Genomic DNA, 57,671 nt, shown 5'->3' on the forward strand with positions numbered 1-57,671 from the left:
ACCCGTTCAAGATTTTAGCTGAGAAGTATAAAATGATATTTATTAGTCATAATCACAAGGATAAACCCATTGTGGAGCCGGTAGCTCTTCAGTTGCGTGAGATCTTTGGCCAAGACCGGGTGTTTTATGATTCTTGGTCAATTCAGCCGGGTGATGGAATTATAGAAAAAATGTCAGAAGCACTTGGCGAGGCTGAGTACTTCTTCTTTTTTGTGTCTCAAAATAGCATCTCGAGCAAAATGGTCTCGCTTGAGTGGCAAAACGCTTTACTCAAAGCGAGTCATGGCAATTGTAAGCTTGTCCCGGTTCGTTTGGATTCAGTGGCAATGCCTCCAATACTCTCACAAACTCTCTATATTGATCTCTACTCGGTAGGCCTGGATGCTGCTGTAGCGCAAATGGCTAATGTAGTTCAAGGCCTCAATGGCTTTCAGCGAGCCAATCAGCAACCATACTCGAACTTGGGCTTTACAGTAAGCGGCGACGAGAACGAGCTAAATATTAATATCGTAGCTCAACATTATTTAGAGCCTATTACAAGTTTTGTCATTCTCGTTACGAATGAGGAGAGTGAGCTGGTATTTAAAACACCAAATGAAGACCCTACAAAAACTGGCTTCAATAAAAATATCAAGCTAAATGATGGGAATACCTATAATGGACAACTGGTAGCTGTATTCAGAGGCTTGACGCCGCAGATGCCTATTCATGTAAATATAAAAGCCGTTGGCGGCAGTACAATAAAATTTTGTGGTGTACTGCACCAAAAAACACCGCAAAACTGGGCAATGATCCCACAGTTCGTGGGTTAACAAAGCGCTGCAGCCGACATCTTACTTTGCGCACCTTTTGCGCGGTCGCTTTCGCTCCCATTTTCGCGCAAAATGCACACAAAGTAAGCTGCGGCTGAGCGCGGCGTTAGCTTTTTAGTGGAAATCATATATGTCAGTAGACTGGGCAAACAGACAGAGAAATACGAATCATATGGTTCGCAAAATTGCTGGCTATGTATTCAAGAAATCTGAAGTAACACCGAATCAACTATATGGTTTATCTAAGCTGTCATGGATTACGAATAGCTACGAAGGTGAGAATGCTAGCTATATAAAGAGTACAAAAATTCCTGCTTTGGGAGATATTTTCAATAGGGATTTCACGTCTTCCTCACTTGAGGAGGTATCTCAAGATATAGCCCTAATTCTAAAAGATTCATCTGTCGATAAAATAGTTCAAGAACAAACAGGGTTCACAAACTTTTACAAAGCATATAGAAATAGCTCTTTAAGATGGGTCGAAGACAATTTTAATACTCTGTTGCCAATGTATAAATCTGCCTATGCTGCTAAAAATAACAGCGATAGGAAAAGGCTGATACAGGCAATACAACAAACACCTGGAATTCCAAAGGCCAACCATAAAAAACAACTTATGAAGGCTGAGTACTTCTTAACACCAGCATTTTTTATGCTGGACAAGGAAATTAAATTTCCGCTTATCAATGGCAATGAAGGTGTAAAAAACTTACTTAAGGCATTGGAGGTTCAGGGAGATGATTTATTAAAACAGTACACTGCAATGGTAAATCTTTATGGTACAGGTGGAATTGAAGATGCAGCAGACCTTGATCAAGTAGGTAGTGATTTACCTGATTTTATTGAAACAGAAAGAAAAAAGGCAAAGAAAGGTTTGCTCAAGAATAAAGAAACAAAAAATAAAGATAAATTACCGCTTAAAGATGAAGAGGACGTTGAGGTAATACGCAAGGCTGGGACAATCAAACAAAGAAAAGTCCACAATCAACTAACAAATATGATCAGAACAGCACTATCAAAATATACCTTACTCGAAGGTCGTGATAACTCCTGTATGTTCGATGTCCTTGTACAAAAATACTGCAAGAAACAAGATTTATTAATTGAAGTAAAAAGCTCATTAGAAAAACCAAATATTCGAATGGTTGTAGGGCAACTGTTTGATTATTGGTATGCCCTAAAAGGTGACGAAGAACCGCATATAGCCATCTTGTTACCAGAAGCCCCCGATAGTGAATGCGTTAAATTTCTGGAATGGATGGGTATTGGATTAATGTGGTTCCAGAAAGATCAGCTTCACACGTCAACAGAATGGCTTAAGCAACTTGCGATCGAAAGCTAACAAACGCATGCACTCGGACAAAATAAAGCTGCGCCGCTACGCTCTGCAACTTTATTTTTCCGGTGACGCGAAGCGTTAAGTTTCACTAGGAATCGAAGCTCTAGATATGGAATGGGAATCAATTAATGGCATTACCGGAATCATAAGCGCTGTTGGTGCAGTTCTTGGCGTAATCCAGATGGGGCGATTTTCTAGCCAAGGTAACAGCATAAATGTAAATGCCAAAAGGTTCTTTGGCTACGTTCTAGCCTCGTGTTGCTGGGCGCTCTTGATATTAATAGGCCACTGGCTGTTCGATCCCCTCGGGCCAATAGTAACAAGAGATGAAGAGCGTCAAATATTCGCAGTAGCCATTTCATTCCCAGTGATTGTAGGGTTTGTATATGCAGTCAATAGCATGCAGCAGACTTCAAAAACTTAACAAGCCAAGGCAGCGGGACATATTTTTGCTTCGCTGCGCTCAAAACGCAAAAATATGCCCCTGCTTGGGGGCGTTATATGCCAAAGGAGATTCTGTGGTTCAACTAGCTGATATTGAAAAGATCGCTCCTGGTGTTGAGCATCTCTCAATTGAAGAACATGAAGCGCTTCAGAGGTTTACGTTGCTCTGGACGTTGTTCGAGGCCCAAATGTTGGAGAGCAATGCATCCGTCAAGAAAATATCAGAGAAAGTCGAAAGCATTGAGCCGGGAATCATCGACGGCGGTTGGTTCACGGAGCATTTAGACTACTTTTCCAATCGCTATATTGGTGGTGGTAATACGAATTATCGCTTTGACAATCTCCACCTACGTAAAAATGACAACCCTGATTTGGTGTGTGCTGTGCTAACCGGGGAGAATACAGATTCAGCTTCCCAGCTTATTGGCTGCCTGATCATAGTTTATCGTTTCAGGAATAATTTCTTTCATGGCATCAAATGGGCATACGGTCTGCAAGATCAGCTTGAAAACTTCACGCACTCAGCATCCCTGCTAAGAAAGTTCTTAGAGAAGGTGCCAAGTGGCATATAACAATCACATCAAATTCGCTCCCTGCGGTCGCCGGACGCTCGTTCCTCACGCCGTTTATGTGAAGCGTTAAAAACCTATGAACCACCTGAGATGTCCAGACTGTAATACCGCCATCGTAAAACCAGGAACTAAATTGCGAATTGCGTTTTTGGGCGGTTCAGTTTTGTGCCGAAAATGCGGTGCTCGTCTTGTAGCTGGTGGAAGGTTCATAGGGACAATTATTGGTGCGGCTACAGGTAGCATATTTTTATATGTAGTAATCTACGCACTCGCCTTAAAGTCATGGTTTCCGGTATGGGGTACAATATTTTTGACATGGTTTATGGCGGGTACAGCAACTTATTTCGTCCGGCTTAGGCGTACTGGCACAAAGCGGTTTCAGATTTAGCCCCCGGGTTTTAACAAGTGACAGACACGGCGATGGCCAACTCTGTGCGCCTTTTGCGCGGTCGCTGCGCTCCCATTATTGCGCAAAATGCGCACAAAGTTAGCCGCGGCTGATTTCGGCGTTATGAGTATCTAGCATGAGTCAGTTAACTCGGGGAAATGAGCGTCGGCTCATGTACATTGAGAACAAAGAAGGCGACATAGACGGCCACAAAGCTCGTATTGGGTGGGTTACCTTCTCGAAAACGGGGCGTACCATTTACTATCGAGGCCGTTTGCTTGCTCGTGCCAAAGGAGGCGGTGTCTTGGGTAACTACTTTTGCGAAGATTCCGGAGCCGAATATTGGGTTTCAGGGGTTAAAAAAAGAGGCTCGAACGCACACTGGGCTGAGCCCGTGTCAGTTTTTGTAGATGAGGACGCTACAGAAGAATATGAAAAGCAAAAGAACTCATAACCAAGCGCATCACTACGCAGCCTTCGGCTGCCGGATGCTCGCAAGCTCGCACCGGTGTGCGCGGCATTATGAGTTGAAGAAGTATTTTTGACCACTACAGGGCCCTGGGAGACCGGGGTTCCTACGGCGAGAAATGGTGTACATGACACGCAAAGAGATACATTTAGGCTCCCTAGAATCTAGATTCTATGAAAAGAGTGGAAAGGATTATTACAGGGTTAATGCCATCTTCGGGACACAGGTATCATTTAGTTTTGATAATCCGGTTAGTCGCATTCAGGTAGAAGAGTGTTCGGAAAGCGCTCTAGTAATTCATGGAAAGTACATGAGCTTGAAAATGGAATTCTCCGAACTCTCTCCGGGATTGCAAAAATGTACGGTAAAGCCCTATTTGCTCGGTTTCTACCCAATAGGTATCTATTTTGGTCAAATATCGTGTCCCAATAAAAGATACCTGCTTGAGCGCTTCGGAAACAGTTAAGAAGCGCAGCTCCTGCCGAGTTGGTCGGTTAGGAAAAAACATTGCACTTATTTTCCTGTTCTTGTGTGGACCATTATGAGAAGAGATAATTAATGGAAGTAGTAAAAGATGTTGCAACAGTGCTGACCCCTTTTTTGGTTGCTGCTTTTGCGTTTATCTTAAATAGACAGTTAGCTTCACTAAAGGCTAATGAAGTATTTGAAGCTGGTCTTAAAGCGGAACACTACAAAGCAGAAGTTGAATATTATAGAAATAAGCTAACCGGTTTTTTGAACCCGCTTATAGCATGTATTGAGTTTGACCGTTCGATCTGGGGTAGGTTGTCGATGTTGTCTCATTCAGAGGATGTATTTAGTGAAAGCCTGTTGACGTAGGCGTCCCATTTCCTTCTGAATTAGAAGATCTTGTCAAAAAGGAATACCAAGATTCGGTTAATCGGTATGAGGAGCTTGTGACGACTCCTGACAAGTCAACTAACTATATGCCATCGACACTCGGCACGCAAAAGTCGCGTTCCGATTATAGATGAATTATGTCGCTGAACATGAATTCTTTAATTGAAATTAAATCATATTGTGTCGAAAATTTTGATTCTTCCCATTTTATACCGGGTAGTTGAGGTTCCATCATCGAATATAAATCGCTCACAGTTGGCCGCGATTTTGAGACTCATGAGGAGGTAGGATGAATTTCCAAGAGATGTCGGAGAAAGAAATATTAGACATAGCTAATCCCATCATGGATAACCTGATGGAGGCATCGACAAATATTGATCATGATCGACACGTTCGAGATTTCAATAAGAGAATGCTAAAGATTGTCACCAGGGATCATCTGAATAAGGTTTGCGTGAAATATCAGGAAGAGAAAGGGTTCTTTGCGCAACGAGAGCCAGTTGCCGTTTTCAGAAGACCAGAATCTGCGGCTATTGTGTGGAAGCAATATTACACAAAGGCTCCAGGTGAGCACGTGGCAGAAATGGTTTTGGTTTATGAAGATGGACGTTTTTTAGTTGATCACGCAATGGTATTTTAAATCATGTTGACGAATAAAAATGGCTCATGTAGTGGGCCTTTTTGCGTAGTTGTCTCAAAATGGAAAATTATTAAAATCGTTGGATAACTAGGTTTCCCGTGAAGAGTAAGTGCCTGGTTATTGTATTAAGGGAGGCGGCTAAAAATATATGTTTTATTGTATTTTTTTAATCTATCATATGGAAAATTGATGATCTCATGATAAAAAATCATAGGCGTTACACAATTTTATTATTCCCTTTGCTGCTGGGCCTTTCTTTATCGGCGAGCGCAACTCAGTGGCAGCCCTTGCTGGATACTGAACTCAGTCAGTGGCGAACTTATCTGGGCTTCCCAAATCCAGGGACGAAAGTCAGCGACCTGAGGCAGGATGAAGGCGGAGAGTATCTCGAGCCAGTTGGCTACGACAGGGACGAGTGGAATGTTTTCAGCGTAAGTACCGAAAGCGGTGAGCCTGTACTGCGGATTTCCGGTGAAATATACGGCGGTATTTTTACCAGAAAAGACTACAGTAACTATCGCCTTCGGCTACAGGTAAAGTGGGGCAACCAGAAGTGGCCGCCGAGGGAGGCTTTGCCACTGGATAGCGGTATTCTGTACCATGGAAAGGGTGAGCATGGAGTAGACTATTGGCGTGCCTGGCCGCTCTCGCAGGAGTTTCAGGTCGTTGAACAGGGGGTGGAAGGGCTGACCGGTGACTGGTGGAAAATTGGCTCCTCCCGGATCGATATCCAGTGCGCCTCGAAAGGGGAGGACGAAGCTCACCGATATGATCCCGAAGTCCCACTGGAAACCTTTGGTGGCGATGGAGAACCGATCACCTGTCGCGCGAGCCACAACAACGAAAAGCCCTCCGGTGAGTGGAACACGCTGGAGTTGATCACCTATGAGGATAAAAGTCTTCATATCGTCAACGGTGAGGTCGTGATGGCGTTGCGGAATTCATCGTATCCCACTGAGACGGGCGTCGAGCCTCTGACAAAAGGGCAGATTGTCCTTCAGAGTGAGGCAGGGGAGGTGTTCTATCGGCGCATCGAGTTGCAACCTATTCAGGATATTCCGAAAGCCTATCGTTCCTACTTTGAGTTGTAGAGCGCGGGGGTTGGTAAACAATCCTTGCTGCTCCGTCATAAGGAGAAGTTTTGATGAGCCTGAAAAATCACTTTGCATTGCTGGCCGGCTACAATCAGTGGATGAACTTGAAGGTATATGAAGCCGCGGCATGCCTCTCTGCCGAAGATTTGGCAAGAGACCGGGGGGCTTTTTTTGGTTCTGTCCTCGGGACACTGAACCACATCCTCGTTGCTGATACCATCTGGCTCAAACGGTTTGCCACTCATCCTTCCTGCCTGAACTCGTTGCGGGAGGTCGTTGATCTTGAGGACCCGAAGAACCTGGACCAAAAGCTCTTTGACGATCTCGGTCGTTTATCTGAACGGAGGGCCTGGCTGGACCACCGGATTATCAGTTGGGTCGCCGAGCTTTGTGATGCTGATCTGGATTTTGTTCTCAGCTATCACAGCATCGAGGGCGTTCCGTCTAGTAAACGATATTCGAGCCTGGTTCTGCATTTCTTTAACCACCAGACTCATCATCGAGGACAAGTCTCTACTTTGCTGTCACAGGCGGGTGTCGATATCGGGGTTACCGATCTTTTGGTACGGGTTCCGGAAGAAGCTCATATGTAGTAAGGGATCCATCGTTGCGTTAGCGGCTATCCGGGCTAGCCCGGCGCGACCCCTTTACCCGTTGGTTCGGCCATATAGATACCATCTCGGAGGAAAAAATGAATCTGCAGAGAATCTATACATCGCTGCTCACCGCGGATCTCGCCGCGGCCGAGATCTGGTATACGAAACTGTTGGGTCGAAAGCCAGATTACCGGCCCATGGATACGTTGGTACAGTGGGAGCTTTTCGATCAGGGTGGGTTGATGCTCTCTGATAGCGACGAGATCGCAGGTAAAGGTGTGATGTTTTTATATATCGGCGATCTTGCCGCCGAGCGACGCCGATTGCTGGATCTGGGGATCGCACTCGGAGAGGACATACCGGGTGATTATTCGACGCTGGCGCAATTGCACGATCCCGACGGCAACCTCATCACACTGGCAACGCCGCCCGCGGAACCGTTTCCTGCGGCAAGATCGTGACAAAGGAGCGAAACCTGCGGCGCGTTGTTTAATAAGGATTACTGGGGTTAGTTCAGAGCGGCCCACTAGGTTTGAACGGTGCAATAAAACCTTGCGACCCAAGGTATTTGAGGAATCTCACTACTCCCGGGATACTTCACGCAACATCCACGTACGAAGTGCCTGCACCCCAGGGGTTTCGCGACTGCCTTCCGGATAAACCAGGTAATAGGCGTACTCGTCCGCCACACTGACGCCGATATCGAACAATCTCACCAGCCGCCCCTGCGCCAGGTCGTTTTCCACCATTGCCAGTTCCACCAGGCCGATTGCGTTGCCGTCGGTCACGGCCTGTATCACGTGGCTTGAGTCGGTGAAGGACAGGCAGCGGCTGTCGTCGAAGTTGTCGATGCCGGCCGCGGCCATCCAGGTTGCCCAGCCTGGCCAGACCATGCCTTCGATCTGGCAGTCGACATGGCACAGGGTATGGTGGAGCAGGTCCCGGGCTTCCTGCGGGGCGGGGCCGGTTTCGAGCAGTTGTGGGCTGCACACCGGGATAACGACCGTATCGAACAGCCGCTCAGAGCGTGTGCCGGGATAGCGCCCGTGGCCGAAACGGATGGCTGCGTCCACGTCGTCGATGTCGAAGTCCCGCACCCGATCGGTGATATCGAATGTCAGTTCCAGGCCCGGGTTTGCTTCCCGGAAGCGCGACAGGCGCGGCAGGAGCCAGTGGCTGGCAAACCTCGCTCCCAGGGAGAGGCGCAGGTGTGCGGTGCCCCGGGCCATTTTCCGGGCACGGCTGGTGGCGCGGTGGAGGTTATCCAGTGCATCGCTGGCCGCCTCGAACAGCACGGCACCGGCTGCCGTGAGCCGGATCCTGCGGCTGGTACGGGTGAACAGGACTATGTCGAGCTGTTCCTCGATCTCCTTGATCTGGAAGCTGACCGCTGCAGGTGTCAGGCCCAGCTCCTCGGCCGCGCGGGTGAAGTTCAGGTGCCGGCCGGCGGCCTCGAAGGTTCTGAGGGCCCGGGTCCCGGGGAGCATTCGCTGCATGGATCTTCAAGCTTTTCTTGATGAACTGTCGAAAACTACTCGTTTCCCTGCATGGGATCAATGGGGAATAGTGATTGCTCCGATTGATCTGTTGAAGGAGCTTGAAAATGTTGAAGTCCGGACTGACCCATCCACTGGCGGTCGCGATGTGGGATTTCTCCTGGCTGGAGCGCCGCTGGCCCGGCGCCGGCTATGAGGACTGGGGAAAGGCGCTGGATGAATTGAAGGAGCGTGGCTACGACGCCGTTCGTATCGACGCCTACCCCCATCTCATCGATGCCGGCCCGCAACGGGAATGGGAACTGCTGCCGGTCTGGAGCCAGCATGACTGGGGCAGCCCGGCGTTGACGAAAGTCCGTGTACAGCCGGCCCTGAATGAATTTATCGGCCTGTGTGCAGAGCGGGACGTGAAGGTTGCTCTCTCCACCTGGTTCCGGCAGGACAGCGATGATGTGCGCATGGGGATCACTTCCGCGAAAGACCTGGGGCGAAGCTGGAGGCGCACCCTGGACTCTATCGCCGCCGCGGGGCTGATCGACAACATCCTGTGGGTGGATCTCTGTAACGAGTGGCCGGCGCCGCTGTGGGCGCCTTTCCTGCAGCTCGGGGCGGGCCCGGAAGGTGTCGGCCCGTCGCGTACCCGGCAGGATGTGAGGCAGTGGATGATGGATTCCATCGCCATACTGCGGCAGGCGTATCCCGACCTCGACTACTGTTTTTCCTACACCGCGGAATATCTCAACTGGCGACAGCAGGATGTCTCTTTCATGGATCTGCTCGAGCCGCATATCTGGATGTCGCAGGCGGAGGTCAGCGACTTCGATGAAAGGATGGGGTTCGATCTCGGTGCGGCGGGTTTTGACCCGAAGATGTACGAAGTGCTGGCGCGCAACGCCGAGGCGCTCTACCGAAAAGAACCGGAACACTGGAAGGGACGCCTGAAGGGCGGTATCGACCTGCTGGCTGAGTGGTCGCGGCAGGCCGGAAAACCGCTGGTCACCACGGAGGGCTGGGCGCTGGTGGCCTACAAGGACTGGCCGCTACTGGATTGGGACTGGGTCAGGGAACTGTGCGCGTTCGGCGTGGAGGAGGCGGTGAAGACCGGCCGCTGGACGGCTTTGTCCACCAGCCATTTCTGCGGCCCGCAATTCGCGGGTATGTGGCGGGACGTTGAATGGCACCGGCAGCTGACGGATCTGATCCACGCGGGGCGTATCGAATAGCTTTCTGTCGTGAAAGCCGGGGTTGCTTTACGGCTCACCCCGGCTTGCGCCGAAAATCTATCGGTGCCGCCAGCGCCGGTTTCTGAAACGGTTCTGCGTTTTTCAGTGGCAAGGCGCAAAGCGCTCAGGCGTCATGCTAGTCATTTTTTGTTTCAGTAAAGTTAAACCACCTGGATTCCAGAAAACTAAAAATATTTGTCCCCTTTCTCACCCTTTCCCTCTCTACGCAGGTGTCGCGAGCGGGCCCCTCGCCGAACAAGCAACGATTTATTGACGGAAAGGTGAGAACCTGGAGACAAGAATGAAACAGCCCACTTTCAGAAAGAGCGCACTGTTTGCGTCCATGGCCGCGCTTGGCGTCGCGGCGGTTCCTGCCGCGGCGCAGGAAGACGCCGAGTTGATGGAGCAGATTGTCGTTACCGGAAGCTACAGCAAGAGCCTGCAGTCGGCGATTGATGCCAAGCGCAACGCAGACAGCGTGGTCGATGCCATTGTCGCCGAGGATATCGGCGAGTTCCCCGCACAGAACATTGCCGAGGCGTTGCAGCGGGTTACCGGTGTCACCATCACCCGCGATCGCGGCGAAGGGGTTTATGTACGGGTTCGCGGCCTGGGGGCCAACTTCCAGGTAACCACACTGAACGGCCGCACCATGGCAGTCAACGAGAATGTGCGCACCTCCGGGCAGTTCGGTCGCCAGTTCCGCTTCGACACCCTGCCGGCGGAGCTGGTGTCCGGTGTCGAGGTGATCAAGAGCCCGACTGCCGATATGGATGCCGGTGCCATCGGTGGTACCGTCAATGTGCGCACTTTCCGTCCACTGGACCTGCCGGCCAGTACCTTCAATGTCAGCGCCCAGCAGAACCGCTCTGAACTGGCCGGCGAGAACAACCCGCGCCTGTCGGGGCTGGCGAGCTGGAAAAATGACGACGATACCTTCGGTATGCTGGTTTCCGGTGCCTATGCGGAGCGCAGTGCGCGCCAGGACCGTGCGCTGAACTTCGGCTGGACCGAAATCGAAGACGGCATCGATACCGATGGCGACGGTGCGGCGGACACCGGTTCCGTGATTACGCCCGGTGGCGTGCGCCCGACACTGGAGCTGGAGGAGCGCGAGCGCACCGGCCTGAGCACGGCCCTGCAGTGGCGCCCGAACGACAGCCTGGATGTGAATTTCGACCTGCTGTACACAGACCAGGACGTACACTACGACGAGTTCACCTACAGCGCCGACTACGGCACCAGCCTGGTGCCCGGTTCGGCGGTCATCCGCGACGGCGCCGTGGTGGGCGGTACGACCACCGACGGTTCGGTGCAGATCGGGCGCGAAAGCTCCGGTATCCACGATGAAAACCTGTCCATGGGCCTGAACGTCGATTGGGCGATCGGCAGTTGGGACCTGTCCGCCGATCTGTTCCGCTCCACCGCGGACAGCGAGGATGCCGATCCAATTCGCCGTACGCGTTTCCGCCAGACCAGCGGTATCGAATTCGATTTCCTGTTTCCGCGGGCGGACGGCAACAGCGTACCGGATATCCAGTACAACAATGTCGACCTGAACAACCCGGCGGACTGGCCCGGGCGCCGCCTCGAGTGGCGGACCATCCGTGCGGAGGATGTCGAGGAATCCTTCCAGTTCGACGCCACCCGCGAGATCAATGTACTCGCCTTCAACGAGTTCTCCACCGGCTTCAAGCTGCGCGAGCGCTCGCGCGATTACTTCCGCCGCGACCTGCGCCTGTACGAGGGGATCGAGGGCGAGCTGTTCGACGAGAGCTACTTTACCGGCTTCCCTGTGGACGACTTCCTCGGCGATGCCGATGGCACCCTGCCGCAGGTCTGGCTGGTGCCGGATGAGTCCGCTTTCTGGAGCGACTATCCCTCGGCCGAAGACCTGGCGGCACCGCCGACGGATGGCGACCTGCGCAACTCCTACCGTATCGAGGAGACGATCAATTCCGCCTACGCCATGGCCAACCTGGATGCGATGCTGGCGGATATCCCGGTGCGCGGCAATATCGGTGTGCGGGTATCGCGTACCGAGCAGACGTCCGCCGGGCACGCCGAAACCGACAATGGTGCGACTCCGGTTTCCTTTACCAGCGACTACACCGATGTCCTGCCGTCGGCCAACTTTGCGCTGGATCTGCGCGACGACCTGGTCAGCCGTGTCTCGGCGGCCAAGGTCATCACCCGCCCGGACCTGCAGGATATGGCCCCGCGGATGACTTTCAACTCCGGCGATATTCTCACCGCCACCGGTGGCAACCCGAACCTGGAGCCGTTCGAGGCCTGGCAATACGACGCCACGCTGGAGTGGTATCCGCAGGACGGAACCGCGCTGACCGCGGGGCTGTTCTACAAGGATATCTCCACCTTTATCCAGACCCAGATGTTGGACCTGGAGTTCAATGGCCAGACCTACCGGCTGACTTCCAAGGTGAACGGTTCCAATGCCGAGGTGAGCGGCTTTGAGCTGGCCTACCAGCAGGTGTTCAATACACTGCCGGCACCTTTTGACGGACTGGGCTTGCAGGCCAACTACACCTACACCGATACCAGCGCCGTCTATGTCGACGGCGATGAACGGATAGAGGGGCCGTTGGAAAATGTCGCCGAAAACAGTTACAACCTGACCGCGTTTTACGAGCAGGGCCCCTTCGGTATCCGCTTCAGTTACAGCTGGCGCGACGATGTGTTGAACCAGATCGGCACCAACAGCCTGGCGGACGAGAACAAGGCCGATTTCGGCTCGCTGGATTTCAGTGCATCCTACGATGTGACCGAGGAGATATCGGTGTTTGCGCAGGGCATCAACCTGACCAACGAGATCCAGCAGGAGTTTGTCCAGGGCAATGAGTTCCGCAGTTATACGGATTACGGCAGAACCCTGGCCTTCGGCGCCCGCGCCAATTTCTGATGTCGGGCCGTGGCGGTGTGGTGGCCAGCCGCCCGCACCGCGATGTTCCGAGAACGATTTCCGGACCCTAATGGAGCGTGGGAATAATCGGGCGAGGGCATCCACTCGCCCGGCAGCTCTCCCATTGCCCGGCCGCTTTGCCGACCCCCAATTCGGGGTTCGGCCTTTTTCGTTTTTACAGAGAGGTAACGACACCATGTTGAGTCGCCGTGTTTTCCTGCAGCGCGCCGCCGCCGCTGCGCTCGCCTTTGGCGGTTTGTCCAGTGTGCCGGCACAGGCGCAGACCTATCGCATCGATCCCGTGCGTGGCAGCCGCGGTTTCGGTGATCTTGTCGGCGGGGAGGGGGATATCCTGCACCTGCCACCGGGATTCAGTTACAAGGTGCTGTCGCGCACCGCCGATACCATGAGCGACGGCCTGCTGACACCCAGCGCGCCGGACGGCATGGCGGCGTTTCCGGTGGCGGGCAACGCCCACCAGTGCCTGCTGGTGCGCAACCACGAGCTGGATTCCATCGGCGAGGAGGTGGGGCCCTTCGACGGTAAGCCCGAGGCCGCGGCCGGGGTCTCATCGCGGGTGTTCGACCGGTACCGCAACGAGCTGCCGGTCAAGGGCGGCACCAGCACGCTGCTGTACGATCACCGCAGCGGGCGCATCGAGCGCTCTCACCTGAGCCTCAGCGGCACAGTGCGCAACTGTGCCGGCGGTCCCACACCCTGGGGCAGCTGGTTGAGCTGTGAGGAAACCCTGGCGGGCCCGGCGGAGGGTTTCGGCCGCGAACACGGCTATGTATTTGAAGTGCCGGCGGATGCGCGCGGACTGGTGGAGCCGGTGCCGCTGCGGGATATGGGCCGCTTTACCCACGAGGCCGCGGCCGTGGATAGCAGCAACGGGATTGTCTACCTGACCGAGGATTCCGGCGAGTCGGTTTTCTACCGTTTTATTCCCAATACCCCCGGCGAACTGGCCGGGGGTGGCCGGCTGCAGGCGCTGGCGATCCGCGGTCGGCCCGGCGCCCAGACCCGCAACTGGCCCGATGACGAGGGCGAGCCGATTACCACCGAGCAGCTGTTCGAATGCGACTGGATCGACCTGGAGGGGGTCGACAATCCTCACGGCGACCTGGCGCAGCGCGGCGCCGCCGACGGCGCCGCGCGCTTTTGCCGCTGCGAGGGAGTCGCCTTTGCCCGCCGCGACGACGGCAGCCGCGAGATCTTCTTTGCCGCAACCGGCGGCGGGCCGAAAATGATCGGCCAGATCTGGCGTTACATCCCCAGCCCCGACGAGGGCACCGCCGCGGAAACCGGTTCGCCGGGCAAACTGCAGCTTGTCTACGAAACCCGCGACCGCGCGATCATGGAATCCTGCGACAACCTGGCCGTGGCGCCCTGGGGTGACCTGATCGTCTGCGAAGACAGCTATTCGGAAGCGCCCGATATGCGCAACTATATCCGCGGTATCACACCGGAGGGCAAAATCTACACGCTGGCGATGAACGCCCACCCGGACAAGGGCGAGTTCTGCGGTGCCTGTTTCTCGCCGGACGGTTCCACCCTGTTCGTCAATATCCAGCGGCCCGGCTTTACCCTGGCCATTACCGGCCCCTGGGGCACGGCGCGGCGGGGCGTTTGACGAGCGGCCGTTCGATGGCGATCGGTGATTACTGCCGGCGGTTGTTGTCTGGCGGTTATTGCCCGTCAGTTATTGAAAGCGCAGCTCGATCCCCGCGGCTATGCGGCGGCCGTAGTCGCTGTATCCGGCAAATTCATTGCCGGCGGCGGATTGCCGCTCCGCCGCGCCGGTCAGGTTGGTGCCCTCGGCAAACAGGTGGATATTGTCCGCCACGGCGACGGACAGGTAGGCGTCGAGGGTGCCGAAGGCCATATCGTTCTGCGCCGACTGGTCGAAGTCTCCCACCTCGCTCAGGGATTTGTCCCGCCAGCTGTACTGCAGGCGCGCGGTCAGCGCCGGGGCATCGTAGAACAGGCCCAGGTTGAAGGTGCGCCGTGCAACCTCCTCCAGTTGATCGTGGACAACGCCACTGCCGCGGCTGTAGCGGGCGCGGGAGTCGGCCAGGGTCAGGTTGGCCTGGGCACCGAGCCCGTTCCAGGGGGGCGGCAGCCAGCGCAGCGGCTGGCGCAAGTCCAGCTCCAGACCGCGGACCTCGGCGCGGCCGCCGTTGGTTCGGGTGGTCAGGCTGTAGCGCTCGCCTTCGATGTCGACCGGGGCGATATCCCGGTGAATGAATCCGTCCAGGGATTTGTAGAATGCGCCCAGGCCCAGCAGGCCACTTTGTTCGCCGGTATCGGAAAAATAAAACTCCAGGCCGGTGTCCAGCTGCCAGGCGGTAACCGCGCGCAGTGCGGGGTTGCCGCCCTCGGCGGTTTTCTCGTCGCCGGAATTCAGGGTCAGCCGCGGGGCCAGGTCCTGCAGGTCGGGCCGTTTGAGCGTGCGCGCGGCGGCGGATCGCCAGACCAGTTGCGGCGAAAGGTCGACGGCCAGGTTGGCCGCCGGCAGCAGTTGGCCGTAGCGCTTAGAGTGCGAAACCGGCCCGGTGTTGCCGGAGCGGTTGTCGAGCCGGTGCCCGCGGGCGGTGTGACCGGTTTGCGCATAGCGCAGGCCGATATTGCCCCGCCAGCGACTGCCGCGCAGGTTCAGCTGTGCGTAGGCTGCATTGACGGTCTCGTCCACGCGGTAGGAGTTGACCCGGTTGTTTGCCGTGAGCAGGTTGTCGGCGAGAGTATCCGCATCCACATGACGCCAGAACATGGATTCGTTCGGTACCAGCCACTGTTGCGGCAGGTGGCTGTCTGTTCCCGAGAGAAAATCGTCGACGGGCAGTTCGCCAAAATAGGCCGGGGGAAAATACTCGCCTTTCATATCGTCGATAATCATCGCATCGGTCCGCCGGTAATCGCGGATGCGGCGCTGCAATTCAATGCCAGCCTGCAGGCTGTCCAGCAGTCCCGATTCCATACGGCGTGTAAGGGACAATTCCGCCGAGTAATTGCTGTCCCGGGTTTCGTTGCGCCGCCATTCCAGGCGGCGGCCGGGAAAGGCGCCGGCGTCGAGCAGTGAAAGGTCTGCGTAGTCCACCTCGGGCAGCCGTTCACTGTCGACGGTGGGAAAATCGAAGGTGAGGCCGGTGTCGTTTTCGCGGCGGAAGCGTGTGCGCCGGATCGGGTCGTCGTTGTAACTGTCGGCCCTGGACGCGGCGGCGGTCAGGCGGTAGGACCAGTCGCGCTTCCAGTCGCCCGCCAGGTTGAAATCGACCGCCCGGCTCAGGTCCATGAGGCCGGCTGTCTCCAGCCCGATCTGCACCGAGCCGCTGTCGGTGCTGCCGGAAACGATGGCATCGTCGCGCAGGCCGATACTGTCGGGATCCAGTGCGGCGATGGCGTAGTCGGCGCTGTAGCTGAACTCGCGGTAGTCGATTTCCTGATCCAGTTGCAGGAAGTTCAGGTTCCAGTCGATGCCGGATTCGGTCTCGCGCTGAATTGCGAAGCTGACGCCGGACTGGTCGCGGCTTTCCAGTTCCAGTGTCGGCCGGATACTGCCCGGCGACAGGACTGCGCCCGCCACCTCCGGAAAAACCGCCTGCCCCGCCGGCAGTTGCTGCCAGCCAAAATTCAGCACCCGGTCCTGGCGCAGGTTCAACCGGCTGTGGGTGCCGGCGAGGAAAACGCCCAGGTCGCCGGCGGGATTGACCCAGTTTGCAATCAGCGAGAAGCGCGGATCCTTCTGTGATACGTGTTCGGATTCGCCGGCGGAAAAATGCAGATCCAGTTTGTTGTGGCCGATATCCAGCGGGCGGAAGGTGCGCACATTGACGCTGCCGCCGATGGAGCCTTCGTCGTCCGCCGCGCGCGGGGATTTCTTTACTTCCACGGCCGCTACCAGTTCCGGTGGCAGGGTGTCGTAGTGGAACTGGCGGCCGTACTGGCCGGAGGTGCGCACATTCTCATTGGTGGCGATCGGGTTGCCGTTGAGCGTCAGCCGGTTGAAGCGTGTGGGCAGGCCGCGAATGCTGACAAACAGGGCCTGGCCGCGATCCCGCACCACCGAGACACCCGAGTTCCTGCTCAGGGCGTCGGCGATATTGGCCCCCGGGGAGTGGCGTATCTCCCCGGACAGCAGTATGTCCAGGTGTTGGCCGGCATCGCGTTTCAGGGCCTGCGCGCTCTGCAGGCTGCGGCGGTACTCGCCGATCGCCACCACTTCCTCCAGCCGCGGCGCCGGGGTCGCCGGGTCCCGCCCGCCGGCTTCGCTGTTATCGACCGCGCGCACCAGCCAGCCCTGTTCGGTGCGGCTGGCCTCCAGGCCGGTATCCTGCAGCAGTTGCGCCATTGCCGCGGCCGCTGTCATCCGGCCGGTGACCGGTGGCGACGCCAGGCCGCGAACCAGTGCCGGGTTGAACAGTACCGTCTGTTGTCGCGTGCGGGAAAAGGCCCGCAGCGCATCGCCGAGCGGCTGCGGGGGGATGGCGAACTGGATTTCCCGCCCGCCGTCACCGGCCCCGGCCTCGGACGCCCCGAGGGTTACCGCCAGTGCCAGCAGGCAGGCGAGATATCCGGCGGGGCAACGGCTGCCGCGGCGGTGCATGGTTCAGTGCTGCTGGGCGCTGATCACTATCCGCCCGTCGCGGTGGGAAACCTGTAGCGGATAGAGTTCGCTGAGCAGGCCGAGTGTGGCCCGGGTGTCCCGCAGGTGAAAGCGGCCGGCGACGCGCAGGGGCGCCAGGGCCGGGTCGCGCAGGCGGATGGGTTGTGCACTGTAGCGCGACAGGTGGCCGAGCAGGTATTGCAGCGATTCGTCGCCGATATCGATCCAGCCGGAGTGCCAGGCGCCGCGCCCGGAGGGTGTGAAGTCGCGCAGCTGGATACGGCCGCTGTCGTCCAGCCTGAGGTGTTGGCCGGCGGTCAGGATCTGCGGCCGCGGCATGGCCGGGCGCGAGACCCGGACGGTGCCCTCGTGTACCCGGACATCGATACCGCCGCCGATACGGTCGACGCTGAACTCGGTACCCAGTGCGCGGACGCTGGTATCACCGGAAATCACCGTGAAGGGTCGCTGGCGATCCCTGGCGACACTGAAATAGGCCGCGCCGCGGTGCAGTCGTATCCGGCGCGCGTCGGCCCGATACTGCACATCGAGGGCGGAATCCGCCTCCAGCGACAGCTCGGAGCCGTCTTCCAGGGCCACGGATTTTTCCTCGGCGATGGCGGACTGGTATGCGATCGGCTCGGCCGGGGCCGGGCCTGTACCCAGTGTCACCCACAGCAGCGCGCACAGCAGGCAGGCCGCCGCTGCCGCGATGCCCATCGCCCGCGAGCGGCGTTGGGCGCTCGCTGTGCCCGGCTGCCCGATCTGTTCTGCCGCCGCAGCCAGGGCCGGGTCTCCCCAGGTTGCGAGCATGCGTTCGAACAGTTCCCTGTGGCCATCGCCGCCCTGCAGCCACTGTTGCAGCTGGCGTTTTTCGGTCCGCTCCAACGGGCCGCCGGACAGGCGCTCGAGCCATTCGGCGGCCTCGGTGTAGGGATCGGTGGCTGTCTGGATAGTGTCGAGATTGTTCATGCGGTGCGACGGGTCTATTGCTGGCGGTCCAGGTGGCGCTGGATATCCACCAGGGCCCGGGTCATGTGCTTCTTGACGGCTTCCCGGCTCAGGTTGAGGGCGCGGGCGATTTCCTCGCGGCTCTCGCCGTGAATCCGGCGGCGGATAAAGACTTCGCGCCGCAGTGACGGCATTGCCTTCAGTGCCCCGGACAGACGCTCGACGCGCTGGCGGTAGCTGTAGCTGTCTTCGGGGGAGGGAGCGGTGCAGACCGGCTCGTGTTCTTCGAGGGTTTCCTCGCGCACCCGGTTGAACATCAGGTTGCGGGCGGTGCGGATGGCGTAGGCGACCGGATTGTCGATACGGCGACCCCTGGCCTGTTCCAGCACCCGGGTGATGGATTCCTGGTAGACATCGGCGGCGTCGCTGGGGTCGGCGGCGTGACGGCGGACATAGCGCTGGATCTGGGCGCTGCCGTCGATCAGTTCCCGAACAAGCTGCCGCGATAGGCGCCCGGATTCCGGCATTGGCGAGAGTCCCCGATTATTGATACTCCACCGCGCAGCCTAGCGGGGGAATGTTACAGACTCGGGAAAACGCCTGTGGAAAACCGGACGGATCCCGCACCCGAAACTCCGGATTGATAGACGCAGCCTGGATGAGGCGCAGCGGAGTCCGGGATGGGGTGCGGTGAATGTCGAAGCTGGCGTAAGGTAAAATACGCCGGGAAAGTCGATGGATAACCGGTGTGAGCGTAACCAGTGAGCAGATTGCAGCAATTACTTGACAGTGCCTATCAGGGGAGGGATCTTCAGGAAAGGCTCTATGGAAGCTTTCCGTTTGAGATAGCCCGGGACTGCGGGTCGGGGGAAGTGGACGAGATCCTCGCCAGACTCGACCGGTTGCAGCGCGAGAAAGACGCGATCGAGGAGTGGGATGGCGATTCCCGGGATGGTATCTGGCGAATGCAGCGCGATTTTTCGGCGCTGTTGGAGCGGCTGACACACCGGTATGCGAAACAGATAGCAAAAGGCCTCGCCAGCGAGTGCCTCGAAACCAGGTTCTGGGTCGCCATGGCTTTTTCCAGGTCCCCTTCGCCAGAGGTGGTGACCGAGCTGGCTGAATACCTGCTGGATATTCTTCCCGATCACCACCGCGCCTGCGGGCATGAGGCCCTGCAGGCCTGTAAGGACTGTCGATCCTCACCTACTGGCTGAACCCCACCAGCTTGCCGTGACTGAAGGAGAAGCGGAAGCGCTCTCCCACCTTGAGTTTGTCCCTGCAGGTGGACTGGATCGGAATACGCGGGAACTGGGGCGTGACCACCCAGGTGCGGTAATCGCCGCGGGGACCCTTGCCGATCAGCCAGTAGTGATCGCCCTGTTCGCAGTCCGCATACTGGGAGCAGCGGTCTGAACCCCAGACATAGGCGGCGACGTTGAACTGGGCCGGCCTGTCGTCCGCCTCGCGGAAGGGGGCGTCGCTATCGCCGGTGATGGTGTAGAGATCGTCGAACGCGACCTGCTGGAAGCCCCTGGCGGGCGTATCGCAGTCGACGGTGTGTGGTTTGGCCCTGATGCGGGCATGGGCGGTGCGTTTCGCCTTGCGCGGCTCGGCGCGCGCTTCTGCTTTTTCGGGCTTCGCCTTGTCGGGTTTTCCTTCGGCTTCCTTACCCTCGCTTTCCTTGGCGTCGGGTATTTCCATTTCACTGGGCAGGTAGCCGCAGCCCGACAGGGAGACCAGTGCCAGTACGCCGAGGACTGTCATTACCCTGTTGAACGCCACAGTGACTCCTTGCCGATCGGGACTTCCTCTTTTCACTATAGCCCAGACTTTTGCGCTGTTTTTTTGCTGGAGCGCCGTTTGAAGCGCCACTTGCGCCGGTAGGGGAAGGCGCTCTCGATATGGCCGGCGCGAATCCGGTCCTGCAGCCGCTGCCAGTAGCGGTAGTCGTAGAGATCGCTGTGCTGGTCCTCGAACGCCTTGCGCGCGGTCGGGTTGCCGGAGAAGAACAGGCGGAACTCCTCCGGAAAGACATCCGCCTCGTCCACCGTGTACCAGGGCTGGTCGGACAGCTCCTGTTCGGCGGTCTGCGGCTCGGGGAGCTTGCGGAAGTGGCAGTCGGTCAGCGGGCAGAGTTCGTCGTAGTCGTAGAACACCACGCGGCCGTGGCGGGTGACGCCAAAATTCTTCAGCAGCATATCCCCGGGGAAGATATTGGCGGCGGCCAGCTGCTTGATGGCGTTGCCGTACTCCTCCATCGCCTCGCGGATCTCCTCGTCGCTGGCGTTCTGCAGGTACAGGTTCAGCGGTTCCATGCGCCGCTCCACATACAGGTGGCGGATGATGACCCACTTCTCGTCGATATGCAGTTTCGACGGTGCCAGCTCTTTCAGCTCCTGCAGCAGTTCGTCGCTGAAGCGGTTGCGGTAGAAAATGAAGTTGGTGTATTCCTGCGTGTCCGCCATGCGCCCGACCCGGTCGGAACGCGACACGAACTTGTACTTGTCCCGGACGATTGCCTCGGTCACGGTCTTCGGCCGGTCGAAGCGGTCCTTGATCACCTTGAAGACCACCGGGTAGGACGGCAGCGTGAACACGCTCATGACCATGCCCTTGATCCCCGGCGCGATGATGAACTTGTCGTTGCTGACCTTCATATGCGCGAGGATATGGCGGTAGAACTCCGTCTTGCCGTGCTTGTGGAAGCCGATGGAGTTGTACAGCTCGGAGCGCTCCTTGAGCGGCATGATGGTGGACAGGAAGCGCACGAAGCGCGACGGGATCGGCGCGTCCACCATGAAATAGGAGCGGGTGAAACTGAAGATGATGCTGGTGGAGTCGTTGCTGTAGAGCACCGTGTCCACGAAGATGCCGCCGCGGCCGTTGTTCAGGCAGGGCAGCACCAGCGGCACCACTTCGCCGCCGAACATCATGCGGCCCACCAGGTAGGCGGCCTTGTTGCGATAGAACACCGATTCGAGCATGTCCACCCGCAGGTTCTTCTCGCTCTCCAGCCCCGCCAGCGGCGCCTCGCGCAGCGCCGCGCAGATATTGCGAATATCCCGCAGCTGGTCCTCCCACGGCACCGAGAAACCGTAGTCGTTGAGGATATCCTCGATCATGTATTCGAGGCCGTCCTTTGCGCTGTAGCTGATATAGATGCTGTAGTCGCGCAGCGGCTTGTCGTCCGGCGTGCGCGAGGGTTTCACGAAGATATTGCTGTCGTGGATATGGTCGTGCTGGAACTGGCTGCAGAACACCGAGTTGAAAAAGGTCTCGGCGATCTCGTAGTTGCTGTGGTTGGCGATCAGCTGCGCGTAGGTGGCGCGGGCGTCGCGCCACAGGTCGAGCATGCCGGTGTCCTTGCTGGTGACCGAATGGACCAGTTTCAGCACCTGGTTGACCTTGGTCTTGTAGAGGTCGATACGCTCCTTGTTGGCCTGGTGCCCCTCGTGCCAGGCGGCCCGCTCGAAACGCGCCTTGGCGCCGAGCGTGATATTCTGGAAGTCGGCAAAATAGGCATCAAAACCATTGAGGATGGTTTTGGCAATACGCCGCGCAGTCGGTGAGTGGTTGGTCATGCACTAGACTCGTACGATACGTGCTCTTCCGAAGGGAAAAATCTTCATTACAATACGGCGGATGTTAGCACGCTGTGTGGGAGCCGGCCTTGAACGATTGGATCAGCAGCTTTGTCTTTTTCTTTGCCGTGATCGACCCGGTGGGTACGCTGCCGGTGTTCATCGCGGTGACTGCGCGCCACGCCGAGTGGCAGAAGCGCAAGATCGCGATCCTGGCGGTGCTGGTGGCCACCGGCATACTGCTGTTCTTCCTGTTCGCCGGCCAGTACCTGCTGGAGACCATCGGCGTGCCGCTGTCCGCCTTCCAGGTGGCCGGCGGCCTGGTGTTGTTCCTGTTCGCGCTGACGATGATCTTCGGCGAGGGCAAGCCGGAGCAGGAGGTGGAAATCGTACAGGAGGGGCACGAAACGGCGATATTCCCCCTGGCGGTGCCGTCCATCGCCTCTCCCGGTGCCATGCTGGCGGCGGTGGTGCTGACCGACAACTACCGCTTTGACCTCACCCACAACCTGTTCACCGCCACCGCGATGCTCTCAGTGCTGGGGATCGTGCTGGCGCTGCTGCTGTGCGCCAACTGGATCTATCGCTGGATCGGCAACGCCGGTGCCAGCATCATCAGCCGCGTGATGGGGCTGATCCTCGCCTCGGTGGCCACCACCAATGTATTGCTGGGGATACAGCAGTTCTTTTCCGTCTGATCCGGTCCCGCTGTCTGCCGGGTATTTTGCCGCCCTTTTTTCCGCATGGGAGCGAAAGTCCGTAGTGTAGAATCCCCGGGTTCACGACGTTCAACGGTAAAAGGAACCCCCGGCTTTGCATCACAATATCACCCTGATTACCACCATTTCGGTCGGCCTGGGCCTGGCGCTGATCCTCGGGTTCATCGCCGCGCGCCTGCGCCTGCCCGCGCTGGTCGGCTACCTGGTTGCCGGCATCCTGATCGGCCCCGCCACGCCGGGCTTTGTCGCGGATGTGGAGTTATCCCAGCAACTGGCGGAAATCGGCGTGATACTGCTGATGTTCGGTGTCGGCCTGCACTTTTCCCTCGCCGACCTGATGTCGGTGCGCCGCATCGCCATTGTCGGCGCGCTGGCGCAGATTGTCGTGGCCACGGCGCTGGGAGCGTCGGTGGCGACCTACTGGGGCTGGCCGCCGGGCTCCGCGGTGGTGTTCGGCCTGTCGCTGTCGGTCGCCAGCACCGTGGTGCTGTTGCGGGCGCTGGAGGCGCGCGGGCTGCTCGACTCCATCAACGGCCGCATCGCCGTCGGCTGGCTGGTGGTGGAGGACCTGGTAATGGTGCTGGCGCTGGTGGTGTTGCCGCCACTGGCCGGCTGGCTGGGCGGCAGCGGCGATGCCGTGCCGGAGGGCGACCTGCTGACCACGGTGCTGGCGACCCTGAGCAAGGTGACGGTGTTCGTGCTGTTGATGCTGGTGGTGGGGCGGCGGCTGTTCCCCTGGTTTCTGTGGAAGGTGGCCCGCACCGGCTCGCGGGAGCTGTTTACCCTCAGCGTCATCGCCACCGCCATGGGGATCGCCTACAGCGCGTCGATGGTGTTCGGTGTCTCCTTTGCACTGGGGGCCTTTTTTGCCGGCAGTGTGCTGCGCGAGTCTTCCCTCAGCCACCGCGCCGCGGACGAATCGCTGCCGCTGCGAGACGCCTTCGCGGTGCTGTTCTTCGTCTCGGTGGGCATGCTGTTCGATCCCATGATGCTGGTGGAGCAGCCGCTGCGGGTACTGGCGGTGGTGGCGATCATCCTGCTGGGCAAGACGCTGGCCGCCTTTGCACTGGTGCTGCTGTTCCGCTACCCGCTGAATACCGCCCTGACCGTTTCCGCCAGCCTGGCGCAGATCGGCGAGTTCTCCTTTATTCTCGCCGCGCTCGGCGCCTCGCTGGGATTGCTGACGGCGGAGGCGCAGAATCTGATACTCGCCGGCGCGCTGTTTTCGATTGCGCTCAACCCGCTGCTGTTCAACGCGGTGGAACCGCTGCAGCGCTGGATCCGCTCCCGCTCGCGACTGGCGCGCGCCATGGAGCGGCCCTCGGACCCGCTGGCGGAACTGCCGATGACCGTGGACCTGAGAAAGCTGACCGACCACGTGTTGCTGGTGGGTTACGGCCGTGTCGGCTCGCGCATCGGTCGCAGCCTGCTGGAGCAGGGCGTATCGGTGGTGGTGGCGGAGCAGAACCGGGAAACCGTCGAGGAGCTGCGCGCGGCCGGGATTCCCGCCGTCTCCGGCGACGCCGCGGAACCCGAGGTGCTGATCCAGGCCCATGTGGCGCGGGCGCGCATAATGATCGTCGCCATTCCCGACGCGCTGCGCGCCAGGAAAATGGTGGAGATTGCGCGGATGCTGCGGCCCGGGATCCGCACCCTGGTGCGGGCGCACAGCGACGAGGACGCGGCCATGCTGCGGCGCGAGCAGGTGGGCGAGGTACTCATGGGGGAGCACGAACTGGCACTGAGCATGAGCCGCCATGCGATGGAGTACCTGGACGGCGATGAGGCGGCGCGGCGGTCCTCATGACTACCGGTGGCGGTCTTTCAGTCGTGCAGTTCCCGGCTGTCCGGCGGGGCCGCGGCGCGATCGCCGTGGGTATAGTCCCGCAGCACCCGTGCCACGCGCAGCCGGTAACCGGCGAAATAGTGGCCGCGGCCAAGGGCCTGAGCCTTGCGGTGTTCCGGCAAGCGGCGCCAGCGGTCGACGGCCTCCTCACTCTCGAAAAAACTCAATGACAGGAGTTTGCCCGGTTCGGCCAGGCTCTCGAATCGCTCCACGGCAATAAATCCTTCGATCGATTCCAGCAGCGGCCGCAGCCCGGCGGCCGCGTCCAGGTAATCCTGCCGGTGTTCCGGCTGCGGCCACACCTCGAAGATGACTGCAATCACGATTTCGACCCCGCTGCGTGAGGTGTGGAAGCCAGCTTCAGGAACTGCCGTTCCTCCCGCAGCAGGAATTTTTCCCGCTGGGCAAAGCGGTAGTTTTCCTCACCCAGCGGGTCCCGCGCCAGGCGCGCGCGGTAGGCCTCGTAGGCGGCCAGGTTATCGATGTGGTAGATGCCGTAGGCGGTGGTGGTGGAGCCCTCGTGGGGCGCGAAGTAGCCGACCAGGTCGGCGCCGCAGCGGGGGATGGCCTGGCCCCAGTTGCGCGCGTACTGTTCGAAGGCGTCCTTCTTGTGGGGATCGATTTCGTAGCGGATGATACAGGTAATGGTCACGGTCATTCTCCGTCTGTGTTGTGAGCGACGCCGACGGTACACCGCAATGCCCGGACGATAATTCGATGGAGAACGAATCGTGGAAACCCCGCCCATAGCCTCGATCGGCGCCCTGGTCGGCGAGCCGGCCCGCGCGCTGATGCTGGATGCGCTGATGGACGGGCGCGCGCTGACAGCTTCCGAACTGGCCGACCGGGCCGGCATCACGCGGCAGACAGCCAGCGCCCATCTGGCCCGACTGACCGATGGCGGGCTGCTGTCACTGGAGCGCCAGGGGCGCCACCGCTATTTCCGCCTGGGCGGGGAAGAGGTGGCAGCGGTACTGGAGAGCCTGATGCTGCTCGGCGAGCGCCGCAGCAGTGCGGCGTTGGCCCGGCCCCGGTCGCCGGAGCGGTGCGCGCGCAGTTGCTACGACCACCTGGCCGGGCGGCTGGGCGTGGCATTGCTGGACAGCCTGGACGGGCAGGGCCATATCGAAACCTGCGGAACCCGGCTGCTGTTGTCGCCGTCCGGCGAAAAACTGTTTGCACAACTGGATATCGACTGGCGATCGTTGCAGCACCGCCGGCGCAGCTTTGCCCGCCTGTGCCTGGACTGGAGCGAGCGTCGGCATCATCTGGCCGGTGCGTTGGGTGCTGCGCTGCTGGCACATTTCCTGGAAAACCGCTGGCTGGTACGCAGCGGCGAGACGCGGGCACTGATGCCTACGGACAGGGGGCGGAGAGGGTTCGGGGAATATTTCGAAATTTCCGTTTAGTCGGAGCGGCCGTTGGCCGCGATACCGGGCTGGAGCCCGGGATGACGAACCAATTGCTGCCTGATTTGAAATAGAGTATCTACAGAAACCCGGTCAACTGCCCACCGCTCTTCCATCCCTGCGATAGATCGCCAGCACTGACGGCCGCGGCGGCAGTGCCGGGTCGTTGTCGGGCCAGCGGTGCATCGGCCTGTCGAAGGTGGATTTGCCACCGTCCGCCGGGTGTTGCACCGACACGAACAGCGTACTGCCGTCCGGCGTGAATTCGGGGCCGCAGACTTCGGCGCCGCGGGGGCAGCCGAAGAAATGTTTCGGTGCCGCGCGCGCCTCGCCCTCGGTGGCCATGGCCCAGAGCCCGTCGTGAAATCCGAAATCCTCGCAGCCGTCGGTGGCGATCCACATATTGCCGCGCGGGTCGAAGGCCACGTTGTCCGGGTTGGCAAACCAGCCGCTGGCGGAAATCGCTCCCGCTGACTGCTGGCCGTAGGCGCCGCGCTCGTTGGGGTTTTCCGCGTTGGGGTTGCCGCCCAGCAGGAAGGTGGCCCATTGGAAAGTGTCGGCTGCGTGATCGCGCGCGCCGTGTCGCCCCGGCGGCACGATTTCCAGCACGTGGCCGGCGGTGTTGCGCGGGCGCGGGTTGGCCGGGTCGATATCGTCTTTTTGCCGCTTTTTGTTCTTGGTCAGCATGACGTAGGTGCAGTCGTTGACCGGGTTGGTTTCCACATCCTCCGGCCGGTCCATGGGGGTGGCGCCGAGCAGCGCGGCCGCGCGGCGCGCGTCGATCAGCACATCCGCCTGGTTGCGAAATCCATTCGCCGCCGTCAGCGGCCCCCGGCCGAACAGCAGTGGCAGCCAGCGGCCGCTGCCGCCCTCGTCGAACTGCGCCGCGTACAGGGTGCCGTCGGTCAGCAGTTCGCGATTCTGCCGGTGGTCGTCCGGGCGGTAGATACCTTCTGATACGTAGCGGTAGACAAACTGGTGTTCGTCGTCGTCACCGCCGTAGGCCACGATCGGCCGGCCGGGCTTGCTCACCAGGGTAAAGCCCTCGTGTTCGAAACGGCCCAGGTTGGTGAGCTTGCGCGGCCGCGATGCCGGGTCGTAGGGATCGTACTCCACCATCCAGCCGAAGCGGTTGGGTTCGCGCGGTTCCACGGCGATATCGAAGCGGCGGTCGTGGTCGCCCCAGTTGCGGTTGCAGGGCTCTATGCCGAAGGCGTGATGGTTGCGCGCTTCCACCGGGTCGGCGATGTTGTCCGGGTCGCCCTGGAAGGCGCCGCCGAATCCCTCCTCGGCCACCAGCACCGTGCCCCAGGGCGTCTTGCCGCCGGCGCAGTTGCCGACGGTGCCGAAGACCTTTTTACCTGTGGGGTCGGCCTTGGTCTGCAGGCGCGTGTCGCCGGCCGCCGGGCCGGCGATCTCCATCTCGGTGTTGAGGCTGATCCGGCGGTTGTAGGGGCTGTCCAGTACCGGCTGCCAGCCGCTGGCGGTTTTCTCTATCTCGACAATGGCGTGGCCGCAGGCCGCCTGCTCGATGGCGACATGCGCGGCGGAGACGCCACGGGTCGCGCTGTGCTCGTCGTTGTAGCCTGAGAACATCAGGTGCGGTTGGGTGTACTCGTGGTTGACGCACAGCAGGCCGCGCTCGCTGTTGCGGCTGCGGCAGTGGCGCTCGCCTTCGCCGGGTCCGGCGTCGGCGGCCAGCGGCATGAAGCCGATGAAATCGTTGTTGTAGCCGAAACGCTGTTCCTGTTCGGCGGCTGTCAGTTGTGCCGGTTCGAACTCGGCGACACCGGCGGTGATCGGGTCGCCCCAGCGCAGCAGCACGTCGGCGCTGTAATTCGCCGGCAGGTGGTGGTGTTCATCCAGCGCGTGGGGGATTTCACTGAAACCGAGGTTGTCCCCGTGCGCTTTCTCCCCTTTTCCACAGCCCGGCAGCAGGCTGGCAGTGGCGCCGGTCGCCGTTGCGGCGCCGACCGCCTTGAACAGGGTGCGCCGGGTGGGATTCTTCAGTTTCTCGCTCATGGGAGCTCCCGCTTTTGTTTCGAATTCGCGGCCATCATATGGCGTAAATATGACAAATTTAAAAAAAACGTAACGTAACCTTCACATCTTCTGACTAGCCTGCGCCCCATTCCAAGAACGACCGCCACTACTCAATAAATGGGAATGGGGACTCCATGAAAAATACAGCGATCAACGCGCGCATGCTTGCTCTGGCCGCCGCCGTCATCTCCGCCAACAGCGCCGCCCAGGCAGAGAATACCGGGTCCGCCGAGACGCAGAGAATCGACGCGGGCAATGTCGAGGAAATCGTCGTCACCGGCACCAACGTCTACCGCGACAGAACCAACGACATCAACCCGACCCTGGCCTTCGACCTGGATTTCTTCCAGCGTTTCGAGCCGCTGACCGTCGGTGAGATGCTGAAACGCACCCCGGGTGTGACCTTCACCTCCGATGTGCTGGAATACGACGCAGTACAATTGCGTGGCATGAACGCAGAGTACACCGAAGTGTTGATCAACGGCCGGCCGATTCCGGGGCAGGGCGCGGATCGCACCTTCTTCGTCGACCGTATTCCGTCGGAACTGGTGGAGCGCATCGAGATCATCCGCTCGCCGTCGGCCGACATGTCGTCCCAGGGCGTGGCCGGTTCCCTGAACGTGATCCTGAAAGATGGCGCCCAGCTCGACGGTATCACCACCCGCCTGGGCAGCACCTACTACGCCGATACCGAGGAGTTCCGCACCATCGGCTCCGCCGCCATCGCCCAGTCCGGCGACACCTACGATTTCTGGCTCGGTGCCAACGTGCAGGAGCGCTACAACCCGAAGCGCAAGGTCGAGGAATACTTCGACGATGAGCAGGCACTGGAGGGCTACGCCTACGAAAACGATACCCGCGACGGCACCGACAGCTCCCTGAACGGCTCCGTGGGTTTCCGCCTGGACGAAATGTCCGAGCTGCGCTTCAACGGCTACTACGTATTCACCGACCGCGAGGAAAACGAGGTGGTCAACGAATACGAGGGCGGGGTGGTGAGCCGCACCGAGGGCGACCTGGTGGCGATCGAGACCCAGCAGGAGCAGATCGACCAGACCAGCTGGGGTTTCGACGGTGTCTATACCACGGTGGTGAGCGGCGGCGAGCTGGAGCTGTCCGGTGCCATTTCCCACTTTGAGGAGGACACCGTCAACTTCGAGACCGAGGAGGAATTCGAGGACGGTATCTCCGGCGGTGTGGAAGAGGGCGATGAAACCCTCGAAATCGAGGACGACAACTACTCCCTCGAGGGCAGCTACAAGGTCTCCCTGGGAACCGCCGAGCTGAAATCCGGCCTCGCCTACAGCAGTGCCGAGCGCACCGGCCTGCAGGCCGGCTTCTTCGATGTGGATGCGGATATCGAGGAAACCCGCATCGCCCCCTACACCAAGCTGACCCTGGACCTGGCCGACAATGTCAGCCTCGAGGGCGGCCTGCGCTACGATATCTACGAGCGCGAAGTCTCCAACGAGGACGGCAGCGCCTCCCACGACAGCAACGAACTGCTGCCGTCCCTGAGCCTGCGCTGGGACGTCAACGCGGAAAACCGCGTGACCGCCTCCGTGGCCCGCACGCTGCGCCGCCCGGAGTTCGACCTGGTGTCGCCGTTCGAGGAGGACGAGACCCCGGACGACGAGGACCTGACCATCGGCAACCCGGACCTGGATTCCGAACTGGCGTGGGGCTTCGACCTGGGCCTCGAGCACCGCCTGCCGGGCCGCGGTATTGTCGGGGTGAACCTTTTCTACCGCGATATCGACGATGTGATCGAGCTGACCGATACCGGTGAAGTCTACGAGGAAGCCGGCGGTGCCATCTTCACGCCGATGAATATCGGCAACGGCACCTCCCGCGGCGTCGAGTTCGACATCTCCATGCCGCTGGCGTTCATGGGCCTGGAGAACACCGGTTTCTATGCCAACTACGCCTACCTGGATTCCGAGATCGAGGATCCGTTCACCGGCCAGGATCGCACCTTCCGCAACCAGCCGGACTCGGTCTACAACATCAGCCTGACCCAGGACCTGCCGGGCTTCGGCGGCGCCGGCATCTCCTACCAGAAGCGCAGCGAGTCACTGGCGACCGAGTTCGAGGAGTATGTGGTCACCGAGTACGACGCCAACCTTGAGGCGTTTGTCGAGTGGAACATCAGCCGCAACTCGGTGCTGCGCTTCAGCGGTACCAACCTGCTGGACCAGGAAAAAGTCGAGTACATCCGCGACTACAGCGAGCCGGTCAACGAGATCCAGTACGAGCAGAGTACGCCGACGTACACCGTGACCTGGCGCTCCGCGTTCTGATCAAAAACAGCAATGCGCCGCGCGGATGGAGCTGTGCTCCGTCCGGGCTACCGGCTTTTTCGATGCCTGGCTCCGCAATCATTTGGCCGGGCTTTTTTTGAATCCGCAGCGGGGTGTCATCGATTTGACACGACAATGCTGTAATTCTGTAACCAATGATTCACAAGCGAGAAGCACAACAATGGCTTTGAGACTATTTCCGACCCTCGCGCTGGCCGCGGCGGCCTGCGTCGCCGGCGCGGGCTGCAGCCAGGGCGACCGGGGGGCACCGAAAGCTGAGGGCAGCGCCGCCGCGCAGGGGGCAGCCCTGAACGCCGAGCAGACCTTCGCCCTGTCGCCGCTGGAGTCCAAGCAACTGGCACCGCTGACCCTGGGCGGCAAATCTTACCTGCTGGCGGCCAGTGAACAGCGCGGCCTGGTGCTGCTGGCCGAGGACGGCAGCGAGGTCGCCTCCCTGGATGGCGGCAGTGTGGAGCGATTTGCCCTGCGGGCACTGGCCAATGACCGCTGGCTGCTGGCCGCCTACGACGAGGACGGTGGCGCCATCCGCCTGCTGCAACTGGCTGTGGCCGATGGTCAGCCCGTCTTCGATTCCCTGGCGGCAGAGCCCACTGCCGCCCCCCAGTCCGCCATGTGTTTTTCGCACCAGGGCGGGCGCAGCCATCTGTTCGCCATCGGCGAGAATGGCCTGGGTCGCGAGTATGTGGTGCATCCGGGTGGGGATGGCTGGCAGTTCCGCGACGTGCGCCCGCTGTACTTCGGCGAGCAGGTCAGCGGCTGCGCGGTGGACGATAGCCACGGGCGCCTGCTGGTGGCACAGCCGCCGCTGGGTATCTGGAGCCTGAACGCGGATGCCGAGCGCGATGAGGAGCGCGATATCTTTGTCGCTGGCGCTGAACTGGGGGAGGAATTCAACGGTGTCCCCTGGCTCGACGAGCGCGGTGGAGCGCTCTGGCTGTCGGCCGCGGGGCAGGTCCGCGCCTACAGCCTGGATAACCCGGCTGCCGGGCCCTTGTTCGCACGCGACCTCGAAGGCGTGGGCGGAGAGCCGCTGTCCGTGTCCGTCGCCGGCAACACGCTGCTGGCACTCGAGGAAGAGAGCGATGCCATGCGTTTCTCCGTCGAACTGCCGCAGGCTTCGTCACAGGTTGCCGCGGAGGCCGGGATTGCGGGCGTACCCGCCCATGCGGAGACGCAGCCGGTGGCCTCCGGTGGCGACGCGGCCGACGATCCGGCCATCTGGATCAACCCGCAGGATGCCTCCCGCAGCCTGATCCTGGGTACCGACAAAAAGAGCGGCCTGAATGTCTACGACCTGTCCGGCAGGCTGCTGCAACAGCTATCGGTGGGGCGGGTCAACAATGTGGACCTGCGCGCTATCGAGCACCCGCAGTATGCGGCACTGGCCGCTGCCAGCAACCGCACCACGCCCGGTATCAGCCTGTTCGGCATTACGCCCGCCGGCACCGTGGAGAGCCTGGGCCTGCGCAAGATGGACCTGGACGATCCCTATGGCCTGTGCACCTACAGCAGGGATGGCCGCACCTTCGCCTGGTTGTCGGACAAAGAGGGGCCCCTGCACCAGGTGGAAATCCAGCTCGGGGCGGCGGCGTCCGACTGGCGGCTGCGCGAAGTCGCCCGGTTGCCGGTCGACAGTCAGGTGGAGGGCTGTGTAGTGGACGACGAGCGCCAGACATTGTTCTTCGGCGAGGAGGATCGCGGTGTCTGGCGCCTGGACCTGGCCGCTTTCGCCGCCGGCGATGCGGAACCGCAGCTGGTGGCCGAAGTGGATGGCGAGAATTTGGTGGACGATGTGGAGGGTGTGGCTCTCTATCTCAATGACGAGGGCGACGGCGGGAAAAGCTATCTGGTGGTGTCCAGCCAGGGCAATAACAGCTATGCGCTGTTCGACCGCGACGGCAGTGAGTTCGTCGGCCACTTCCGCGTCGAGATGAACCCGCAGCGCGGTGTCGACGGCAGTTCCGAAACCGATGGCCTGGAAGTGACCAGCGCGCCGCTGCCGGATTACCCGCAGGGCCTGCTGATCGTCCAGGATGGTCGCAATCGCATGCCGGCGGCGACACAGAACTTCAAGCTGGTTTCCTGGGCAGACATCGCCGGGAAGTTGCAGCTATAGCGCCGGCTGCAGGTGCGCAGCACCGGAATCCGGGAGTGCCCGGGTTCCGCTGTGCGCCGCAACCGGTCCCTCCCTATTCATCATTCCTCCTTGCATCCAGCCATTCCGCCCCCTCGGCGTGACAGCTGCGAAACAGCACTTTCCCCCGCCGCTGGCTCATCCAACTGCTGGTGCGGCAGCCCGCCGATCCATCATGGGGAATCGTGCAGAAAGCGTCGGCGCTGTTCTGGCGCAATTTCACCCTCCCCAAATTTTCATGCCAGTGTAACCTGAATAGATGGGCCAGCAGGACCAGTACACCAGATGACCGCTGATCAACTGATCATCCTGATCATTCTCGCCGTCACCATCGTTCTGTTTATCTGGGGACCCTGGCGCCACGATATGGTGGCGCTGGCGTCCCTGCTCGCCTGTGTTGTGACGGGCCTGATCCCGGCGGAAGATGCCTTCAAGGGGTTCGGGCACCCGGCGGTGGTCACCGTGGCCTGCGTGCTGATCCTCAGTCGCGGCCTGCAGAATACCGGTGCCATGGATGTACTCGCCCAGCGGCTGATTCCCAAAAGTGCCAACACCACCCTGGCGATCTTTTCCCTGACTGGCCTGGGCGCGCTGATGTCCGGCTTCATGAACAATGTCGGTGCCATGGCGCTGTTGATGCCGGTGGCCACGGATATTGCCGACAAGCACCGGCTGCCGCCGGGCAAGGTGCTGATGCCGCTGTCGTTCGGCACCATTCTCGGCGGCATGACCACCCTCATAGGCACGCCGCCCAACCTGATCGTATCCGGCTTTCGCGCCAGTGCCGGCGGCAGCAGTTTCGGCATGTTCGATTTTACCCCGGTGGGGCTGGCGGTTGCCGTCGTGGGGGTGGTGTTTGTGGCGCTGCTCGGCTGGCGCCTGGTGCCGGCGCGCACCCAGGCCGGTGCGGCCACCTTCGATACCGGTACCTATCTGACCGAGGCGTTGGTACAGGAAAAGAGCACCGCGGCGGACAAGACCGTGCGCGAGATAATACATATGCTCGAGGACGAGGACGCGCAGGTGGTGGGTGTGGTGCACAACGACGCGCGGGTCTCGCCGGCCACGCCCTGGCAGAGGATACGCGCTGGCGACATCCTGGTGATGGAGGCGGAGCCGGAATCCCTGTCCGCGGCCATCTCCAGCCTGGGCCTGAAACTGGCGGCGGAAGCCGAGGAGGAGGAGCGCCAGAAAAAGGAAAAGGAGAGAAAAGAGAAGAGGGAGCAGGAACAGGAAGAGCAGGAAAAGCAGAAGCGGGAAAAGGGAGAGACGGGGGAGGAAAAGCAGGAAGACAGCGAGGAGGAACTGCGCGAAAAGCCGGTCGAGGAGGGCACTGGCAGGCGCCGCGAGAAAAGGCAACGTGGCGGCGACAAGGAGAAGAACGGCGAAACCCGCGACTCGGAAAAGGAAAAGAAAAAAGAAAAGGCGAAAGAAAAGGAAAAGATTGCAGAGGACGACGTGCAACTGCGCGAGCTGGTGGTGATGCCCGATTCGGGCCTGATCGGCCGCACGGCCCGCTTCCTGCGCCTGCCCATGCGCTACGAGATCAACCTGCTGGCCCTGTCCCGCCAGGGGCGACGCTCGGTGCGGCGGCTGCGCTCGACACCGTTGCGCGCCGGTGACGCGCTGCTGATGCTGGGAACCGACGACAACCTCAACACTTTCGCCTACGAACAGGGCTGCGTACCGCTGGCGCAGCGCGATATCACCATTCCCAACAAGGAAAAAGCCGCGGTGGCGCTGGTGGCCATGGCGCTGGCGGTGGCCGGTGCCGCCTTTGGCCTGTTGCCGGCGGCCATTTCCTTTGCCGCCTGTGCACTGGCCTTTATGGTCCTGAAGGTGATACCGCTGCGCAGTATGTACGGGGCGATCGACGGTTCGGTGATCGTGCTGCTGGGGGCACTGATCGCGGTGGCGGAGGTGATGGATTCCACCGGTGCCGCGGATCTGGTGGCGAAGGGAATGCTGAACAACCTGGCCGGCGGCAATCCGGTGGTGGCGCTAACATTGCTGTTGGTGATCACCATGACCCTGTCGGATTTCATGAACAATGCCGCCACCGCCGCGGTCATGTGTTCCATTGCGCTGAGTGCCGCGGCGCAGCTGGATGTGAATCCGGACAGCCTGCTGATGGCGGTGGCCATCGGTGCCTCCTGCGCCTTCCTGACCCCGGTCGGCCACCAGAACAATACGCTGATCCTGGGCCCGGGCGGCTTCCGCTTCGGCGATTACTGGCGCATGGGGCTGCCGATGGAGATTCTGGTGGTGTTGGTCAGTATCCCGATGCTGTTGTGGATCTGGCCCCTGTAGGCCACTGGCAGTTGGCTGTTACTCCATTCCGTGCCCGGGTTCAGGCGACCGAGTCATCCGCCGTCTGCGCGAGTTCCGCCAGGTATTTACCGCAGAAATGCAGTGCGTCGGTGACCGTGACTATGCCCGCCAGTTCTCCCTCGCGCATGACCAGCACCGAACCGATTCCGGTGTCCGCCATGGCCAGCAGTATCTTGTCCAGGGGATCGTGGATATCGGCGATATAGGGGCGCCGCGCACAGAGGTCGTGTACGTACAGTTGCTGTTCCTCCAGGCGGTGGCCCGGGGCATTGGCGCGCTCTATATCACCGCGGGAAATGACCGTTTCCAGGTCACCGTCACGGGTGACCGGCAGGTGGTGCACGCCGTGGGCCTCCATCAGTTCCAGTGCCGCCTCCACGGTGGCATCGATATCAATATGGTACGGAAAAGGCGTCATCAGTGCCGCCAGGGTGGGGATATGGTGAATATCGCGGGATTTGGACATGGTACAGACCGTATTAAATCTGGCCTTTCAAGGATAGGCCAGACCCCACGATTACCGCAAAAGGCCCGGCGCGAATCCTTTCCGCCTGTTTGCAGGCTCTCTATCAATATTCGAACTGGCGATATAATCAAATAGAGGTTGATATTTGCCGGTAAGGCCTTATTATTCGCCACCTCAGCCGCAGAGCGCGCGATACGCGCGGACTCCAGGGTAATCCGGGCCAGCCTATAATATCGGTACGTACCGCGTGTCGGCCGGAATTTTGGCTGCATCCCGGTGTCTGTCACTGTACCGAATACCATCGGTTAACCGGATACAGCACTGCAGCCTTTTTTGGCTGTCGCCCCTTTAAGAGTATTTAGCGTTATATCGCCGGATTTTCGTATCGAGCGCCATATCGACAGTGTTTGTGGCGTATTTGATTCTGTATTACATATATCAGTAGAAAGCCGCAGAGGTTTATTGAATGTTCCAGGAATACGACCAGATTGAACAAAAAATCGCCGAGCACCAGGCCATGATTGAAGAATTGCAGGAGCAGAAGGCCCAGGCCGAACGCAAGAAGGAAGGGGTCATCGCGTTCGATAAAGCACTGGTTAATATCGCCGCCGAATACCAGATGGAAGAGGAAGAGCTGTACGTTGCCCGCGGTGAGGAAGTGGTCGAATGGCTGGTGAGCCAGCTCAACGATGAAGACGCCCCGGACTATGTGCAGACCCTCAAGGCCCGCGTTGCTCGCGCCATGAAAAAGGGCGATTCCCCGCGCCGTGGTCGCCGTACCACCTCCGCCAAATCCGGTGAACCCAAGCTGGAAGTCGGTCACTACCGGAACCCCTATACCGGTGGCACCCTGGAAAAGAAAAAGCGCAACCCCAAGCAACTGAACCAGTGGATCGAAGAGTACGGCCTGGATGAAGTGAAGGCCTGGAAAATCTGATCGGATTGTCGAATCGAAAAAAGGCGGACCTGGTCCGCCTTTTTCAATTCAGTAGCTCGCGTCTATAGCGGCTTACAATTTCGGACACCGGCCCGTGCCGGTGGTCCGCAAAAGCATCCCCCCACACTGCTGTGTTCCATTCGCGCATTCGACAAATGCCGCTGCCGGACAGACATTAACAGACATTAGATGGCCATGGGTTGCGAAAGGGATTGTGCCCGGGAGAGCGGAGCCGCAGTTCCGCACTCCCGGGAAATCAGTGCATCTTCAGGCGCGGTTTGACGAAACGGTTCGCCTGTCCCACCAGGTAGATCAGCATCGCCTTGGGCCAGCCGTGCACGGCGGCCAGGTGCATGCGGTACAGGGAGCGGTAGGCCAGCCCGGCGATCCGGCCCTCGATGGTGAGGCTGCCCTTGACCAGCGCGCCCATCAGGTTGCCGACCGCGGTGTGCTTGCTCAGCGAGACCAGCGAACCGTAATCCCGGTAGCGGTAGTCCTGCAGCGGCCGGCCCTCCATATCCGCGATCAGGTTGTGGGCCACCGTGTCCGCCATCTGGTGGGCCGCCTGTGCCCGCGGCGGGACCCGGTTGCCGGCGCTGTCGACGCAGCCGGCGCAGTCGCCGAGGGCAAAAATATGGGGATCGGTGACCGACTGCAGATCGGGTTTGACCTCGATCTGGTTCAGCCTGTTGGTGTCCAGGCCCAGCTCGGAGAGAAAATCCGCCGCCTTGACGCCCGCGGCCCAGACGCGGACGGATGCCGGAATTTCCTCGCCGGTGGCGGTGGTCAGGCCATCCTTGTCGGCTTTGGCCACGGCGCAGCCGGTGATCACGCGCACACCCAGTCGCGTCAGCTCCCGTTCGGCGTTGTTGCCCAGGCGCGGCGGCAGCGCCGGCAGCAGGTGCGGCCCGGCCTCGATCAGGGTCACGGCCAGGGAGCCGCTGGTGATATGGCCGTAGTTGCCCATCTGCCGGGTGGCGTCCATCAGTTCCGCCGCCAGTTCCACACCGGTGGCGCCACCGCCGACAATTGCGATATGCACCTTGTCCGCGGTGTGGGTTTCCAGTTGCAGGAAGCGGTCCAGCAACAGGCTGTGGAAGCGCTGTGCCTGCTCGCTGCTGTCCAGGAAGACGCAGTGTTCGCGCACACCGGGTGTATGGAAATCGTTGCTCTGGCTACCCAGAGCCAGGACCAGGTAGTCGTACTCCAGTTCCCGCGCCGGTACCAGCTGGTGGCCGTCGCTGTCGATGACCGGTGCCAGCTCGATTGCGCGGCGCTCGCGATCGACTTTCCGCAGGCTGCCGAGTTCGAAATTGAAACCGTTGGCCCGCGCGTGTACCTGGTAGTTGAGAGCGTCCAGGCTGGAGTCCAGCGCGCCGGTGGCCACCTGGTGCAACAGCGGTTTCCAGATATGGGTGCGGTTCTTGTCGACCAGTGTGACCTGCACATCGGGGGACTGGCGCCGGCGCTTGAAGAAAGGGGTAAAACTGAAATGGTGCCCGAGCCGGGTGGCCAGTTGCAGGCCGCCGGCACCGCCGCCAACGATGACGATTTTTTTCATGGGTGGTCTTCCTTAGTTTCCTGAATAAACCGACTCCCACTGCGAAGACCATTTTCTTTTTTGCACTGCCGGGAAAGCGGCGCGCTATTTTCTGCACAGTATCCATGGATGCGCGGTACTTCGCAATTAAATTTGCCCCGGGGTTGTTTCCGTTTCGGGAGAAACCATTTTCGCGTCTTCACAGGACCTGATGGTATCAACAAAAGCCCGCGACCGGGGCTGCCGGCATCGGGCCGGCCGGCGGGAAAGCCGGAGGGACGGCGCGCCCGATTGCGCAGCGGGGTGGATATTGTGGCGGATTGCAGCGCCAGCTTGCAGAAATTCCGCCGCGCTGAGCTTTAATTATTGGGCGCTGCTGTACCCAGTGCATTCGTCTCATTCATTTCCCGGCGCTGTATTCAATAATGCCACCAGAGCCCACCCCGCCAATGGACACCTTCCGCCGCCTGCTTTGGTGGCTGGTGGCGGTGTTGCTGCTGCTGGGGGTTATGTCGATTGCGGCCTCGACCATTGTCGCCGGGAAAGTCGAACGGTGGCTGGAATCGCGCGGCCTCTCCGCGCAGATCGATTACCTGCATGTGTCCGTGCCGCGCCTCAGCCTGCTGGCTCGCGGGGTGCAGGCGGAAAACCGCGACGGGCGCGGTTTCCGCGCCCGCGAGCTGTTGCTGGATTACAGCTGGTGGCAGCTGCTGCGGGGCCGCTGGAAACTGCAGCGCGTGTCGCTGGAAGGCGCCTACATGGACCTGGAGTCCAGCGCCGTCGAGCGCGGCCGCCAGTGGGAGATCGGCGGCTGGGCGCTGGGGCAGGGGCCGCGCCGGGATCGCGACCTGCAACTGTTGTTCGAGCGCGTGCGCATCCGCGACAGCCGCCTCTGCTATCGCCACCGCCCGGCCTGGCCGACACCGAGCTGCGTGCGCTTCGGCAATCTGTCCGCGCGGGATTTCCAGCTCGGTATGCAGCGCAGCGGCGACGAACCGCTGGACCTGACCATCGGTGCGCACAAACTCGGCCTCGGCAACCTGTTGATCGAGACCAGGGGATCGGACTTCATCAACACCGCGCTGGTGGAGCTGGCGCTGTCCGAAGCGCTCTACCGGCGCGCGCCTGGCAATCGCATTACCGCGGACTCGCTGGCCGTGCGCATGTTCGGCAGCTGCCCGCCACAGCGCTGGGCCGAGGCGCTGCCGGCGCTGGGACGCCTGGTGGGCCACTGTGCCACCGCGCGGCAATTGCAGCTGTCGGGGGACCTGCTGTTCAGTTTCGGGCGCGGTGCCGAAGTGCGCTGGCATCGCGCCGGGGGCCGCGAAATTGCCCTGCGCCACCGCGATCGCCGCTGGCAGAACTGGCGCGCGCAGACGCTGGCGATCGACGATTTCGACTATCTGCGCGACCGGCGGCGAATTACCTGGCAGCGGGCCGCTGCCGACGGCTTCGACTACTGCCCGGGCGCCTGGCGCAACCGCGAGCACCACTATTGTGTGCGCGCCGGCAGCCTGCAACTGCCGGACCCGGTGCGGCTCGGCTGGGGCGACGGCTTCAATGCGGATGCCGGTCCCGGGCGCCTGCAGCGGACCCGCCTGCTGGACCTGGCCGGCGACAACCGCAATCCGCTGACCCTGCACCGGACGGCGCTGGGCACGCTCTCCTATCGCGGCAGAGAGCGTCTCCTTTCCATCGACGGCGTGGATATGGAGAGCGCCAGTGGCTGTGTCCCCGGGGGCCTCTGGAATGAACCGGATTACTGCGCGCGGCTGGCGGGGCTGCACAGCCCAGAAACCGTGGAAGTCCGTTTTGCCTCGAAAGCGGCGCAGCGAAGCTGGGGATTTGCCAGCGGGCCGCTGAAACTGGCCCAGTTGCGCCTGCAGCGGGGCTCGCAGCCGCAGTTCCAGCTGCAGCGCCTGCACTGGCAGCACATCGACCTGCTCGGCGCCGGCGGGCCGCTGTTGCTGCAGGATTTCGGCCTGCAGTCGGCGTCCGGTTGTGTGCCGCAGCCACTGTTGCCGCAGCGCCTGCGACCGCTGTGCGCGGATCTCAGGCGCCTGCGGGGCGAGGGCCATTTCGCCTGGCAGGGCGGCGATGACAGCTACCTGATTTTCGGCGACGTACAACTGCAGCGGCTGTTGCTGTCGGACCGGCCCGACAGTGCGCGCGGCCTGTTGCTGGAACGGTTGGCGGTGGGAGAGGGGTTCTATCGCCGGCACAGCGACGGCGACAATCCCTGGATCGATGCCGGGGATATTCCCGCCGATATCCTGCCGGTCACGGCCGGCACCGGTGTCGCCGAAAGTGCAGGTGAAGCAGCGGATATCGGTGCGGAAAAGGGCCTGCTGCCGGAAGAGCTGGCCCGGCGCCGCGCGGCGGCAGCGGACGACAATGGCGATGTGCCCAGTGTCGCCAGCCCCAACCTGAAACTGCAGCGGCTGTCCCTGGATCGGCTGGAGGGCTGCCTGCCGGCCGCCTGGGCGCGCCTCTTCTACCAGGATCCGCAGCGCATGCCCGGCTGTTTCGATTTTCGCAACCTGCAACAGCGGCAGCCACTGCTGCTCGCCTGGCAGGGCGGGCTGGACCTGGCGGCGGCGGAGCTGACGCTGGAACGGGCACTGGCGCGCACGCCGGCCGGCAACCCGTTGCTGCAGTTGTCCGGACTGCAGTTGCCCAGGGCGCGAGTGCGCTATCTGTCCGCCAGCCGCAGGGCCGACTTTGCATTGCCGGAATTTTCCCTCGAAGGCTTCTACGCCTGCCTGCCGCGGTCGATCGAAAGCGCCCCGCTGGATATCCGCTGCGCCGACCTGCAGCAGTTGCAGTTCAGCGACGCATTTGCCCTGCATATCGACAGCCGCGGCGTATCGGCGACCCTGAATGGCAGCTCGGCGCAGCGCATTCTGCTGACCGGTGCACAGGAGCAGTTTGTCGCCGATATTGTGGGCCTGCAGGCGCCGCAACTGGATTTCCACTGGCCGCGGGACAGCGGGCGCCGAGCCAGGCTGCGCGTGGACGGCTTTTCCGCCGAACAATTCCAGGCCTGCCTGCCGCAGACGCTGAAATTGCGCCCGGGATTGCCGCGCTGTATTGCCACGGAAAAGCTGCGCAGCACGGGGGGGGCGAACGACAGTGGTATTGCACTGGAGGAAACGGTGTTGAAAAGCGGGCCGGTGGCGGAGCCGCTGTGGCGTATCGGATCCGTGCGTGTATCGCTACTGGCGCTGACTCCGCGGGCGCTGCAGCTGCATGGATTGCGCCTGCAGCAGGTTTCGGTGTGCGGTCTGCGGCAGTTCCTGCCGCCCGGCGTCGCGGACAGCGGCATTGCCGACTGCGTTCGCGCGCGGGACCTGAACTTTGCCGGTACCAGCCGGATCGGTTTGGCACCGTCGGAGCCGCGGCTGCAACTGGCGGCACTGGAGTCGGAGCCCATCTCGCTCTGGCAGGCGTCGGGGGAATACCTGCAGTTGGGATTACAGCGTCTCAGCTGGCGGAACCTGAGCTGGAATGGCGGCGCGCTTGTGCGCGTTACCGACCTGGACTTGCGCGGTTTCCGCGCTTGCCTCGATATTTCCGCGCAACGCTGTATCGACCTGGGGGAGCTGCGCATACGGGGCACCCAGACCCTGTCGCTGGCCGCGCCCTTCTCCAGCGACGGCGCCATCGAACTGGTGGGGCTGCGTGTCGGCAACCCCGGAGGTGCGCCCTGGGAATTCTCGCGGATGCAACTGGATCAATTGGCCTACGGCGGCGACGGCGTTTCCGCGGGCAGCCTGTCGGGGTTGAGCGGCTGCCTGCCGGCGGGCTGGTTTGGCGATACGCGACTGTCGCCCTGTTACCAGCTGGGGGCAGTGCGTTTCGGCGGTATCCAGCGTGTCGATACACCGGCCGGGCGGGTCACGCGCCTGCGGGATTTTGCCATCGACGGCGTACAACTGGTGCAGGCGGATTTCCCGGCCTCGGCTCCGGCGCAGTTATTGCAGGTGAAAAACCTGCAGGCCCGGGTACTGCAGTTTGGCGCCGGTGTGGTCGAGGCCAACGGCCTGGAACTCGAAGATATTTCCGGCTGCCTGCCCGGGGGATATGTGCCGCGGCTGGACCACTGTGTCGGGGTCGACAAACTGTCCAGCAACGTTTTCTATCGCGCGCGGGCGCGGCGCCTGGCCCTGCGCGATATTGCGCTGCAGCAGTTGCAGGTCATCGGCGGCGAGGGGCGCCGGCTGGTGCGCGGTGAACAGGTGCGGATTGGCAACCTGTGGCGGGAGCCGCAGGGTGTTGGCTTCGACTGGCTGCAGGCGGATGCGTTCAGCCTGTTCGGCCGCCGCGAGCGGGCACCGGAGTTCGATCGCCACGCCTGGACCGGCGAGTTCCGGCAGCTGCGCGTCGAGCAGTTGGGTTACGCCAGTAAAACGCGACACCTGGATATCGACAGCATCGAGCTGCTCCGGCCGCGGGGCGTCCTGGTGCGCGACGGCGAGGGCAATTACCCGGTGGGCAGGCATTTCGAGCGGCTGGTGGGCGAGGCGCCGGCCGGTGCGGAAAACCCGCGGCCGTTCCGCTATCGCGTCGGCGATCTGGTGCTGGACCACGGGACCTTTACCTGGGTGGACCGGCAGGGGCACTACCGCGCGCGTTTGCCGGTGCGACGTATCAACCTGCGGCTGAAGAACGCCAGCAACCACCCGCACCACGACCCGGCGACAGTGTTGTTCAATGCGCGCCCCGGTGGTTTTGGCGAACTGCAGCTGGCAGGCACCCTCGACTATCTCGATACCAGGAAATGGGATGCGAACCTGACGGGCTATATCAGGAATACCAACCTGATCCCGGCCACACCCTACATGGCGCAGCTGCTGGGCTACAAGATCCTGCAGGGGCAGCTGGACGCGGTGCTCGATATCGGCATCCGCTCGAACGAGGTCAAGGCGCACGCAAAAATGGTATTGAACCGGATACGGGTTCGGCGTGTCAGGGATAGTGACCAGTTGCCGGTTAGCAGCACTTTCATCCCGCTGGGGATAGCCCTGGAGCTGTTGAAAGACGGGGAGGGGAATGTCAGGTTCGATATGCCCGTAACCGGCGACCTGTACGATCCGCAGTTTTCGTTCAGCTACATTTTCAGCGACCTGCTGCAGCGGGCGATCATGGAGGCGTTGTTCAGTTACTTTACACCCATTGGTTTCTATACCCTCGGCAAGCTGGCGTGGGCGCGCCTGCGGGCGGTGCGCTTCGACCCGATCGAGTTCGAGCCGGGCAGCGTGGATCTGAGCGAGAAAGCCAGGCGACAGCTGATGGACGTCGTGGAGGAACTGCGACAGAGGCCGGACGCGCGGCCGGGAATCTGCGGCACCGCCACCGCCCTCGACTGGCACGCGCTGCATCCGGACAGGACGCCGACCATGCGCCGCAGCCGCAAGGCGCGCGAGACCTTTTACCGCTATCCGCCGATCGAGCTGCACGAGGAGCTGGAACGGCTGGCTCAGCGCCGCAGCCGGCGGGTGGAATTCTTCCTGCTGCGCGAGGGAATTTCCGCCGATGAGTTTATCCAGTGCGCACCGGACTACAATGGACGCAACTTCGACAATCCGCGCGTAGAGTTTTCGCACTAAGCAGAAACGGGAGGCTGACAATATGGCCAAGAACCTCGCCCAGAAACTGATTGAGTCCCACCTTTACAGTGGCTCCCTGGAGCCCGGCAGCCCCATCGAGCTGAAAATCGACCAGACGCTGGCCCAGGACGCCACCGGCACCATGGTGATGCTCGAATTCGAATCCCTGGGCCTGCCGCGGGTCAAGACAGAGCTGTCGGCGCAGTACGTCGATCACAACCTGCTGCAGACGGATTTCAAGAATGCCGACGACCACCTGTTCCTGCGCAGCGCCTGCCGCAAATTCGGCGTCTGGTACTCGCGCCCGGGCAATGGTGTCAGTCACCCGGTGCATATGTCGTGTTTCGGCATTCCCGGTAAAACCCTGCTGGGCTCAGACAGCCACACCTGTGCGGCCGGCTCCATGGGCATGCTGGCGATCGGTGCCGGCGGCCTGCAGGTGGCGCTGGCAATGGCGGGCACGCCATTTGCACTGACCATGCCCAAGGTCATGGGAGTGAAGCTGGAGGGCGAATTGCCGCCCTGGGTCAGCGCCAAGGACATCATCCTGGAAATGCTGCGCCGCTATACGGTCAAGGGCGGCGTCAACAAGGTGATCGAGTACTACGGCCCCGGCCTCGACAAGCTGACGGCGATGGATCGCCATGTGATCGCCAATATGGGCCAGGAGCTGGGTGCCACGGCGAGTGTGTTTCCCGCCGACCACGCGGTGAAAGCCTTCCTGCAACAGCAGCAGCGCGCGGACGACTTTGTCGAGTTGAAGGCCGACGAGGGCGCGACCTATGACGAGCATGATGAAATCGACCTGTCGAAACTGGAGCCGTTGATCGCCTGTCCGTCCAGCCCCGACAAGGTAGTGACGGTGCGCGAAGTTGCGGGCCAGCCCATCTACCAGAGTTATATCGGCTCCTCGGCCAACCCGGGCCTGCGGGATTTTGTCATTCCCGCGCGCATGGTGGCCGGCCGCCAGGTGGACGACGCGGTGTCCTTCGATATCAACCCCACCTCGCGCCAGCTGCTGGAGGAAATCAGCCGCAGCGGCGACCTGGGCCGTCTGCTCGAGGCCGGCGCGCGCCTGCACCAGACCGGTTGCAACGGCTGTATCGGCATGGGCCAGGCGCCGGCCAGCGGGCGCATCAGCCTGCGCACGGTGCCGCGCAATTTCCCCGGTCGTTCCGGCACCAGGGAGGACCAGGTCTACCTGTGCAGCCCGGAGACCGCGACCATCAGCGCACTCCGGGGGGAGATCACCGATCCGCGGGATATGGACATGGAGTACCCGGATTTTACCGAGCCGGAGGAATTGCCGGATATGCGCCCGCTGCTGCTGGCACCGCAGGAGATCCCAACGGAGGTGGAACTGGTCAAGGGGCCGAATATAGAACCGCTACCGGATTTCGAAGGGCTGCCGCAGACACTGACGGGCCCGATACTGCTGAAAACCGGCGACAATGTCTCCACGGACGAGATCCTGCCCGCCGGTTCCGATATTCTGCCCCTGCGTTCCAATATCCCGGAAATCAGCCGCTACGCCTTCTGTCGTCTCGATGAACAGTTTTACGACCGGGCCATGAAGCTGAACGGCGACTGTTTTGTCGTCGGCGGCGAAAATTACGGCCAGGGCTCCAGCCGCGAACACGCCGCCATAGCCCCGCGCTATCTCGGCGTGCGCTGCGTCATTGCCAAGAGCATGGCCCGCATCCACCGTCGCAACCTGATCAACTTCGGTATACTGCCGCTGCTTTTCGACAGCGCGGGCGATTACGACCAGTTGCAACAGGATGCAGAGCTGGAATTGGACAATCCGGTGGGGCAGCTGGAGCCGGGTAAACCGGTGCAACTGAAAATCGTATCTACCGGCAAGACCCTGAGCCTGCGCCACGACCTGTCACCGGCGGAGATCAAGACCCTCCACCACGGCGGCCTGATCAATGAAACCCGCAGCGAGCATCCGGATATCGAGACTTAGGAAACCGGCGGGGCGGGATCGTATTCAATAAAAGGGGGAGGGCGATGCGCGATAGCTGGCCGGAGGCCATTGCCGGGCGCGCCGCGCAGATGTACGGAGAGCTGGATACCGCTATCGGCCGGTTTATTGCCGAGCACCAGCTCCCCGACAGTTTTTGCCGGGTGATCGACGACTATTACCTGCCGCTGGCGCTGTGGCTGGCCGGGCAACGGCGCAGCGGGCAGACGCTGGTAGTCGGGCTCTGTGGCGGCCAGGGCTCGGGTAAGTCCACGCTCACCGCCTTCCTGGAACTGGTCTGGTCCCAATTGGAAATGCGCAGCGCCGGTTTCTCGCTCGACGATATCTATCTCACCAGGGATGCGCGCCGACAGCTGGCTCGCGAGGTACACCCTCTGCTGCAGACACGCGGCGTGCCCGGCACCCACGATGTGCCGCTGGGGCTGGAAACCATCGACGCGCTCAGCGGGCGCCGGGGCCCGGGCGAGTTCGCCATTCCCCTATTCGACAAATCCGTGGACGACCGCGCGCCGGTGGCGCAGTGGCCGCGGCGGCGGGCGCCGGTGGACATCCTGCTGTTCGAGGGCTGGTGCGTCGGTGCGCGCCCCTGGCAAAACGCGGAGGCGCCGATCAACGCACTGGAGCGGCGGGAGGACCCGGATGGAACCTGGCGGAATTACGTCAACAGCCAGTTGCGCGGCCCCTATGGGGAGTTGTTTGGTCGGCTCGACTTGCTGTTGATGTTGAAAGTGCCGGATATGGACTGTGTGCTGGAGTGGCGGCGCCTGCAGGAGCGAAAGCTGCGCGCGCGCAGCGGCGGCGGTATGAGCGATGACGGGATTCTGCGTTTTGTGCAGCACTACGAGCGGGTGACACGCAACCTGCTCGGGGAAATGCCGGACCGGGCCGACTGTGTGCTGGAATTGGGGCGCGACCACGGTATTGCCGGGATGCGCCTGCGCTGAGGGCGCGCGGGATATAAAAAAACCCGGCCGGAGCCGGGTTTGCCACCAGATTACTTGGCCTTGGGCGGACGGCCCGGGCCTCTCTTCGCGGTAGCGGCCTTTTTCGGGCGACCGGGAGATTTCTTGGCGGTGGCCTTCTTGGTAGCGGCCTTCTTCGGGCGACCAGGCCCTTTCTTGGCTGCGGTCTTCTTGGTGGCAGCCTTTTTCGGGCGACCGGGGCCTTTCTTGGCCTTGGTTGCAGCCTTCTTGGCCTTGGCAGTGGCTTTCTTCTTCGCGGCAGCGGCCTTCTTCTTCTCTGTAGCCGCTTTCTTCTTGGCGGCGGCAGCGGCCTTCTTCTTCTCTACAGCCGCTTTCTTCTTGGCAGCGGCAGCGGCTTTCTTGGCTTCTACAGCGGCTTTCTTCTTGGCCTGGGCAGCCAGTTTCTTGGCTACTGCGGATTCTTCCTTGGCTACGGCCTTGGCCACTTTGGCCGCCATCTGGTTGTCCGACTTGATGGTGGTCAGCTGTGCCTTGGCTTCCTTGGCGGCGGCCTTGGCGTTGTCGGCCACTTTTTTCGCCGCGGCGGCAGCGGTGCGGGCCGCTTTCAGTTGCTTCTGCTGCGCTGCAGTTTTCTTCTTGGCGCGAACAGATTTTACCTTGTCGGCGGCCTTGGAGGCCTTGTCGGCAGCCTTGGTGGCGTCCTTGGCCAGTTTGTCAGCGGCCTTGGCCGCGTCGGATTCCTGCTTCTCGCGCGCTTTTTCCAGTTTGGTTTTCAGTGCGCTCAGTTCCGCTTCCAGTTTGGCGACGGAGCTGACCTTGGATGCTTTGCTCTGTTTACTTGCAGCCATAAAATATCCCTGTACTAAGAATTGTTTTGGATGTGTGAAAAACATCGCGCTAATTGCAGCTTATTTATATACTGAAAACAAGTGTTTTTGGGCATTTTTACCCCGCAATGAATAAATTTAAGGGCTTTTTTACCCTCATTTCTTTTTTCTGGCTCTGGAGCTGCGGTTTTTGCGCGCTGTTCCAGTGGTTTGTCACCGGGAAAGCCGCCTGGTTCGGATTGCTGATTAGCGCCTGGGCGCTGCCGCTCTGGATGCTTTTGCGATTTCGGAATCCACAGAAATTCTCCGGCGATCAGCGTGAGACGCCGGCCTTTGCGGCAGTTTTGTCAGGGCTGGCAGTCACCCTGCTCACGGATGTCGATCGGGGGCTGCCGCTCTACCTGGCGATCGCCAACCTGTTTGTGGTCCTGGTCTATCTTTTCCACCTGAGCGCGTTCCGGCAGCCGGCAATGCCGCCAGTCGATGGCGTTTTTCCCACACTGGCCACCGGCGGCGGGCAGGACTGGAATGCGGCCGACAGCGCCCGGCGGGAAAAAGCGGCGGGATTGCTGCTGGTTTTTCTGCGCGGCAGTTTCTGTGCCGACAGCCGCGCGCAGTTGTCACAGCTGGCGGCGATGGAGGGCGAGTTGCATCGCCGCCGGGTGCAGCCGGTGCTGATCAGCACCGAGTCTGCCGATCACTGGCGGCCTCTGTACACGGGTGAAATGGTTCCGGAAATCGTCGAGCTGTGTCCGGCCGACAAACGCAACCGGCCGTTTGTCGCCGCCGGTGGTGCGCCCGCCTGGCTGTGGATGCTGGGCCGGTTGGCGGGCAGCGGCGCGGGAGCGGTTTGCCGGCCGAGCTGCTGGCTGTTGGACGATGAAGCTTTCGTTGTCTGGCGGCACCTGCCGGACAACTACCGGCTTCCGGGAAGCGGGGAATTTATTCGCGGGCAGTTGGTGCGGCTGGAGGAGTGAGGTGTGGGGCGCCCGGGACGGATTCCCGGGCGCAGTACCGGCGGCTCTTTACATCGCCTTGATTCATATTCCGGCTTTAAAGAGGGCCATAGGGCAGGTAGCGGTTGTCGGAGTGTTCCTTTATCCACAACAGCTGATCCCGGTCCAGCGGCGTTTTGCGGCGGCGCAGTGCCCTGGCCAGGGGAATTACCGCCGATTCGGCACCGGCATCCCAGCCCGGCAGTTGTTGTTCCGCGAGGGTGAAGAAGCGGATCAATTGCCACAGCTGCTCGCTGTCCCAGGCTTCGCTCTCCTCCAGCCAGCGTTGCGCCGGCAGACGGACCAGGTGAGAGGCCTGCATATCGCGTGGCTCCAGCACTTCGCCCAGCGGCTTGTCCGCCCGCACCGCGGCGATATAGCGCTGCAGCAGTTCACGGTCGATGGGCTCCTGTGATTTTTCCTGTGCGGCTGCTCGATCTGGTTCCCAGGCTCCGACACTCATTGCATGACTTCCTATTGGTTGGCGATGGCGGCGCATTATAAAGGTGCGAGTGCGGCTCTGCCGACCCCGAGGCCGTAGAGGCACCATTTATCCGGTGCGACGGGGTAGAATAGGGCCGCGCGACGGTTCCGGGCCTTGCCCTGCCGTTATTGCCAGACCGGGAGCGGGAAGTGTCCTCTCCCGGCAGACTCCGGACATACGCCCCTGTGTGCTTCCGCCTCAGTACATAATGAAGATAGAGGACTCGATGGAATTTATTGCCCAACCCCTGCCGGCCACCAAGCGGGTGGCACTGGTCGCCCACGACAACCGCAAGGCGGCGCTGATAGAATGGTGCAATCGCCACCGGGAGCTGCTGCAGCGCCATCGGCTGCTGGCCACCGGGACTACCGGTGCCCGTATAGAGGAAGCTACCGGGCTGGAGGTGGACAAGCTGTTCAGTGGCCCCATGGGGGGCGACCAGCAGTTGGGCGCGAGGATCTGCCAGGGCGAGATCGACCTGCTGGTCTTTTTCTGGGACCCGTTCGAGCCCATGCCCCACGATCCGGATGTGAAGGCGCTGCTGCGTATCGCCGCGGTGTGGAACATCCCGGTGGCCTGCAACTCCAGCAGCGCGGATATGATGGTGCAGTCCGCGTTGATGGAGGCGAGCTTCGACCGGGAAGTGCCGGATTACCTGGGTTACCTGGCAGCCCGCTAATACCGGAAAATCTGCCTAAAATTTGATCTAACTGGCCTGATGGACTTTGTAAGTTATTGATTTGCAAGGGTGTTTTTGTGACCATGCAGGTTTCACTTGCAAAGCTGGTGATTTCGCGGCAATCTTGCCCACCTGATTAGACCGGTCAATCCGGCGCCATTCGCATTAGCTAACTGTACGGTGTTTTATGAGTAGACGACGCGGTAAGGCCGTAGAAGAGGAAAAAGCAGAAATCGACCTGACGCCCATGCTGGACGTTGTGTTCATCATGCTGATCTTCTTTATCGTGACGGCTTCCTTTGTAAAAGAGAAGGCGCTGGATGTGAACGTCCCGGATCCGAATGATACGGAGACCACACCTCCGACCGACAAGCAGAACATTCTGCTGACGGTGGACGCCAACGACGAGATCTACCTGGGCGCCAGCCGTATTGATACCCGTGCCGTGCGCGCACGTATCGCGCAGCTGTATGCCGAGAACCCGGACGCGATCGTCATTGTGCGCGCGGACAACAAGTCCAGTGCCGACACCTATGTACAGATTGCCGACGCGGCCAAGGAAGTGAACCCGAATATCCAGGTTTCCCTGGTGCCCTACAAGGGCTGATCCGTTTCGGGATCACCGATTGAAAAAGCCAGCCTCGCGCTGGCTTTTTTTGTGCCCGCAGATCCGCTGTGGTGGGTCGAACCTCGACCCGCCGGTTTCAGAATTCCGAGCGGATCGCCCACAGATCCGGAAACACCGGCCGGAACAGCGTGCCCTGCAGGTAACCCACACCGCTGGAGCCGCCAGTGCCCATCTTGCTACCGATGGTGCGCTCCACCATCTTCACGTGGCGATAGCGCCACTGCTGCAGCGACGTATCGATATCCACCAGCGCCTCGCAGATCTCGCTGACCAGCGGATCGTTGCGGTAGACGTCGATCAGTATCTTCTGCACAGCAGTTGAAGGCGGCGCGACCTGACTGAAATCCCGTTTCAGTTCATTTTCCGGTATTTTGTGACCCTCCTTGGCCAGGAAGTTCAGGAAGGCATCCCACAGGGTCGGTGCCTCCAGGCGTTTCTGCAGGCGCAGGTAGTGATCGGAACCCGGCGCGTAGTTCTCCAGCTTCTTCGCATCCTTGGCGCCGAACAGGAATTCCAGCTCGCGGAACTGGAACGACTGGAAGCCGCTGGCGGTGGACAGCCGGTCGCGGAAGGAGTTGAACTCCAGCGGCGTCAGTGTCTCCAGGATGTCCACCTGCTGGATCAGGGTGCGGTAGATGGCATCCACCCGTTTCAGCGTATGCTGGGCGCGGTTGCGCTCGCCGGCGTTGAACAGGCGCACGAGGAAATCCAGTTCGTGCAGCAACTGCTTGAACCACAGCTCGTAGCTCTGGTGAATGACGATAAACAGCAGCTCGTCGTGTTCGGGCCCTTCGGACAGGGGCTGCTGGCACTGCAGCAGTTCGTCTACTTTCAGGTAGGAACTGTAGGTAACGGTCATGGGGAATCAACCTGGTTGTGTTTTGATCAGTCACGAAATAATGCTCTCTTTGAACGGCGCGGATCAAAACTAAAATTGCGGAAAAATCAGTAATATTGGGCCCATTATAAGGTCTGGAGTCTCGCAAATGGAAAACACAGCGCACGCTCTGCGAATCGATGGCCGGCGTCTCTGGGACAGCCTGATGGAAATGGCCCGGATCGGCGCCACTCCCGCTGGCGGCTGCAACCGCCAGGCCCTGACCGATGAAGATCGCGAGGGTCGCGACCTGTTTGTCGGTTGGTGTCGCGATATCGGCTGCGACATCCGCATCGACCGGATGGGCAATATCTTCGTTCGCCGCGCCGGGAGCGAGGACGGGTTGCCACCGGTGATGACCGGTTCCCACCTGGATACCCAGCCCACCGGCGGCAAGTTCGACGGCGTCTACGGCGTGCTCGCCGGACTGGAAGTGCTGCGCACCCTGGAAGACCGCGGAATAAAAACCAGGGCGCCGCTGGAACTGGTGGTCTGGACCAACGAGGAGGGCGCGCGCTTCTCGCCGGCGATGATCGGCTCCGGCGTCTGGGCCGGGGAGTTCGATCTCGAATACGGCCACTCCCGCGCCGACAAGGCCGGCAGGACCATCGGCGGGGAGCTGGAGCGCATCGGCTATCGGGGCGAGGCGCCGGCGGAGCCGCACCCGATCACCGCCGCCTTCGAGGCGCATATCGAACAGGGCCCGATCCTGGAGAACCGGGACCAGGTGATCGGCGTGGTCACCGGTGTGCAGGGTATCCGCTGGTACGACGTGACCTTCCACGGCACGCCGTGTCACGCCGGCCCCACGCCGATGGCGGACCGCCGCGACCCGGTGCAGGCGCTGTCGCACCTGTGCGAGCGCCTCTACAGCGAAGTGAAAGCCTACTCGGATGAGGCCCGTATGACCTGTGGCGACCTGCGCGCAGAGCCGGGCAGCCGCAATACGGTGCCGGAAAAGGTGGTCCTGGCGCTGGACCTGCGCCACCCGAAGCCGGAGGGTCTCGAGCACCTGCACCGTACCCTCTACCGCCTGGCCGAACAGGTGCAGGAGGCCACCGGCGCGACCATCGATGTGCGCGAGGAGTGGCACTCGCCGCCGGTGCAGTTCGACCAGGGCTGTATCGAGGCCGTCGACGGCGCCGTCAGGGCGCTGGGCTACAGCCACCGCCAGATGGTTTCCGGCGCCGGCCACGACTCCGTGTACGTGTCCCGCGTGGCACCGGTGTCGATGATCTTCGTGCCCTGTGCCGGCGGCCTGTCCCACAACGAGAAGGAATCCGCGGAGCCGGATCACCTGGAGGCCGGCTGCAATGTGCTGTTGCACGCGATGCTGGAAAGGGCCGGCGTGGCTTCCTGATCATAGTTCCCCTCTCCCGGCCCCTCCCCGCCATCGGCAGAGGGGCGTTTCGTAGCGAACATTTCTGGAACGAGAAACCATGAGTGAATTCACCCTCAAACGCCGCAGTGACGAAGGCGGCACCCGGCCTCTGCAAGACTGGGGCATGGACTCCGAATACGGCCCGCTGCGCGATGTGCTGATCGGTCCGGTGGACAATTTCAGCTGGCGCACCGGCAACGCCAGTGCCCGCCGCGCCGAGCGCCTGGGGTTGCAGTTCGACCACAAGGTGGCCGCCGCACAGCACGCGGAAATGCTCGATGCCTACCGCCACGCGGGTGTGAACACCCACCTGATCCCGGCGGACAGCAGCCTGCCGTACCAGATCTACGGCCGCGACTCCTCGGTGATGACCCCCTGGGGCCCGATCGTGACGCAGATGTACAGCCCCTGGCGCCGCGGCGAATGGGCGCCGATCGTCAAGAAATACGCGGAACTGGATATCCCCATCTACGACATCGTCACCGCGGGCTCACTGGAGGGCGGTGATTTCATGGTGCTGGAACCGGGCGTCATCCTCTGCGGCTATTCCGGCGAGCGCACCAGCGAGGCCGGCTTCAGGCAGATGAAGCGCTGGATCGAAAAAGAGGGCTGGGAGGTTGTGGGCTATCCGTTCGACCCCTTCTTCCTGCATATCGATGTGCTGGTGGCGATGCTGGCGGAAAAGCTGGCGGCCATCTGCATCGATGCGGTGGAGCCGGAACTGGTGCAGTGGTTCCGCGACCGCAATATCGAGATCATCGATATCCCCTTCCCGCAGGTGCTGGAACTGGGCGTCAATGTGGTGGCGCTGGGCAATGACCGTGTGATGCTGCCCGAGGCCAACCGGGGCCTGGCGGAAAAGTGCCGCGCCCACGGCCTCGAGGTGATCGACCCGGATATCTCGATGATCACGCCCGGCGGCGGTGGCGTACACTGCATGTGCCAGCCGTTGAGAAGAGATTCGGTAAGCCAAACTGGTTGATTCGGCCCTCGCGCGGGGCCCCGAAGTGGCTAACATGGCTGTTTTATCACAGGGCTCTCTGCCGCGCTCCCGGAGGGAGAGGGCAGGGGGCGAGAGTAATGGTAACGGAGCCCCCAATGAAGAGTTCATGCCCCGAGATCCGGGCCGGCGTCGCAGACCGGATCCTGGAAATCACCATCGATCGCCCGGAACGCAAAAACGCACTGACCATGGCGATGTACTCCGCCATGGCGGAGCTGTTGACTGCCGCCGCCGACGACCCGGAAGTGCGCGTTGTCATTATTTCCGGCGCCGGGGGCAATTTTACCAGCGGCAACGACCTGACGGATTTCCTCGGCGGCTCCGCTTCCGGTGAGGAATCGCCGGTGTTCCAGTTCATGCAGGCGCTGTACAGCTTCCCGAAGCCGGTGGTGGCGGCGGTCAACGGCCCCGCGATCGGTATCGGCACCACCATGTTGCTGCACTGCGACATGGCCTATGCGGGTGAGGACGCCATCTTCCAGATGCCGTTCGTGGACCTGGGCCTGTGCCCGGAATACGCCTCCAGCTACTTCCTGCCGCGCATCGCCGGCCACGCCAGGGCCTCGGAACTGTTGCTGCTGAGCAGGAAGTTCGATGCCCGGGAGGCCGTGTCGCTGGGCCTCTGCAATGCGGCCGTGCCCGCCGAAGAGGCGTTGGCCAGCGCCCGCGCAACCGCGGCAGAGCTGGCGCAAAAGGCGCCGGCGGCGGTGCGCCTGAGCAAGCGGTTGCTGCGCCGCGGAACCCACGACGCGGGCCTGGAAGTGATCAGGGAAGAGGCCGGCCACTTCCAGCAGCGGCTGGCGTCCGAGGAGTTCAAGGAGGCGGCTACCGCCTTTATGGAAAAGCGCCCGGCGGATTTTTCCCGCTTTGAGTAGCGGACCTTACCCGGCCGTCGACAATCTGTCTGGAGTATTCGAAAGTCGGCCTTGATGCCGGCCGGGTGGGGTATCGCTTTCCGGGACTCGCTGTGAATACGGATATGTACGCCTCTTGCTACGCAACAGAGGCCTATGCCGGGTAGTGAACGTCAGAAATCAAACAGCTCGGTAATCAGGTTTCTCTTGTGTTTTCTCGGCTCTGAGGTCTCGTCTTTTGCCGGTTGTGTGTGCGATCGTTCGATGATCTTGGCCAGTTCGCCGCGGTCGAGCCAGATACCGCGACACTTGGGGCAGTAGTCGATTTCGATGCCGTTGCGGTCGGCCTTGAGCAGTTTGGCGTCATCACAGGTGGGGCATTCCATGGCTTCCTCCGGTGTCGTTGATGTTTCCACTCTCTGCCGAAGTTGAGGCAGGTACTGCATACAAGCTTATACCACCGGGGCGGGTTTAAAGCCGGACCGCGGTGCCGCTGACGGCCCTGCCTTCCACGACGGAGGTGGTTGTCTTCAAGATGGTGGTTCTCTCCCGCTTCATTCAGTGAATTCATTGATAAAGGCGCGGGCCTGGTCCGGGTGATCCGTGAACAGCCCGTCCACACCCAGCTCACCGACAAACAGCTGCAGCAGCGCGTCAAAGCTTTCCAGCTGAGCCGGAACCCGGTCGGCGCGGAAAGTGTAGGGGTATACCGCAAGCCCCAACTGCTGCGCACGAGGCAGCAGTGCCGTGGGTGCGATGTCCCCGTCCTGTTGCGCGACCAGCATCATCGCCCAGGGGCCGATACCGTCGGCGTAGCCGGCGATCTTCTCCAGTCCGCCCTTTTCCCGCATCCAGCTGTAGTCGTAATTGACCAGCTCGCCCCCGACCTCCACGCGCTTCTCGCCCCACGAGGTCATGGCGATCAACTGTACCAGCGGCAGGTCCATCTCCAGTTTCGGCATCAGTTCCCGGTCGATACGCTGAAGTTCCTCGGCGTCGAAGGATTGCAGGAAAATCTTCTGCTTTCTGTCTGTGTAGCCGTAGCGCTTGAGTGCCCGCAGGGCCAGTGCCGCAATATCGCGCCCCTCGCGGTGGTGGAAAGCGGGTTTCTTGATTTCCGGATAGAGGCCGATGTCATAGCCGAGGGTTTCGTTCAAACCCTGGATCAGTTCGATTTCCTCTTCCAGGGTCGACAGTTGAAAACTGGAGCGGCCCAGCGGAAAGCGGCCGGGAAATTTCTGCGTGGGGCCGTCACCGGACTGGATGAACGCCTCGCTGACCCGCAATTGCTTCAGTTCGGCCAGCGTGAAATCGATGGTGTAGTAGTGGCCGTCGGCGCGCGCCCTCCGGGGGAATACCGTGGCGACATCGGTGGTGCTGTCCAGATGGATGTCGTGCATGACGATCAGGTGGTTGTCCCGGCTCAGCACCAGGTCCTGCTCGATATAGTCGGGGCGCATACCGTAGGCCAGCGCCTTGGCTTCCAGCGTGTGTTCCGGCAGGTAGCCGGAGGCTCCGCGGTGGGCGATCACCAGCGGTTTATCCGCCGCGAGGGCAGTGTCCGCGCAGGCGAGCAGTGACAGGCCGAGAACAAGTGAGAGGATCTTTGTCATATCGGGCAGCCATCGGATAAAAGATGGGGCCTTTTTACGGCAATACTGTGACAGCGTAAGGTCTGTGGGATGACCCGGTGCACGCTTACACATCCGCTTCCGCCGGCCAGCGGTAATCGGCGAGTTGTTCGCGAAGGTCCCTCTTGCTGATCTTGCCGGTGGCCGTGTGCGGCAGTTCCCCGACGAGAATACAGTCGTCCGGAATCCACCATTTGGCGACCTGGCCGCCGAAGGCCGCGAGAATCGCACCGGTGTCGAGGTCGGCCCCCGGCTTCGGTACCACCAGCAGCAGGGGCCGCTCGGCCCACTTTTCGTGTGCGATGCCGATCACCGCCGCCTCGGAGACTCCGTCCAGTGTCATGGCGAAATTTTCCAGTTCGATGGAGGATATCCACTCACCGCCGGACTTGATCACGTCCTTGGTGCGATCGGTGATGCCCAGGTAGCCGCGCGCATCGATGGTGGCCACATCGCCGGTATCGAACCAGCCGTCGGCGGTCAGCGCGGACTCGTCGGCGCGGTAATAGCGCTCGCATACCCAGGGGCCGCGCACCTGCAGCGCGCCGTAGGCCACGCCGTCCCGTGGCAGCGACTGGCCCTGTTCGTCGACGATGCGCATTTCCACCCCGAACGCCGCGCGTCCCTGTTTCAGGCGCAGGCTCCTGGCCTCCCCGGCGGGTACCGAGCCTGCGACCCGAGGGTTGAACGTTCCCAGCGGGCTCATCTCGGTCATGCCCCAGGCGTGGTGGGTGTAGACGCCGTGGCGCTGTTCGAATTCCTCCATGATGCTCCACGGACAGGCGGAGCCGCCGACCACCACGCGATCCAGGCTGGCAATCGTGTCGTCGTTTTCGCGCAGGTATTTCAGCAGGGCCAGCCAGACGGTGGGAACCCCGGCGGCAATGGTGACCTTCTCCCGCTGCATCAGCCTGGTGAGGGTTTCGCCACAGCCCATCCTGGGCCCCGGCAAGACCAGCTTGGCCCCGACCACCGGCACCGCGTAGGGAATCGCCCAGGCATTGACGTGGAACATGGGCACCACCGGCAGCACCGCGTCGTGGCTCTGCAGGGCGAAGACGTCGGGCAGCAGTACACCGTAGGTGTGCAGCAGCATGGCGCGGTGGGAGTAGAGCACGCCCTTGGGGTTGCCGGTGGTGCCGGAGGTGTAGCAGAGGGCGGCGGCAGTGGACTCGTCCAGCTGCGGCCAGTCGAACCGGGTCGGCTGCAGGGCCAGCAACTCCTCATAGCAGTGTACGTCGGGCAGGCTGGTATCCGGCATGTGATCGCTGTCGGTCAGGATCACATAGCCCCTGACGGTGCCCAGCCTGTCCGCCAACGCCTCCAGCAGCGGTACGAACATCGGGTCGATGAACAGCCAGCGATCCTCCGCATGCTCGACGATATAGGTGATCTGTTCGGGAAAAAGGCGCGGGTTGATCGTGTGGCAGACCAGTCCACTGCAGGAAGTCGCGTAGTAGAGTTCAAAGTGGCGGTAGTCGTTCCAGGCCAGGGTGCCGATGCGGTCGCCCGGCGCAGCGCCCAGTTTCTGCAGTGCATGGGCCAGCTGCGCGCTGCGCTCGAAGGCCTCGCTGTAGGTGTAGCGGTGCTGCGGGTTGTCCGCGGTGATGGAGACAATTTCACTGTCGGCGAAGTTGGCCTGTGCGTGGCGCATCACCTCGGTGAGGGTGAGTTGGGACTGCATCATCATGCCTGGCATGGGCTGGCTCCTTTATCATTATGGTTCTTGGTGTGTGCGTCGTTCACTCTGGCCCGGATACAGGGGCGCCATTGCCCGGGCCTGCGGCGTTCACAGGTCCGGAGCTTGTTCCCGGTGGGCTGTAGTCGCGAGTTCCGAAACTACTGCACTATCTTGATCCACTCGCCGTCCTTGGGCTCGCCGCGCGGGTAGTAGCCGTTCAGCAGCCGCAACTGTTCCTCGGCGTACTCGCCGATTTCCATATGCCGGGCCAGGGCGGCGAAGGTGGTTTTGTTGTTGGCCCTGACGTAGCGCACGCGCTTGATATCCGGCTGGATGATGTCGCTGCGGCGCAGCGGCCGGAAGCTGCGGATACT

At 61.2% G+C, this 57,671-nt stretch carries 47 protein-coding genes (1 of these 47 running past the window's edge); 29 read left to right on the forward strand and 18 right to left on the reverse strand.

Features of this window, described 5'->3' with window-relative positions; all coding sequences use genetic code 11:
• The 9 genes from MWN76_RS03385 to MWN76_RS03425 form a co-directional block, all read left to right on the forward strand.
• A partial coding sequence (locus tag MWN76_RS03385) for a toll/interleukin-1 receptor domain-containing protein (protein ID WP_250459352.1) occupies nucleotides 1-812 on the forward strand: 812 nt, incomplete at its 5' end.
• 130 nt (nucleotides 813-942) lie between these two features.
• On the forward strand, nucleotides 943-2,154 hold the full coding sequence (locus tag MWN76_RS03390) for a hypothetical protein (protein WP_250459353.1): 1,212 nt from the start codon (nucleotides 943-945) through the stop codon (nucleotides 2,152-2,154).
• Between the two features lie 515 nt (nucleotides 2,155-2,669).
• The gene (locus tag MWN76_RS03395; protein ID WP_250459354.1) at nucleotides 2,670-3,167 is read left to right on the forward strand and encodes a hypothetical protein; all 498 of its coding nucleotides are present in this window, start codon (nucleotides 2,670-2,672) and stop codon (nucleotides 3,165-3,167) included.
• A 524-nt stretch (nucleotides 3,168-3,691) separates the two neighbouring features.
• The gene (locus MWN76_RS03400; RefSeq protein ID WP_250459355.1) at nucleotides 3,692-4,009 is read left to right on the forward strand and encodes a hypothetical protein; all 318 of its coding nucleotides are present in this window, start codon (nucleotides 3,692-3,694) and stop codon (nucleotides 4,007-4,009) included.
• A 573-nt stretch (nucleotides 4,010-4,582) separates the two neighbouring features.
• Nucleotides 4,583-4,864: a hypothetical protein gene (locus MWN76_RS03405; RefSeq protein ID WP_250459356.1), complete on the forward strand. Its 282-nt coding sequence runs from the start codon at nucleotides 4,583-4,585 to the stop codon at nucleotides 4,862-4,864.
• Between the two features lie 310 nt (nucleotides 4,865-5,174).
• Nucleotides 5,175-5,525, forward strand: coding sequence for a hypothetical protein (locus MWN76_RS03410; protein ID WP_250459358.1), 351 nt, complete (start codon nucleotides 5,175-5,177; stop codon nucleotides 5,523-5,525).
• Nucleotides 5,526-5,722: 197 nt separating this feature from the next.
• Nucleotides 5,723-6,616 (forward strand): 3-keto-disaccharide hydrolase, encoded by an 894-nt coding sequence (locus MWN76_RS03415; protein WP_250459360.1) that lies wholly within the window; start codon nucleotides 5,723-5,725, stop codon nucleotides 6,614-6,616.
• A 53-nt stretch (nucleotides 6,617-6,669) separates the two neighbouring features.
• Entirely contained in the window at nucleotides 6,670-7,212 is a 543-nt protein-coding gene (locus tag MWN76_RS03420) for a DinB family protein (RefSeq protein WP_250459362.1), read from the forward strand.
• A 98-nt stretch (nucleotides 7,213-7,310) separates the two neighbouring features.
• Nucleotides 7,311-7,676, forward strand: a complete 366-nt coding sequence (locus MWN76_RS03425) for a VOC family protein (RefSeq protein WP_250459363.1) — start codon at nucleotides 7,311-7,313, stop codon at nucleotides 7,674-7,676.
• 120 nt (nucleotides 7,677-7,796) lie between these two features.
• Here MWN76_RS03425 and gcvA read toward each other — a convergent pair whose 3' ends face one another.
• Nucleotides 7,797-8,711 carry a transcriptional regulator GcvA gene (gene gcvA, locus MWN76_RS03430; protein ID WP_250459366.1) on the reverse strand — a complete coding sequence of 305 codons (915 nt, stop codon included), beginning with the start codon at nucleotides 8,709-8,711 and terminating at the stop codon, nucleotides 7,797-7,799.
• Between the two features lie 107 nt (nucleotides 8,712-8,818).
• Here gcvA and MWN76_RS03435 point away from each other — a divergent pair, with 107 nt between their 5' ends.
• The 3 genes from MWN76_RS03435 (at nucleotide 8,819) to MWN76_RS03445 (ending at nucleotide 14,487) form a co-directional block, all read left to right on the forward strand.
• On the forward strand, nucleotides 8,819-9,934 hold the full coding sequence (locus MWN76_RS03435; RefSeq protein WP_250459368.1) for a cellulase-like family protein: 1,116 nt from the start codon (nucleotides 8,819-8,821) through the stop codon (nucleotides 9,932-9,934).
• A gap of 301 nt (nucleotides 9,935-10,235) precedes the next feature.
• Nucleotides 10,236-12,854, forward strand: coding sequence for a TonB-dependent receptor (locus MWN76_RS03440; RefSeq protein WP_250459370.1), 2,619 nt, complete (start codon nucleotides 10,236-10,238; stop codon nucleotides 12,852-12,854).
• A 196-nt stretch (nucleotides 12,855-13,050) separates the two neighbouring features.
• Nucleotides 13,051-14,487: an alkaline phosphatase PhoX gene (locus MWN76_RS03445; RefSeq protein ID WP_250459372.1), complete on the forward strand. Its 1,437-nt coding sequence runs from the start codon at nucleotides 13,051-13,053 to the stop codon at nucleotides 14,485-14,487.
• A gap of 69 nt (nucleotides 14,488-14,556) precedes the next feature.
• Here the strand turns inward: MWN76_RS03445 and MWN76_RS03450 are convergent, their stop codons facing one another.
• From MWN76_RS03450 to MWN76_RS03460, 3 genes are read right to left on the reverse strand one after another with little or no spacing between them, the layout of a single operon-like run.
• Nucleotides 14,557-17,457, reverse strand: coding sequence for a TonB-dependent receptor (locus MWN76_RS03450; protein WP_250459374.1), 2,901 nt, complete (start codon nucleotides 17,455-17,457; stop codon nucleotides 14,557-14,559).
• Nucleotides 17,458-17,460: 3 nt separating this feature from the next.
• A complete protein-coding gene (locus MWN76_RS03455; protein WP_250459375.1) occupies nucleotides 17,461-18,429 on the reverse strand; it encodes a FecR family protein in 969 nt (322 codons plus the stop codon).
• Nucleotides 18,430-18,443: 14 nt separating this feature from the next.
• Nucleotides 18,444-18,935: an RNA polymerase sigma factor gene (locus tag MWN76_RS03460; RefSeq protein WP_250459376.1), complete on the reverse strand. Its 492-nt coding sequence runs from the start codon at nucleotides 18,933-18,935 to the stop codon at nucleotides 18,444-18,446.
• Between the two features lie 234 nt (nucleotides 18,936-19,169).
• Here MWN76_RS03460 and MWN76_RS03465 point away from each other — a divergent pair, with 234 nt between their 5' ends.
• Nucleotides 19,170-19,625 (forward strand): hypothetical protein, encoded by a 456-nt coding sequence (locus MWN76_RS03465; protein WP_250459377.1) that lies wholly within the window; start codon nucleotides 19,170-19,172, stop codon nucleotides 19,623-19,625.
• Here MWN76_RS03465 and MWN76_RS03470 read toward each other — a convergent pair.
• Nucleotides 19,615-20,193, reverse strand: coding sequence for a hypothetical protein (locus tag MWN76_RS03470; protein WP_250459378.1), 579 nt, complete (start codon nucleotides 20,191-20,193; stop codon nucleotides 19,615-19,617). The two genes, MWN76_RS03465 and MWN76_RS03470, sit on opposite strands and share 11 nt — an antisense overlap.
• 35 nt (nucleotides 20,194-20,228) lie before the next feature.
• Nucleotides 20,229-21,992: a bifunctional isocitrate dehydrogenase kinase/phosphatase gene (aceK, locus tag MWN76_RS03475; RefSeq protein ID WP_250459379.1), complete on the reverse strand. Its 1,764-nt coding sequence runs from the start codon at nucleotides 21,990-21,992 to the stop codon at nucleotides 20,229-20,231.
• Between the two features lie 89 nt (nucleotides 21,993-22,081).
• Between aceK and MWN76_RS03480 the strand changes: the two genes are divergently transcribed.
• Together MWN76_RS03480 and MWN76_RS03485 are read left to right on the forward strand one after the other, a co-directional pair.
• Nucleotides 22,082-22,690 (forward strand): MarC family protein, encoded by a 609-nt coding sequence (locus MWN76_RS03480; RefSeq protein ID WP_250459380.1) that lies wholly within the window; start codon nucleotides 22,082-22,084, stop codon nucleotides 22,688-22,690.
• Nucleotides 22,691-22,805: 115 nt separating this feature from the next.
• On the forward strand, nucleotides 22,806-24,518 hold the full coding sequence (locus tag MWN76_RS03485; RefSeq protein ID WP_250459381.1) for a cation:proton antiporter domain-containing protein: 1,713 nt from the start codon (nucleotides 22,806-22,808) through the stop codon (nucleotides 24,516-24,518).
• Between the two features lie 17 nt (nucleotides 24,519-24,535).
• Here the strand turns inward: MWN76_RS03485 and MWN76_RS03490 are convergent, their stop codons facing one another.
• Both MWN76_RS03490 and MWN76_RS03495 read right to left on the reverse strand, forming a co-directional pair.
• Nucleotides 24,536-24,880, reverse strand: a complete 345-nt coding sequence (locus MWN76_RS03490; RefSeq protein ID WP_250459383.1) for an antibiotic biosynthesis monooxygenase family protein — start codon at nucleotides 24,878-24,880, stop codon at nucleotides 24,536-24,538.
• Nucleotides 24,877-25,209, reverse strand: coding sequence for an NIPSNAP family protein (locus tag MWN76_RS03495; protein ID WP_250459385.1), 333 nt, complete (start codon nucleotides 25,207-25,209; stop codon nucleotides 24,877-24,879). The genes MWN76_RS03490 and MWN76_RS03495 overlap by 4 nt, the downstream gene beginning before the upstream one ends.
• Before the next feature lie 79 nt (nucleotides 25,210-25,288).
• Here MWN76_RS03495 and MWN76_RS03500 point away from each other — a divergent pair, with 79 nt between their 5' ends.
• The gene (locus MWN76_RS03500; protein WP_250459387.1) at nucleotides 25,289-25,966 is read left to right on the forward strand and encodes an ArsR/SmtB family transcription factor; all 678 of its coding nucleotides are present in this window, start codon (nucleotides 25,289-25,291) and stop codon (nucleotides 25,964-25,966) included.
• A 93-nt stretch (nucleotides 25,967-26,059) separates the two neighbouring features.
• Here MWN76_RS03500 and MWN76_RS03505 read toward each other — a convergent pair whose 3' ends face one another.
• Nucleotides 26,060-27,988 carry a PhoX family protein gene (locus tag MWN76_RS03505; protein ID WP_250459388.1) on the reverse strand — a complete coding sequence of 643 codons (1,929 nt, stop codon included), beginning with the start codon at nucleotides 27,986-27,988 and terminating at the stop codon, nucleotides 26,060-26,062.
• A 155-nt stretch (nucleotides 27,989-28,143) separates the two neighbouring features.
• On the opposite strand from MWN76_RS03505, the gene MWN76_RS03510 reads away from it, so the two are divergent.
• The 3 genes from MWN76_RS03510 to MWN76_RS03520 all read left to right on the forward strand — a co-directional run bounded on the left by MWN76_RS03510 (nucleotide 28,144) and on the right by MWN76_RS03520 (nucleotide 34,774).
• Nucleotides 28,144-30,309 (forward strand): TonB-dependent receptor plug domain-containing protein, encoded by a 2,166-nt coding sequence (locus MWN76_RS03510; RefSeq protein ID WP_250459389.1) that lies wholly within the window; start codon nucleotides 28,144-28,146, stop codon nucleotides 30,307-30,309.
• A gap of 181 nt (nucleotides 30,310-30,490) precedes the next feature.
• A complete protein-coding gene (locus MWN76_RS03515) occupies nucleotides 30,491-32,446 on the forward strand; it encodes a phytase (protein WP_250459390.1) in 1,956 nt (651 codons plus the stop codon).
• Nucleotides 32,447-32,749: 303 nt separating this feature from the next.
• Nucleotides 32,750-34,774, forward strand: a complete 2,025-nt coding sequence (locus tag MWN76_RS03520; protein ID WP_250459391.1) for an SLC13 family permease — start codon at nucleotides 32,750-32,752, stop codon at nucleotides 34,772-34,774.
• Nucleotides 34,775-34,814: 40 nt separating this feature from the next.
• Here MWN76_RS03520 and MWN76_RS03525 read toward each other — a convergent pair whose 3' ends face one another.
• On the reverse strand, nucleotides 34,815-35,261 hold the full coding sequence (locus tag MWN76_RS03525; protein ID WP_250459392.1) for a CBS domain-containing protein: 447 nt from the start codon (nucleotides 35,259-35,261) through the stop codon (nucleotides 34,815-34,817).
• Between the two features lie 466 nt (nucleotides 35,262-35,727).
• Between MWN76_RS03525 and MWN76_RS03530 the strand changes: the two genes are divergently transcribed.
• Nucleotides 35,728-36,198, forward strand: coding sequence for a hypothetical protein (locus MWN76_RS03530; protein ID WP_250459393.1), 471 nt, complete (start codon nucleotides 35,728-35,730; stop codon nucleotides 36,196-36,198).
• Nucleotides 36,199-36,454: 256 nt separating this feature from the next.
• On the opposite strand, the gene MWN76_RS03535 is transcribed toward MWN76_RS03530, so the two are convergent.
• On the reverse strand, nucleotides 36,455-37,759 hold the full coding sequence (locus MWN76_RS03535) for an NAD(P)/FAD-dependent oxidoreductase (protein WP_250459394.1): 1,305 nt from the start codon (nucleotides 37,757-37,759) through the stop codon (nucleotides 36,455-36,457).
• A 428-nt stretch (nucleotides 37,760-38,187) separates the two neighbouring features.
• Between MWN76_RS03535 and MWN76_RS03540 the strand changes: the two genes are divergently transcribed.
• The 3 genes from MWN76_RS03540 to MWN76_RS03550 are packed head-to-tail and all read left to right on the forward strand — an operon-like array spanning nucleotide 38,188 to nucleotide 46,278.
• Entirely contained in the window at nucleotides 38,188-43,347 is a 5,160-nt protein-coding gene (locus MWN76_RS03540) for a DUF748 domain-containing protein (protein ID WP_250459396.1), read from the forward strand.
• A 22-nt stretch (nucleotides 43,348-43,369) separates the two neighbouring features.
• Nucleotides 43,370-45,316 (forward strand): aconitate hydratase, encoded by a 1,947-nt coding sequence (locus MWN76_RS03545; protein ID WP_250459399.1) that lies wholly within the window; start codon nucleotides 43,370-43,372, stop codon nucleotides 45,314-45,316.
• Nucleotides 45,317-45,360: 44 nt separating this feature from the next.
• The gene (locus MWN76_RS03550; protein ID WP_250459401.1) at nucleotides 45,361-46,278 is read left to right on the forward strand and encodes a phosphoribulokinase; all 918 of its coding nucleotides are present in this window, start codon (nucleotides 45,361-45,363) and stop codon (nucleotides 46,276-46,278) included.
• 50 nt (nucleotides 46,279-46,328) lie between these two features.
• Here MWN76_RS03550 and MWN76_RS03555 read toward each other — a convergent pair whose 3' ends face one another.
• Nucleotides 46,329-47,105, reverse strand: coding sequence for a hypothetical protein (locus MWN76_RS03555; protein WP_250459403.1), 777 nt, complete (start codon nucleotides 47,103-47,105; stop codon nucleotides 46,329-46,331).
• 323 nt (nucleotides 47,106-47,428) lie between these two features.
• Here MWN76_RS03555 and MWN76_RS03560 point away from each other — a divergent pair, with 323 nt between their 5' ends.
• Entirely contained in the window at nucleotides 47,429-48,061 is a 633-nt protein-coding gene (locus tag MWN76_RS03560) for a hypothetical protein (RefSeq protein ID WP_250459405.1), read from the forward strand.
• Between the two features lie 76 nt (nucleotides 48,062-48,137).
• On the opposite strand, the gene MWN76_RS03565 is transcribed toward MWN76_RS03560, so the two are convergent.
• Complete coding sequence (locus MWN76_RS03565) at nucleotides 48,138-48,542, reverse strand: hypothetical protein (protein WP_250459407.1); 405 nt, start codon at nucleotides 48,540-48,542, stop codon at nucleotides 48,138-48,140.
• A 247-nt stretch (nucleotides 48,543-48,789) separates the two neighbouring features.
• On the opposite strand from MWN76_RS03565, the gene MWN76_RS03570 reads away from it, so the two are divergent.
• Both MWN76_RS03570 and MWN76_RS03575 read left to right on the forward strand, forming a co-directional pair.
• On the forward strand, nucleotides 48,790-49,242 hold the full coding sequence (locus MWN76_RS03570; RefSeq protein WP_250459409.1) for a methylglyoxal synthase: 453 nt from the start codon (nucleotides 48,790-48,792) through the stop codon (nucleotides 49,240-49,242).
• A gap of 187 nt (nucleotides 49,243-49,429) precedes the next feature.
• On the forward strand, nucleotides 49,430-49,849 hold the full coding sequence (locus tag MWN76_RS03575) for an ExbD/TolR family protein (protein WP_250459411.1): 420 nt from the start codon (nucleotides 49,430-49,432) through the stop codon (nucleotides 49,847-49,849).
• Nucleotides 49,850-49,946: 97 nt separating this feature from the next.
• Here MWN76_RS03575 and MWN76_RS03580 read toward each other — a convergent pair whose 3' ends face one another.
• On the reverse strand, nucleotides 49,947-50,729 hold the full coding sequence (locus MWN76_RS03580; protein ID WP_250459413.1) for a tryptophan 2,3-dioxygenase: 783 nt from the start codon (nucleotides 50,727-50,729) through the stop codon (nucleotides 49,947-49,949).
• A gap of 127 nt (nucleotides 50,730-50,856) precedes the next feature.
• Between MWN76_RS03580 and MWN76_RS03585 the strand changes: the two genes are divergently transcribed.
• The 3 genes from MWN76_RS03585 (at nucleotide 50,857) to MWN76_RS03595 (ending at nucleotide 54,006) form a co-directional block, all read left to right on the forward strand.
• Nucleotides 50,857-52,107 (forward strand): Zn-dependent hydrolase, encoded by a 1,251-nt coding sequence (locus MWN76_RS03585; RefSeq protein ID WP_250459415.1) that lies wholly within the window; start codon nucleotides 50,857-50,859, stop codon nucleotides 52,105-52,107.
• A 79-nt stretch (nucleotides 52,108-52,186) separates the two neighbouring features.
• Nucleotides 52,187-53,110 carry a dimethylarginine dimethylaminohydrolase family protein gene (locus tag MWN76_RS03590; RefSeq protein WP_250459416.1) on the forward strand — a complete coding sequence of 308 codons (924 nt, stop codon included), beginning with the start codon at nucleotides 52,187-52,189 and terminating at the stop codon, nucleotides 53,108-53,110.
• Nucleotides 53,111-53,226: 116 nt separating this feature from the next.
• A complete protein-coding gene (locus MWN76_RS03595) occupies nucleotides 53,227-54,006 on the forward strand; it encodes an enoyl-CoA hydratase (RefSeq protein ID WP_250459417.1) in 780 nt (259 codons plus the stop codon).
• Nucleotides 54,007-54,158: 152 nt separating this feature from the next.
• Here MWN76_RS03595 and MWN76_RS03600 read toward each other — a convergent pair whose 3' ends face one another.
• The 4 genes from MWN76_RS03600 to MWN76_RS03615 all read right to left on the reverse strand — a co-directional run.
• On the reverse strand, nucleotides 54,159-54,371 hold the full coding sequence (locus MWN76_RS03600) for a TFIIB-type zinc ribbon-containing protein (RefSeq protein WP_250459418.1): 213 nt from the start codon (nucleotides 54,369-54,371) through the stop codon (nucleotides 54,159-54,161).
• A 168-nt stretch (nucleotides 54,372-54,539) separates the two neighbouring features.
• A complete protein-coding gene (gene glpQ / locus MWN76_RS03605; protein WP_250459419.1) occupies nucleotides 54,540-55,598 on the reverse strand; it encodes a glycerophosphodiester phosphodiesterase in 1,059 nt (352 codons plus the stop codon).
• Nucleotides 55,599-55,683: 85 nt separating this feature from the next.
• Entirely contained in the window at nucleotides 55,684-57,315 is a 1,632-nt protein-coding gene (locus tag MWN76_RS03610; RefSeq protein ID WP_250459420.1) for a long-chain-fatty-acid--CoA ligase, read from the reverse strand.
• Nucleotides 57,316-57,455: 140 nt separating this feature from the next.
• Nucleotides 57,456-57,671, reverse strand: the 3' portion of a protein-coding gene (locus tag MWN76_RS03615) for a M48 family metalloprotease (protein WP_250459421.1). It continues 1,251 nt past the right edge of the window; 216 of the gene's 1,467 nt are visible here — the last part of the coding sequence; its start codon lies off the right edge, out of view; it ends in the stop codon at nucleotides 57,456-57,458.

This window comes from Microbulbifer litoralis (assembly GCF_023634065.1).
GTDB lineage: Bacteria > Pseudomonadota > Gammaproteobacteria > Pseudomonadales > Cellvibrionaceae > Microbulbifer > Microbulbifer litoralis.

What these genes read in the sequence shown, in the direction of transcription:
- MWN76_RS03595 (WP_250459417.1), top strand. Translation starts at nt 53,227, where the DNA reads ATGAAGAGTTCATGCCCCGAGATCCGGGCCGGCGTCGCAGACCGGATC.
- MWN76_RS03425 (WP_250459363.1), top strand. Translation starts at nt 7,311, where the DNA reads ATGAATCTGCAGAGAATCTATACATCGCTGCTCACCGCGGATCTCGCC.
- MWN76_RS03415 (WP_250459360.1), top strand. Translation starts at nt 5,723, where the DNA reads ATGATAAAAAATCATAGGCGTTACACAATTTTATTATTCCCTTTGCTG.
- MWN76_RS03435 (WP_250459368.1), top strand. Translation starts at nt 8,819, where the DNA reads ATGTTGAAGTCCGGACTGACCCATCCACTGGCGGTCGCGATGTGGGAT.
- MWN76_RS03540 (WP_250459396.1), top strand. Translation starts at nt 38,188, where the DNA reads ATGGACACCTTCCGCCGCCTGCTTTGGTGGCTGGTGGCGGTGTTGCTG.
- MWN76_RS03520 (WP_250459391.1), top strand. Translation starts at nt 32,750, where the DNA reads ATGACCGCTGATCAACTGATCATCCTGATCATTCTCGCCGTCACCATC.
- MWN76_RS03510 (WP_250459389.1), top strand. Translation starts at nt 28,144, where the DNA reads ATGAAAAATACAGCGATCAACGCGCGCATGCTTGCTCTGGCCGCCGCC.
- MWN76_RS03580 (WP_250459413.1), bottom strand. Translation starts at nt 50,729, where the DNA reads ATGACCGTTACCTACAGTTCCTACCTGAAAGTAGACGAACTGCTGCAG.
- MWN76_RS03405 (WP_250459356.1), top strand. Translation starts at nt 4,583, where the DNA reads ATGGAAGTAGTAAAAGATGTTGCAACAGTGCTGACCCCTTTTTTGGTT.
- MWN76_RS03515 (WP_250459390.1), top strand. Translation starts at nt 30,491, where the DNA reads ATGGCTTTGAGACTATTTCCGACCCTCGCGCTGGCCGCGGCGGCCTGC.
- MWN76_RS03550 (WP_250459401.1), top strand. Translation starts at nt 45,361, where the DNA reads ATGCGCGATAGCTGGCCGGAGGCCATTGCCGGGCGCGCCGCGCAGATG.
- MWN76_RS03440 (WP_250459370.1), top strand. Translation starts at nt 10,236, where the DNA reads ATGAAACAGCCCACTTTCAGAAAGAGCGCACTGTTTGCGTCCATGGCC.
- MWN76_RS03600 (WP_250459418.1), bottom strand. Translation starts at nt 54,371, where the DNA reads ATGGAATGCCCCACCTGTGATGACGCCAAACTGCTCAAGGCCGACCGC.
- MWN76_RS03390 (WP_250459353.1), top strand. Translation starts at nt 943, where the DNA reads ATGTCAGTAGACTGGGCAAACAGACAGAGAAATACGAATCATATGGTT.
- MWN76_RS03450 (WP_250459374.1), bottom strand. Translation starts at nt 17,457, where the DNA reads ATGCACCGCCGCGGCAGCCGTTGCCCCGCCGGATATCTCGCCTGCCTG.
- MWN76_RS03445 (WP_250459372.1), top strand. Translation starts at nt 13,051, where the DNA reads ATGTTGAGTCGCCGTGTTTTCCTGCAGCGCGCCGCCGCCGCTGCGCTC.
- MWN76_RS03400 (WP_250459355.1), top strand. Translation starts at nt 3,692, where the DNA reads ATGAGTCAGTTAACTCGGGGAAATGAGCGTCGGCTCATGTACATTGAG.
- MWN76_RS03575 (WP_250459411.1), top strand. Translation starts at nt 49,430, where the DNA reads ATGAGTAGACGACGCGGTAAGGCCGTAGAAGAGGAAAAAGCAGAAATC.
- MWN76_RS03420 (WP_250459362.1), top strand. Translation starts at nt 6,670, where the DNA reads ATGAGCCTGAAAAATCACTTTGCATTGCTGGCCGGCTACAATCAGTGG.
- MWN76_RS03505 (WP_250459388.1), bottom strand. Translation starts at nt 27,988, where the DNA reads ATGAGCGAGAAACTGAAGAATCCCACCCGGCGCACCCTGTTCAAGGCG.
- MWN76_RS03610 (WP_250459420.1), bottom strand. Translation starts at nt 57,315, where the DNA reads ATGCCAGGCATGATGATGCAGTCCCAACTCACCCTCACCGAGGTGATG.
- MWN76_RS03570 (WP_250459409.1), top strand. Translation starts at nt 48,790, where the DNA reads ATGGAATTTATTGCCCAACCCCTGCCGGCCACCAAGCGGGTGGCACTG.
- MWN76_RS03530 (WP_250459393.1), top strand. Translation starts at nt 35,728, where the DNA reads ATGTTCCAGGAATACGACCAGATTGAACAAAAAATCGCCGAGCACCAG.
- MWN76_RS03585 (WP_250459415.1), top strand. Translation starts at nt 50,857, where the DNA reads ATGGAAAACACAGCGCACGCTCTGCGAATCGATGGCCGGCGTCTCTGG.
- MWN76_RS03410 (WP_250459358.1), top strand. Translation starts at nt 5,175, where the DNA reads ATGAATTTCCAAGAGATGTCGGAGAAAGAAATATTAGACATAGCTAAT.
- gcvA (WP_250459366.1), bottom strand. Translation starts at nt 8,711, where the DNA reads ATGCAGCGAATGCTCCCCGGGACCCGGGCCCTCAGAACCTTCGAGGCC.
- MWN76_RS03590 (WP_250459416.1), top strand. Translation starts at nt 52,187, where the DNA reads ATGAGTGAATTCACCCTCAAACGCCGCAGTGACGAAGGCGGCACCCGG.
- MWN76_RS03525 (WP_250459392.1), bottom strand. Translation starts at nt 35,261, where the DNA reads ATGTCCAAATCCCGCGATATTCACCATATCCCCACCCTGGCGGCACTG.
- MWN76_RS03545 (WP_250459399.1), top strand. Translation starts at nt 43,370, where the DNA reads ATGGCCAAGAACCTCGCCCAGAAACTGATTGAGTCCCACCTTTACAGT.
- aceK (WP_250459379.1), bottom strand. Translation starts at nt 21,992, where the DNA reads ATGACCAACCACTCACCGACTGCGCGGCGTATTGCCAAAACCATCCTC.
- MWN76_RS03460 (WP_250459376.1), bottom strand. Translation starts at nt 18,935, where the DNA reads ATGCCGGAATCCGGGCGCCTATCGCGGCAGCTTGTTCGGGAACTGATC.
- MWN76_RS03535 (WP_250459394.1), bottom strand. Translation starts at nt 37,759, where the DNA reads ATGAAAAAAATCGTCATCGTTGGCGGCGGTGCCGGCGGCCTGCAACTG.
- MWN76_RS03455 (WP_250459375.1), bottom strand. Translation starts at nt 18,429, where the DNA reads ATGAACAATCTCGACACTATCCAGACAGCCACCGATCCCTACACCGAG.
- MWN76_RS03555 (WP_250459403.1), bottom strand. Translation starts at nt 47,105, where the DNA reads ATGGCTGCAAGTAAACAGAGCAAAGCATCCAAGGTCAGCTCCGTCGCC.
- MWN76_RS03565 (WP_250459407.1), bottom strand. Translation starts at nt 48,542, where the DNA reads ATGAGTGTCGGAGCCTGGGAACCAGATCGAGCAGCCGCACAGGAAAAA.
- glpQ (WP_250459419.1), bottom strand. Translation starts at nt 55,598, where the DNA reads ATGACAAAGATCCTCTCACTTGTTCTCGGCCTGTCACTGCTCGCCTGC.